Source organism: Aphanothece hegewaldii CCALA 016, assembly GCF_003007785.1.
Taxonomy (GTDB): Bacteria; Cyanobacteriota; Cyanobacteriia; order Cyanobacteriales; family Microcystaceae; genus Chroococcus; species Chroococcus hegewaldii.
This window is the reverse complement of record NZ_PXOH01000030.1, coordinates 1-53,904: the sequence shown is the minus strand read 5'-3', so window position 1 is coordinate 53,904 and position 53,904 is coordinate 1. Positions and strand designations below refer to the sequence as shown.

45 protein-coding genes and 1 pseudogene are annotated in these 53,904 nt (G+C 39.2%); 23 read left to right on the top strand and 23 right to left on the bottom strand.

Annotated features, from left to right (window positions below; translation table 11 throughout):
- The coding region (locus C7H19_RS20130; protein ID WP_281261733.1) for a Calx-beta domain-containing protein at positions 1–1,260 on the top strand (1,260 nt) is incomplete at its 5' end.
- 2 nt (positions 1,261–1,262) lie between these two features.
- On the opposite strand, the gene C7H19_RS20125 is transcribed toward C7H19_RS20130, so the two are convergent.
- The gene (locus C7H19_RS20125) at positions 1,263–2,039 is read right to left on the bottom strand and encodes a glycosyltransferase (protein ID WP_106458712.1); all 777 of its coding nucleotides are present in this window, start codon (positions 2,037–2,039) and stop codon (positions 1,263–1,265) included.
- Between the two features lie 373 nt (positions 2,040–2,412).
- Positions 2,413–3,639 (bottom strand): annotated as a pseudogene (locus C7H19_RS27060) (ISL3 family transposase).
- Positions 3,640–3,889: 250 nt separating this feature from the next.
- Between C7H19_RS27060 and C7H19_RS20115 the strand changes: the two are divergent.
- From C7H19_RS20115 to C7H19_RS20060, 12 genes are all read left to right on the top strand, one after another.
- Positions 3,890–4,216: a hypothetical protein gene (locus C7H19_RS20115; RefSeq protein ID WP_106458711.1), complete on the top strand. Its 327-nt coding sequence runs from the start codon at positions 3,890–3,892 to the stop codon at positions 4,214–4,216.
- A gap of 369 nt (positions 4,217–4,585) precedes the next feature.
- Positions 4,586–5,134, top strand: a complete 549-nt coding sequence (locus C7H19_RS20110) for a siphovirus Gp157 family protein (protein WP_106458710.1) — start codon at positions 4,586–4,588, stop codon at positions 5,132–5,134.
- A gap of 387 nt (positions 5,135–5,521) precedes the next feature.
- Positions 5,522–5,683 carry a hypothetical protein gene (locus tag C7H19_RS25910; protein WP_181280685.1) on the top strand — a complete coding sequence of 54 codons (162 nt, stop codon included), beginning with the start codon at positions 5,522–5,524 and terminating at the stop codon, positions 5,681–5,683.
- Between the two features lie 101 nt (positions 5,684–5,784).
- Positions 5,785–6,675: a DUF5895 domain-containing protein gene (locus C7H19_RS20100; protein ID WP_219907696.1), complete on the top strand. Its 891-nt coding sequence runs from the start codon at positions 5,785–5,787 to the stop codon at positions 6,673–6,675.
- A gap of 70 nt (positions 6,676–6,745) precedes the next feature.
- Positions 6,746–8,035, top strand: a complete 1,290-nt coding sequence (gene dnaN, locus C7H19_RS20095; RefSeq protein WP_106458708.1) for a DNA polymerase III subunit beta — start codon at positions 6,746–6,748, stop codon at positions 8,033–8,035.
- Between the two features lie 46 nt (positions 8,036–8,081).
- Positions 8,082–9,416 (top strand): DNA polymerase III subunit gamma/tau, encoded by a 1,335-nt coding sequence (dnaX, locus tag C7H19_RS20090; RefSeq protein ID WP_106458715.1) that lies wholly within the window; start codon positions 8,082–8,084, stop codon positions 9,414–9,416.
- 275 nt (positions 9,417–9,691) lie between these two features.
- Positions 9,692–11,728, top strand: coding sequence for a DNA polymerase (locus C7H19_RS20085; RefSeq protein WP_106458707.1), 2,037 nt, complete (start codon positions 9,692–9,694; stop codon positions 11,726–11,728).
- The gene (locus C7H19_RS20080; protein ID WP_106458706.1) at positions 11,718–12,242 is read left to right on the top strand and encodes a class I SAM-dependent methyltransferase; all 525 of its coding nucleotides are present in this window, start codon (positions 11,718–11,720) and stop codon (positions 12,240–12,242) included. Before C7H19_RS20085 ends, C7H19_RS20080 begins: the two co-directional genes overlap by 11 nt.
- A 3-nt stretch (positions 12,243–12,245) precedes the next feature.
- The gene (locus tag C7H19_RS20075; RefSeq protein WP_106458705.1) at positions 12,246–12,539 is read left to right on the top strand and encodes a hypothetical protein; all 294 of its coding nucleotides are present in this window, start codon (positions 12,246–12,248) and stop codon (positions 12,537–12,539) included.
- 3 nt (positions 12,540–12,542) lie between these two features.
- A complete protein-coding gene (holA, locus tag C7H19_RS20070) occupies positions 12,543–13,484 on the top strand; it encodes a DNA polymerase III subunit delta (protein ID WP_106458704.1) in 942 nt (313 codons plus the stop codon).
- 81 nt (positions 13,485–13,565) lie between these two features.
- A complete protein-coding gene (locus C7H19_RS20065; RefSeq protein WP_181280684.1) occupies positions 13,566–14,462 on the top strand; it encodes a DNA polymerase III subunit delta' in 897 nt (298 codons plus the stop codon).
- Positions 14,463–14,477: 15 nt separating this feature from the next.
- On the top strand, positions 14,478–14,786 hold the full coding sequence (locus tag C7H19_RS20060; RefSeq protein ID WP_106458702.1) for a hypothetical protein: 309 nt from the start codon (positions 14,478–14,480) through the stop codon (positions 14,784–14,786).
- A gap of 35 nt (positions 14,787–14,821) precedes the next feature.
- Here the strand turns inward: C7H19_RS20060 and C7H19_RS20055 are convergent, their stop codons facing one another.
- Complete coding sequence (locus C7H19_RS20055; protein WP_146136560.1) at positions 14,822–15,115, bottom strand: hypothetical protein; 294 nt, start codon at positions 15,113–15,115, stop codon at positions 14,822–14,824.
- 78 nt (positions 15,116–15,193) lie between these two features.
- Between C7H19_RS20055 and C7H19_RS20050 the strand changes: the two genes are divergently transcribed.
- The 3 genes from C7H19_RS20050 (at position 15,194) to C7H19_RS20040 (ending at position 17,171) form a co-directional block, all read left to right on the top strand.
- A complete protein-coding gene (locus C7H19_RS20050) occupies positions 15,194–16,219 on the top strand; it encodes a ParB N-terminal domain-containing protein (RefSeq protein WP_106458700.1) in 1,026 nt (341 codons plus the stop codon).
- Between the two features lie 176 nt (positions 16,220–16,395).
- Positions 16,396–16,722 carry a single-stranded DNA-binding protein gene (ssb, locus tag C7H19_RS20045; RefSeq protein ID WP_245927667.1) on the top strand — a complete coding sequence of 109 codons (327 nt, stop codon included), beginning with the start codon at positions 16,396–16,398 and terminating at the stop codon, positions 16,720–16,722.
- 89 nt (positions 16,723–16,811) lie between these two features.
- On the top strand, positions 16,812–17,171 hold the full coding sequence (locus C7H19_RS20040) for a hypothetical protein (protein ID WP_106458698.1): 360 nt from the start codon (positions 16,812–16,814) through the stop codon (positions 17,169–17,171).
- Positions 17,172–17,374: 203 nt separating this feature from the next.
- On the opposite strand, the gene C7H19_RS20035 is transcribed toward C7H19_RS20040, so the two are convergent.
- Positions 17,375–18,391: a DUF559 domain-containing protein gene (locus tag C7H19_RS20035; protein ID WP_106458697.1), complete on the bottom strand. Its 1,017-nt coding sequence runs from the start codon at positions 18,389–18,391 to the stop codon at positions 17,375–17,377.
- 698 nt (positions 18,392–19,089) lie between these two features.
- Positions 19,090–19,422, bottom strand: a complete 333-nt coding sequence (locus C7H19_RS20030) for a hypothetical protein (RefSeq protein WP_106458696.1) — start codon at positions 19,420–19,422, stop codon at positions 19,090–19,092.
- Between the two features lie 32 nt (positions 19,423–19,454).
- Between C7H19_RS20030 and C7H19_RS20025 the strand changes: the two genes are divergently transcribed.
- Positions 19,455–25,790, top strand: coding sequence for a hypothetical protein (locus C7H19_RS20025; protein ID WP_106458695.1), 6,336 nt, complete (start codon positions 19,455–19,457; stop codon positions 25,788–25,790).
- Positions 25,791–25,795: 5 nt separating this feature from the next.
- Here C7H19_RS20025 and C7H19_RS26905 read toward each other — a convergent pair whose 3' ends face one another.
- The gene (locus C7H19_RS26905) at positions 25,796–26,764 is read right to left on the bottom strand and encodes a hypothetical protein (RefSeq protein ID WP_245927665.1); all 969 of its coding nucleotides are present in this window, start codon (positions 26,762–26,764) and stop codon (positions 25,796–25,798) included.
- 91 nt (positions 26,765–26,855) lie between these two features.
- Here C7H19_RS26905 and C7H19_RS20015 point away from each other — a divergent pair, with 91 nt between their 5' ends.
- On the top strand, positions 26,856–27,356 hold the full coding sequence (locus C7H19_RS20015) for a hypothetical protein (RefSeq protein ID WP_106458694.1): 501 nt from the start codon (positions 26,856–26,858) through the stop codon (positions 27,354–27,356).
- Between the two features lie 41 nt (positions 27,357–27,397).
- On the opposite strand, the gene C7H19_RS20010 is transcribed toward C7H19_RS20015, so the two are convergent.
- From C7H19_RS20010 to C7H19_RS19990, 5 genes are read right to left on the bottom strand one after another with little or no spacing between them, the layout of a single operon-like run.
- The gene (locus tag C7H19_RS20010) at positions 27,398–28,039 is read right to left on the bottom strand and encodes a TraX family protein (protein WP_106458693.1); all 642 of its coding nucleotides are present in this window, start codon (positions 28,037–28,039) and stop codon (positions 27,398–27,400) included.
- A gap of 3 nt (positions 28,040–28,042) precedes the next feature.
- On the bottom strand, positions 28,043–28,732 hold the full coding sequence (locus tag C7H19_RS20005) for a DUF6753 family protein (protein WP_106458692.1): 690 nt from the start codon (positions 28,730–28,732) through the stop codon (positions 28,043–28,045).
- A 10-nt stretch (positions 28,733–28,742) separates the two neighbouring features.
- On the bottom strand, positions 28,743–29,687 hold the full coding sequence (locus C7H19_RS20000) for a hypothetical protein (RefSeq protein ID WP_106458691.1): 945 nt from the start codon (positions 29,685–29,687) through the stop codon (positions 28,743–28,745).
- 20 nt (positions 29,688–29,707) lie between these two features.
- A complete protein-coding gene (locus tag C7H19_RS19995; RefSeq protein WP_106458690.1) occupies positions 29,708–30,094 on the bottom strand; it encodes a hypothetical protein in 387 nt (128 codons plus the stop codon).
- 9 nt (positions 30,095–30,103) lie between these two features.
- A complete protein-coding gene (locus C7H19_RS19990; RefSeq protein WP_219907695.1) occupies positions 30,104–31,177 on the bottom strand; it encodes a ParM/StbA family protein in 1,074 nt (357 codons plus the stop codon).
- 666 nt (positions 31,178–31,843) lie between these two features.
- Between C7H19_RS19990 and C7H19_RS19985 the strand changes: the two genes are divergently transcribed.
- Genes C7H19_RS19985 through C7H19_RS19970 form a run of 4 tightly spaced genes read left to right on the top strand, consistent with a single transcriptional unit; the run spans position 31,844 to position 34,301 of the window.
- The gene (locus C7H19_RS19985; protein ID WP_106458688.1) at positions 31,844–32,482 is read left to right on the top strand and encodes a BRO family protein; all 639 of its coding nucleotides are present in this window, start codon (positions 31,844–31,846) and stop codon (positions 32,480–32,482) included.
- A 25-nt stretch (positions 32,483–32,507) separates the two neighbouring features.
- Complete coding sequence (locus tag C7H19_RS19980; protein WP_106458687.1) at positions 32,508–32,861, top strand: plasmid mobilization protein; 354 nt, start codon at positions 32,508–32,510, stop codon at positions 32,859–32,861.
- The gene (locus C7H19_RS19975) at positions 32,858–33,988 is read left to right on the top strand and encodes a relaxase/mobilization nuclease domain-containing protein (protein WP_106458686.1); all 1,131 of its coding nucleotides are present in this window, start codon (positions 32,858–32,860) and stop codon (positions 33,986–33,988) included. The genes C7H19_RS19980 and C7H19_RS19975 overlap by 4 nt, the downstream gene beginning before the upstream one ends.
- Complete coding sequence (locus tag C7H19_RS19970; protein ID WP_106458685.1) at positions 33,951–34,301, top strand: hypothetical protein; 351 nt, start codon at positions 33,951–33,953, stop codon at positions 34,299–34,301. Before C7H19_RS19975 ends, C7H19_RS19970 begins: the two co-directional genes overlap by 38 nt.
- A gap of 310 nt (positions 34,302–34,611) precedes the next feature.
- Here C7H19_RS19970 and C7H19_RS25905 read toward each other — a convergent pair whose 3' ends face one another.
- Positions 34,612–34,767 (bottom strand): hypothetical protein, encoded by a 156-nt coding sequence (locus tag C7H19_RS25905; RefSeq protein ID WP_181280683.1) that lies wholly within the window; start codon positions 34,765–34,767, stop codon positions 34,612–34,614.
- A 262-nt stretch (positions 34,768–35,029) separates the two neighbouring features.
- On the opposite strand from C7H19_RS25905, the gene C7H19_RS19965 reads away from it, so the two are divergent.
- Positions 35,030–39,691 (top strand): NACHT domain-containing protein, encoded by a 4,662-nt coding sequence (locus tag C7H19_RS19965; RefSeq protein ID WP_106458684.1) that lies wholly within the window; start codon positions 35,030–35,032, stop codon positions 39,689–39,691.
- A 647-nt stretch (positions 39,692–40,338) separates the two neighbouring features.
- Here C7H19_RS19965 and C7H19_RS19960 read toward each other — a convergent pair.
- From C7H19_RS19960 to C7H19_RS25900, 11 genes are all read right to left on the bottom strand, one after another.
- Positions 40,339–41,799 (bottom strand): ATP-binding protein, encoded by a 1,461-nt coding sequence (locus tag C7H19_RS19960; RefSeq protein ID WP_106458683.1) that lies wholly within the window; start codon positions 41,797–41,799, stop codon positions 40,339–40,341.
- Positions 41,796–43,211 carry a hypothetical protein gene (locus C7H19_RS19955; protein WP_106458682.1) on the bottom strand — a complete coding sequence of 472 codons (1,416 nt, stop codon included), beginning with the start codon at positions 43,209–43,211 and terminating at the stop codon, positions 41,796–41,798. Before C7H19_RS19955 ends, C7H19_RS19960 begins: the two co-directional genes overlap by 4 nt.
- A gap of 2 nt (positions 43,212–43,213) precedes the next feature.
- Positions 43,214–43,495 (bottom strand): hypothetical protein, encoded by a 282-nt coding sequence (locus tag C7H19_RS19950; protein ID WP_106458681.1) that lies wholly within the window; start codon positions 43,493–43,495, stop codon positions 43,214–43,216.
- Positions 43,496–43,505: 10 nt separating this feature from the next.
- Positions 43,506–45,326 (bottom strand): type IV secretory system conjugative DNA transfer family protein, encoded by a 1,821-nt coding sequence (locus tag C7H19_RS19945; RefSeq protein WP_219907694.1) that lies wholly within the window; start codon positions 45,324–45,326, stop codon positions 43,506–43,508.
- Between the two features lie 5 nt (positions 45,327–45,331).
- Positions 45,332–46,534 (bottom strand): hypothetical protein, encoded by a 1,203-nt coding sequence (locus C7H19_RS19940; protein WP_106458680.1) that lies wholly within the window; start codon positions 46,532–46,534, stop codon positions 45,332–45,334.
- Positions 46,518–47,237: a hypothetical protein gene (locus C7H19_RS19935; protein WP_106458679.1), complete on the bottom strand. Its 720-nt coding sequence runs from the start codon at positions 47,235–47,237 to the stop codon at positions 46,518–46,520. Before C7H19_RS19935 ends, C7H19_RS19940 begins: the two co-directional genes overlap by 17 nt.
- Positions 47,218–48,708 carry a TrbI/VirB10 family protein gene (locus C7H19_RS19930; RefSeq protein ID WP_106458678.1) on the bottom strand — a complete coding sequence of 497 codons (1,491 nt, stop codon included), beginning with the start codon at positions 48,706–48,708 and terminating at the stop codon, positions 47,218–47,220. The genes C7H19_RS19935 and C7H19_RS19930 overlap by 20 nt, the downstream gene beginning before the upstream one ends.
- On the bottom strand, positions 48,708–49,493 hold the full coding sequence (locus tag C7H19_RS19925; RefSeq protein ID WP_106458677.1) for a hypothetical protein: 786 nt from the start codon (positions 49,491–49,493) through the stop codon (positions 48,708–48,710). The genes C7H19_RS19930 and C7H19_RS19925 overlap by 1 nt, the downstream gene beginning before the upstream one ends.
- Positions 49,494–49,495: 2 nt before the next feature.
- Complete coding sequence (locus tag C7H19_RS19920) at positions 49,496–50,641, bottom strand: NAD/NADP transhydrogenase subunit beta (RefSeq protein WP_106458676.1); 1,146 nt, start codon at positions 50,639–50,641, stop codon at positions 49,496–49,498.
- 2 nt (positions 50,642–50,643) lie between these two features.
- Positions 50,644–51,357, bottom strand: a complete 714-nt coding sequence (locus tag C7H19_RS19915; protein WP_106458675.1) for a hypothetical protein — start codon at positions 51,355–51,357, stop codon at positions 50,644–50,646.
- A gap of 12 nt (positions 51,358–51,369) precedes the next feature.
- The coding region (locus C7H19_RS25900; protein ID WP_106458674.1) for a P-loop NTPase family protein at positions 51,370–53,904 on the bottom strand (2,535 nt) is incomplete at its 5' end.

Here is a 53,904-nt window from a genome sequence, read left to right as displayed (position 1 = left end):
TTAACCGAGGGAAATAGCGGCATGACAACCGCCACCTTTACCGTCAGTCTTTCTGCGGCTAGTGGTCAGACCGTAACTGTTAATTATAGTACAGCAAATGGGACGGCGCTTGCACCTAATGACTACACTGCTACTAACGGCATTCTAACTTTTAACCCCGGTCAAACATCCCAAACCATTTCCGTACTTATTATCTCCGATCTAAGCCATGAAGCAAGCGAAACCTTCTCCATCAATCTGACTAATGCTACTAATGCAACGATCGCTGATACAATAGGAGTGGCAACCATCATCGATAATGATCCAGCAAGCTTGCCGTTTGCCATTAAAGCTGAAGGCACAGTAACCATTAGCGGTAGTAGCGACTTTGACGGCGACCCATTGAATCTTAATGATGATGCTCGCATCTATGCTGGTCGTGGTTTTACCATCAATGGTAATCCTACCTTGCCCGTGCGTCGTGATGCACAGGGTAATCCGATTCGTGATGCTAATGGTAAGCTAGTCTTGATTGACCGTGCTGTAACTGTCGCACCTGGCTACAATGTCATTAATGCTAACACCAACCTTTACTCTAATCTTATACCACCCCAAGTAATTGAACCACAAACAGTAGTTGTTCCCAGTTACACCAGCATCATTAATCAAGAAACCGCCCGTCGTGTCCCCACTGGTACTCCTACCGTCACCTTTAATGTTCAAAATAACCCACTTAGCTCGGCATCTGATTGGACAAATCGATTTCCAGGGGGTGGCACGGCGACTCAACCCACTGTTGTACGGGTCATTAATGGGGGATTAATTGTTCCCGCCAATGTGACTTTGAGTAATCTAGTAATTATTATAGAGCAGGGCGATTTGAACTTCAACAGCAATGGACACACCCTTAATAATGTCATGTTTGTGACCAATAATGGTAATATTAATCTGTCTGGGGTGCAAGCGAACAATGTTTCCCTGTTTGCTTCGGGTTCAATACAAATGAACTCCAATGCCCGTTTTAGTGGGTCTTCTTTACTCGCTAATGCCAATAGCAACGGCAGTATTATTTTTAATGGCTCGACCACTACTGATACGTCTAGCAACTTGCGAGTAGTGGCACAAGGTGAAATTAACTTTAATGGTTCTTCTCAATGTCGAGGCTCTTTTGTAACCGCACGAAACTTCAGTTATAATGGCAACTCAACCTTGCTCGGTTCGATTGAGGCTAAAGGCAACATTAACTTTAACGGTAAGGCAACCGTAATCGCCACAAGTTAACTTTAAGTGTTCCTAGCGGCACTTGTTAGAGGGCGTAATCGATATTGTGCTTGGACTTCAACTTCTAAAACCAACTTTTCAGACAGTCCGCGCCTTTGCAAAGCCTGAGCGATCGCCATTTGGGTAAATTGAATTTGTTCGAGTTGGAGGAGATGAGAAATATTGTCTTGATGAGTACGATAATAATAAAGCGGTTTTTTGAAATGTGCGATTTTAGTAACTTCATCGAGACGCAGGCATAAATCATAATCCTGCGCGGCTTTAAATTCTGGATTGACTCCGCCCACCTGTTTATAAGCCGAACGTCGAATTAAACGGAAATGGAACGTCATAAAATCAACTAATAGCCGCATTGAAGAATAGGGAATCTGACAGCGTTTGCCTAATCCTAATACTGTCCCTTTTTCGTCGATGACTAAATAATCGGTGTAAACCATTCCCACGTCTGGCTGCTGATTTAATAAGTAAGCAGTTTCTGCTAAAGCGGTGGGAGCCAGTAAGTCATCGCTATCGACAATTCCTAAATATTGGCCCGTCGTCTGAGCGATCGCATTACAGAGAGCCTGTCCTCGTCCTGTATGGGGTGCTACGATGACTTTTATGCGATTGTCTTGTTTTGCATAATGACGAGCGATTTCGACACTGCGATCGCTTGACCCATCATCTAGGATCAGCAACTCAAAATCGGTCAGGGTTTGAGCTAAAACACTTTCAATGGCTTTGGCCAGATAACGTTCTCGGTTATAAACCGTAATAATTAGGGAAATTGGAACATTCAAAGTAACACTCCTTAGTTCTTCGTTAATGATGAGCCAACATGGATTTCCTCAAGCACTCTGAACGCAAGAGTTGAGCGCGGTAATCTGTAGAAAAACAATCGTCTCAATCTATTTTTAACACTTCTTAAGAAGTTAAGGCTCTCTTTAATGGATTCATTAAATCTTGACTCTCACGCGAGAGAGCCTTGCCCTTGAATTCAACACTTATAGGCGTTTGAGTAGCAAGTGATACTGTTGGTTAACTTAACAAAGTCAAGAAAAACAAAGCTACCAAGAGAACGGCAAGAGATATGCTGGAAATTATTCCAGTAACCGAGTCTGCTCATGTCCCTAGCTCTAAAAATTATGGTTCTACGAGCAAAGCTATGCTAAATTAATAATTAAAATGCCAATTTAATAAGCTTCTTATTTTAAAATTTTCAAAATTTTTAAATTTATATCCAGAACTTTTTATTAATTTTAGTTTGTTATTAATTCCTTCTACAGTACCTTGTGTAATGCGAGTTGTCTTCGTAACCCATGATTTCCGCAAACCATCTTCGGATTGTCTGGCAACTGCGCGGAAATAAAGACGAAGCTGTTAATAACCAATCGCTCAATTCATTTAATCCCGTTGTCCAATCGCGGCTTTCTTATAAAATTTTTTGAAAATCTTCTTTGAGACTGTGCATTTTTCCTAAAATAGGAATTTTATTCTTTACTTGTTTTAGTTTGTCTTGTTGAGCTTCAGTTAAATTATTTTGATTTTTTAAGAGAGCATATTTACTATTATTGAGAATTTTTAAAAGTTTTACTGACTGATTTTTCTTAATATTAGCTTTCCTTTTTAGCTCCTTTCTTTTTGAGTACAATTTAGTATTAATACTTTTCTGTACATGAAAGCGGTCAGCAATAATTTCCGCCTGTGGCATTAACTTTTCAATCAGAATTTTATATGATTTCCATAGATAGATCAATACTAACTGCTTCGATTTTTTTAATAATTTCTTCTCCCCAAGATTTAAAAAGAACTTCTAAATCTTCTTGTTTCCTTGAAGGTAGCATTCCTATTAATTTGTGCTTCTCATTCATCAACCAAAACTGCACAGTAATTTCCATGACCTTTTACTAAGGCTATCTCATCTAATCCAAGTTTTTTTAGTTCTTTTGGCTTTTCTTCTAACTTTTTTTCTGCTACATCTTTTAGCATCCTTGCGACAACATCTTCAGTTAGATTATTTTGTAATGCTACCGTTCTAATATTACTTTTCAAAACTTGCTCTACTATTTTAAGAGCCAAACGTTTAGTGTAGCCGCGTCGGGTTTTTATAAAACTTAAGTTTTCACTCTTTGGTTTTTTACATTTTTGACATTTAAACTGTCTTCGATTAATTTTTAAATAAACTTCTTGGCTCCCCCAAGGTAGATCTTTAACCAAAAATGAATGATTTTAATGTAGTTTTTCACTTTTAGTTCCACAGCGAGGGCAAGTAGCTTTTTTATTTTGCTCTGAAACTTGAACAATCATTCCCAAGTTTTCTTGATTTATATAATCTGTAACTTTTAGATTGGGAAGATTAAGTAAATTTTCGATGAGTTTTAACTGGGCTGTGGACGGCATTAAAGGTTATGATCGTTAATTTTCAAAAGTTTTTATTAATTTTAGCATATTTGAGCTTGGAGAGCCAAAATTATTAAGACTCAGCCCATTTTTAAATCAAACTTATTTTTTTCCTTTCTTGGCTAGCCTGTCAAGATAACATTAAATCCTTTTAGATGAACTCAGGCTGGTTTTCAAGAATTTGTAGAATAACTTCTCTTTTTTCCTGCTTTGCAGGAAATGAATACCTTTTGAATTGCTTAAATTCTCTATGTCTTATTACGAAGCTCAAACCGTTGAATCAAATGGTATTCCTTACATCGAATATCGCACCGAGCCAGATGATGAAGAACACTTTATTACTATTGAATTTAAACCTTTATCACCTTTAACAATTCAGCCTCAGTTTACTTTTGGAGAACAAGTCTTCCTAAAAGGGACAACTGACTCTTTTCTGATTTGTGCGTTAGAACTTGTAGAAACTCATAATCAATCACAATGGCTCTACGGAATTCGACTTCAACAAGGAACTAGAGAACTTATATGGTTCCAAGAAACAGAACTGACTAGAAGTCTTGAGTCCACAGAAGAATTTTGATAAAAAACGCTCAACTCAAAAAATTATTCATTTTTTAATAGAGAGAGATACATTAAACATTGAAAGAAGGGGGACAACCTTCTAAAAACAGATTAATTATGATACCCATGAACTAACTAAACAAGGTTGTCCCCCTTCTTTCCAGTTTTTTTCTAGGAGTTGATAAAGACGAAGTAATTATCATTAATTTCTTGACTAATCGTTTGTTAAACATTTAGACAGAAACTAAACTCTCTCTATTTATTAACACAAGACACAAAAAATTTGACTCAGTGAAGTGCAAAAATTTGCTGTAACTAGAAAACTTTTACAACGGCTCTATCTAGGAAAAATTAGCCAAAAATCCTTTGAAAAATTGCAAGGTTATTTATGCTAGAATCCCTCTACCAACTTGATGTAGAACTAGAACTCATTTTAGATCATTTAGAATCTGATGATGAGCAATCTCGCACTTTTGCCGAATCTCATTTAGAAGAACATCTTTTTCCGCAAATAGAGGAAAAGATAGATTCCTATACAACAGCTATCCGAAAATATGAAACTAAAGTTAAATATCAAAAAGAAGAAGCGCAAAGAATTCAATCACTGGCAAACACCAATGAAACAACCGTCAAATGGCTTAAATCAAAGCTTCAGGAATTCATGGAACGTCGATTTGAAAAGCTTGGCGAGCGAGGAAAAAAATTAGAAGGTAAGCTCTCTAAAGTTAGTTTATGCACGAATGGAGGGCATCCGCCTATTTGGATTAATCCTAACTTAAAAGAGCAAGATTTTCCTCAAGAATATCTAGAATATATTCCTCGCCTAAAGCGAGCAGAATTAATTGATGCTACTATTAATTTAGGCGAAATTAGAGATTTACAGGGACGATTAATTGCTAAAGTTATGCCTAGAACTTATCATATTCGGATTAAATGACCAAACAAATTAGTAAATGCTCAATACGCTTTTCAGGGTTTTTCCTAGTTTGTTATATCTAGTTAAATTATCAAGCTATAATTTTAGGTTCTTTAAGCTTATAAAACATTTGTTTTAAAGAACCTTTTTTCTTTTCATGAAAATTTTTATTTTAGTAAGTTTAAAAATTAAACAACAATTTTTTATTGTAATATTATTATCAAATTATGCTTTAATGGCATGACAAACACTCAAATTTACTCAAAAGATAAAAGATTATTTTAGTTCCTAATAAAAATAGCTATTTTGGTAATTTAGATTAATCCAAAAAATAAGAGCAGTGCTTTGCACTGATTAAATGATCTGTGAAAAAGAGGAACTTTGTATGAAAAAACATTTAAAAAAAATGTGTCTCATTTAACAATAGCTTATCTCAATGCTTGGTTGTCTTGTTTGCTCATCTCAAACGACGGAGAAGAAAGCATTAATCTAACCTCTGATGAACAACTTTGGTATGAACTTCATGAAAGTCAATATTTAGCCTATTCAGACTTAGATTTACATTTCTAAATACTAATCTTAGTTAATGAATTGACTTAAAAAAAGATGTTTTAGTTTAAGCATCTTTTCATTACTTATTCGTTTAAAAAAAACTTTTACCTTTTTAACCTATGCCTAAAACAAAAGCTGCTACTGCCGAAGTGATTTCCTCAGAAATTATCGAAGATACTGTTATGTCTGCACCTATTGAAGATCTACCAACTCAAGAACTAATTAAGGATGAATTCACCGATGCTAGTTATCTTGACCCTAATGCTCGACTTCCTCGTCTTCAAGCATTGCGCGGTCTAACACCAGATTTGTGCGGTTATTTTATCTCTACTGATGAAATGGCTAAAGCGGGGTGGTTAGACTTCGACAGTATTGTTGAACAACTAATTACTTACACTTATGAAAGTACGGGAAATGAGGCTCTGGGGCTATTATTGAAAAATCCTCGGATGCTGGTTTGTCCACGCAGTACTCTTCTAGCATACGATCGCTCCGCCTCAACTGAATCAGAACAATTAGTCATTCTCGGTCATTGGAAACGAGAGTACAAAGATGATGATAATGTTGGAAACGTACAAATGTACGAAGTAATTTTACTTGGTACAGATAATCGACCTTTACACAGCGTTCCTTTATCCTATGTAGCTAAAGGTGCTAATCAAGCTACTTTTAGTCAACAATGGAATCAATTATGTCAGGAAATTACGACCTGTCATGCTGTAACGAACGGTATTGCTGCTCGCCCAAAAAATGCCAAATTTAAGTCATTGTGCGTCTTTAGCTTTCAAACTGCAAGAGAATTAGTCGGTAAAAAACAAAAATCCCCGACTTGTCGAGTCGTTTCTCATGATGTTCCTACCCTCAATAACTGGCGCAATTATTTTCTCGGTTATGACGATCCCCTCAAACATCAAATTTGGAATGGCTTACAACCCGATCTATCTGTGATTATCCATAGTAACGATACAGCCGTTCCCGTGTTACCTGCTTCTGCTGAAGACGAAGAGTAATCTTTGCTCAACCCTCTATGGATTTGAAGTAGAGGGTTTTCTTTCATTCTCCAAATATTAGAATTAACCTATGAAAATTACTTGTTCTCAAGAAACTCTAGCGGCAGCTTTAGTCGATGTTGTCGAAGCACTACCCTCTAAACCACCGCATCCTATCCTCAGTCATGTTTTACTCGAAACGGCACAAGAGCGAATTAAACTCACAGCTTTTGATCTTAGTATTGGCATTGAAAGTTATTGCCATGCGCTCATTCATAAGGCTGGCCAGATCACTTTTGAAGGCAAACTCTTTCACGATCTAGTCACCGCTTTGCCAAATGTAGAATTAACCCTTGAATTAAAAGAACATCAAGTCATCGAACTCTCTTGTAGTCATGGAAAATATCAGTTACAGGGCATGGAGAGTGCCGAATATCCCAAACTTCCTGCCTTTGAAAATCAACGCTCCGTCGTCCTGCCAACTAAAAATCTTCTCGAAGCTCTTAAACCTTGCCTCAAATCTTGTGCTAAAGAGGAACACAAACAAGTCCTCACAGGGGTTCATTTTAAATTTAATTCTGACGCAGAAGAAAGTAATAGTCTTGAGTTAGCCTCAACCGATGGTCATCGCTTAACCGTTACTCAACTGACTGGACGGTTTCTTTTGACAACGGAACCGCCTGCTATGACCATTCCAGCGACTCCCTTAGAATATCTCATCAAACTCATTAAAAACAAAGAGGTAAACGAGGTTACTCTTTATTATTGCGATCATCAACTTCAGTTTCAAGTTGCTGAAACGATCCTAACTGCTCGACTTTTAGAAGGTTTGTATCCTGATTATGAAACCATTGTGCCAAGATATTTTGTTCACCACATTACCTTTTTAGGCGATGAACTTTTAGCGGCTGTCAATCGGTTGTTGTTGATTAATCCCAAAGGTGAAAAATACGGGCCAGCAATTGTTCTTAGAACTAATCAAACCGAGCAGACTGTTGAACTTTTCACCGAAGCCAACGCTAAAACAGGAACTGAGAGGATTAAGGCAGATGTTGATAGTAACTTAATTTTTGGTTTAAATGCCCTTTACTTAAGAAATGCTTTAAAAAGTCTCTCAGGTAAACAATTTCAACTATGCCTCAATGAACCTTCCTGTATTACTAAGCTGGTTGCTTTAGAAACCGAGCTTTCTAGTATGTTTCAATGTCTGATGCCAATGCTCATTCCAGGTATCACTGATGATACAGCCACTTCATCTTCTGAAGACGAATCAACTAAAAAAACCATTGATTCTGCAACGATTGATGTGAAAGAACCTACGCCTTCAAAAATCACTCCTAAGAAAAATCGTCGTAAGAAAACAGCGATTGCGGTTTCTTAAATCATTTCCTCATTTGTGGTCTATTGTCATCATTTCATCTCATTCTATGAATTATATTCCACTGCATCTTAAATATCGACCCAAAACCCTCGCTGACTTGGTTGGACAAACGGCGATCGCCACTACGATGACTCATGCGTTAATTCAACGACGTATTGCTCCAGCTTATCTGTTAAGTGGACAGCGAGGAACGGGTAAAACTTCAACCGCAAGGATTTTAGCGAAATCCTTGAACTGTCTATCCAGCGAGCATCCTACGCCAACACCCTGTGGTCAATGTGCGATGTGTCAGGCGATTTCTTCAGGAACGGCTTTAGACGTTATTGAACTGGATGCTGCATCCAATAACGGCGTTGAGGAAGTTAGAGAATTAATCAATCATTCCCAATTTCGTCCAGTTCAAGGACGCTATAAAGTTTGGATTATTGATGAATGCCATGCGCTCAGTCATAGTGCGACCCAGGCTCTTCTCAAAACCCTTGAAGAACCACCACCTAATGTAGTGTTTATTCTCTGTACTACCGAAGCGCAGAAATTAGGGGAAACTATTATCTCTCGTTGTCAACGCTATCCTTTTTCTCCTCTATCTGCTGAACATCTCGTTAATCATCTCCAACAAGTTGCTCAACAAGAAAAAATGTCGATTACCGATGATGCTTTAAGATTGATTGCCTCTTATGCACAAGGGGGTGTACGAGATGCTCTAACGCTTTTAGATCAAGCTCGTCTTCTCGCAGACTCGATCACAGCTAAACACATTTATGACTTAGCGGGTCAGGTTGATGAAGATGATCTCTATCAAATTGTAGAGAGTATTATCGAGCAAAATCCTGAAAAACTGCTGAAAACACTAAGAAATCTTCACCATAAAGAACCGTTGAGCCTCATCAATAACTTACTTGGATTCTACACCAATTTAATCTTGGCTCAGAGCCAAGCACAGGAAAAATTAGGAACCGTTTCTTCGACTATGTGGCAATCTTTAAAAGCGTTTTCCCTCTCGCCTCAAAAAGCCCTAGAACAACAACAATACCTTCGCTCTTGTGAAACTCAAATTAAATTTAGTCGAATGCCTCAACTAATGCTTGAAACGGTTCTCTTAGGATTACTAAAAACGCCTGAAAATACCCATTCAACTGTTTCTACCCCTCAACCGATTAACTCCGAGCAGATCTGGCAAGAGGTCATTCAACAATCTCAACCAACAATTAAAGCTATTTTGACTCAACACTCACAGTTAATTGGAATTAAGGATGATATTGTCACGATTTCTGTTAAAAGCAATCCTTTAAAACTTCTGCTGACCCATTCTATTTCACAATTAACTAAAACTTTTGAATCAATTCTTCATTCTGCTGTAGTGATTAAATTAATTCCTTAAATTGCGTCAGTAGCTGATATTTTTTGCTTCCTTCAGCTACTGTTACGCCTTTTTCTTTCGCTCATCGCTGTTTATGCTAGAAACAAAAACTTTAGAAGAACTGCAATTTCATTATGACCATTACTTAAAAGTATTACCAAAAGTGTATATCAAAGCTCAACGAATGGTCAGATGCCATCTGAATAAACTTAGACAACAAATTTTACAAAAAAAACTAGAAAATTTCTAAACTTTGCCTGTTTATTCTTTTAATCCGATCATGCACAAAGTAATCTATGCAATTATCCATACTTTTATTTAATGATGCTCCGCCTCTTAATCAAAATATAGTTCTTCTTGAACATCCTCAATTTACTGATTATTTATCCCAATGGCAACAAGCTTCTCAATTCGGATTAGATATTGAAACATATTCCACTAAATCTAATGATGCTTCAGACCCGACGAAAGGAGAAATCAGAACGCTACAAATCGGTTTAACAAATGATGTGTTACTTGTAGATTTGGGCTATACACAGACTGAACGGAGCCAACGTCATCAGCAGTTAGCTAAAATTGGATTTTGGGACATTCTTAAAGAACGATTAGCCAATCCTTGTGTCGAAGTCATTGGGCAAGCCTTATCTTTTGAACAAAAATGGCTTTTGGCCAAATATCAATTTTGCGTTCGCTGCATCCGAGATATTAAGCTGGCTTCTCAAGTTTACTGGGCAGGACTCGATCCCTGGTTACCTCAACTCAAAAATCAACCCCATTCTTTGGCTAGTATCGGACTTCGTATGGGAATTGACATCGACAAAACCCAACAAACCTCTGATTGGGGATGGGGAGAACTCGGCAATGGCCAACTTTCAAATCGTCAACTCAATTATGCGGCTCAGGATGCTCAGGTGGTTCTCGAATTATATACTCGATTTCAAACCGTTCTTAAAGCGGTCGATCTCTGGGACTCGTTTATAGCAGAATGTTTGGCTTCGCCTGCCTTTGCTGAAATGGAATATTACGGGATGCCAGTGAATTATTCACACCTCGTACAGGTCAAGCAATGTTACCAAAATGCCTATGATGATCTATTAGCTCAGTTACAGAAAAAATTACCTCAAGCGATCGCTTACTTATATTCTCCTCACAAACTCACAGCCTTACTTAATGCCACCTTTGCCCTTAAACTGACCTCGGCTTCTTCAGAAACGCTTTCACCCCACTGGAATATTGCGGAATTACGGCTGATCTCGGTGATCAAAACAACGAAAACCTATCTTGACTATCTTGAAAATCTGCAAATCAATCATCAACATGGTGTGGTTTGTCCTCGGTTTAAACAGATTAATCGTAAAGGTTTTGGGCGTAGCTCGGCCTCAGAGCCGAATACTCAGAATCCACCTAATCCTACTGCACTCCCAGTTGAACTTCAGTCTTATAATTTACCGACCCTCCGTTCAGTCTTTCAAGCCCCCCAAGGATTTTCCTTAATTGTGGCGGATTTATCGAAAGCCCATAGTCGAATTGCGGCTCAAGTGTCTCGTGATCCTGAACTGCTGCGGCGATTTAACAGTGAACAACAGGATATTTTCCTTTCCATCGTTGTTCGGATTGCTCAAATTCAACGTTTTGGTAAAGAATGGACAGAAGAAAATATCGCAACCTGGCTCAAAAATAAGTCTCGTCCTAACTTTGCTGTTGCTAAACGTCTACGAGCCGTCGCTAAAGCGGTTCATTACGGAAGTTTAAACCTCCAAGGCTGGCGAACCTTACAACAGACCATTTTATCTCAGGGCAATATTCACTTAAGCGATGAGGAAGCAAAATCTGCCCTCAATAGCTGGCAGAAAACCTATCGTGTTTTGGCTAAATACCAACGTTCCCTCATTCAAAAAGCAAGTAAAGCAGTAATTCCTGTTTTAGGAATTGATGAAATTTATGCTAAAACTCGTTTTGGTTTAGGATATGTGCGATCTCTCACGGGTAGAGGTGTTTTCCTCGCCAAATATCCCAAACAGCATCAAGGTGTTTTAGTTCAAGGCACAGAAGCGACGGCCGCCGCTTGGTCGATGGCGGAAGCCGATATGGTCAAACGAGCAATGGGGGAACTTCTTTTAATCTTTGACATGAATTCCCAATGGCAAGCTCAGATCGTCAATTGTTGTCATGACGAAATTATCGTTCAGTGTTTGACTGAATCGGCCCTAGCTGTCGCCAAAACAGTACAGTCAACCATTCATCGATGTCTATCTGAATTTATTGTCGATCTTCCTGTTGATGAACCAGTCAATCCTCAGTCGTTAATTTGTCAAAGTTGGGATGAAAAATAACATAGAAATTTCTTACTTGGACTATTTCCCTTCACCATCTTGGGTTTGTGATTACCTAACTGCAAAGACAGATATTCAATCCCCCTCGTTGGTTCTTGAAACCAGTGCGGGAACTGGAGAACTGGCTAAAAATCTATCTCAGACTTCAGCCAAAATTCACTGTATTGAATTAGTTCCTGAATTTCGCTTAAAACTGACTCAACAGGGATTTATCGTTGTTGGCTCTAATTTTCTAACAACTCCTTTATCTTCCTATCCTTATATTGTTCAAAATCCCCCTTTTTCTGTTCAATTGAGCTTTATCTATAAGGCTTATTCTTTACTAACTTCTGAAGGTAAATTAGTTTCACTGCTCAGTGATGCTCCCCTGAAATATCATCGCTCAGTTTATGCTCAATTCCGTAATTGGTGCTATGCCGTTAATGCTGTTCTTCAAGAACTGCCTTATGGCTTATTTCTTAATAGCTCTCGCTCTACATCAGTGCAATGTTATTCTTTAATTATTAATAAATAATTCATGATTCAACCTCATTCATTTCAACTTGGTGATGTGGTGAACTATCATTATACCCAAGGAATTATTATCTATCTTGAATCCCCTTCAAACATTGTAATTCGTACTTTTTCCTTGACACCAGGTGGACAAGTGCGACAAAGGATAGACTGTTTTTGTCATCCGATGAATTTAACTTTAGCAAATGAGCAAGAACATTGCAGTTTCTATCAAAAAGTACTGATGATTCATCGGCGGACTCGGCGTAGTGTTCCCAAAAATATCTACGACCTCATTGTTAATAAACTCACCAACTAAATTATGTCTATTTATTTACTGTATGGAGAAGATGACTATCTTCTTCACCGTTATGTTTTGTCGCTCAAATCGCAATATCAGGTAAATAACAATCCCTTTGGGTTTTTTACCTACTCTGCGGGCGTTGATTCTATAAATGCGGCGACCCAGGAATTAATGACACCACCGATGAGTAATCATGACAAAGTGATCTTACTGCCTAATACTTCTTGGGTAGGAGCAATGGATGAGCAACTTCTGAGTCTCATTCAAAAAGCGATCGCCTCAATGCACGCTAGATGTGTTTTGATTTCAACGACTCCAAAGCTTGATAATCGCTTAAAGTCAGTTAAATATCTAAAATCGGTTGCGACGGAGATCAAAGAATTTCCTCTCATCTCTCCCTGGAATACAAAAGCCTTATCTCAATCCGTTAGAACAGCAGCGACTGATTTACAACTGTCTCTTACTTCAACGGCGGTGACGGCTCTCGTTGAAGCGATTGGTAACAACACTCGTCTTATTTACAGTGACCTTGAAAAGTTGAGACTTTTTACCGATGGTCAAGTGATTGAAGCCTCTCATGTTCAATCTTTAGTCTCTGGCTCAACTTTAACTCCAATCGATTTAGCCAAAGCCATATTAGTCAAAGATCTTAACCAAACTTTTACGATTGCTCAGAAACTATCGGATTATTCGTTAAAAACTCTATCAACATTAATAACGGTCTATCGTCAATGGTTCTGGGTCAAAATGTTGCTCAATGAGGGTTTTAATCATCAAACGATTGCCCAATATCTTAATCTAAATAACCCTGGACGGGTTTACTATCTCTCTCAAGAAGTCAAAACGATTTCTTTAGCTCGATTAAAAGGAATTCTTTCCATTCTTTTAGAAACTGAACTCAGTCTTAAACAAGGCACAAATTGTTTACAAGAACAATTACTAAAATTAATATTACTTTAGAAAATGCGATGCTAATAGAAACAAATTGAGTCTAGCTCGATACTGTAATTAATTGATTAAAAATCAGGATTAACGATGACAATGGTAACGGATTTACTTCATCAAATTATCGGTCAACCTATTGCAATTCAACTTTTAACTGCTGCTATTAACAGTCAGGCGATTGCACCTGCCTATCTTTTTACAGGCATCGCAGGAATTGGCAAGCTGACAACGGCAAAACTTTATGCTCAAATGATTCTCTCTCAAAACATCAGCAATCATCCTGACGTTTTAATGATTGAACCAACTTGTCAGGTCAAAGACGAGTTGATTCCACTATCAATGATTCATCAACAGCAACTTATTTTATCTAATCTTCCACAAATTCGGGTCGAGCAAATTCGTCAAATTAATCAATTTCTCGTTCAGTCTCCTTTGAAAGCCAATCGAAAAATTGTTATTATCGAAAGTGCTGAATATCTTAATCCCGCCGCCGCTAATGCTTTCCTAAAATCTCTAGAAGAACCCTATACAGCAACTATTATTTTGACTTGTGCTGTACCTGATAAACTTCTATCGACACTGATTAGTCGGTGTCACGTTATTCCCTTTTATCCTCTCGGTGAACATCATATTAATCAGCTTCTCACTCAACTAAATAATTTCAATATTCCTGCTCATATTCGTCACTTAGGTCAAGGAAGTATCGGAAAAACAATTAACATTTGGAATCTTCTTAAACAATTTCCATCTGAATTACTGAACTTTCAAAAAAAAGATCGCGTAACTAAAATTTATGAAACGATTCAAACTCTAATTAGCTTCTCCTTAGAACAACAATTAATCCTAGCCGATTATTGGCAATATCAAGCGATTCTAGCTCAGGATGTCCATCAAATAGAAAAACTTGAAAAAGTTAAAAGTTTCCTCTCAAAAAGAGGAAATCCTTCTCTAATCTGGGAATCTTTCTTTTTCTGCTTTGCAGGGAGTCTCTAAAAAAAGGAGATCAGCATGAATACTTTAACCTTAACTTTTAATGAAGATTTTGCTAAAATTGCTAATTCATTGCGAGAAGCGGGTGCTAAATTTTATACTAATTCTCAAGGTGAAAATCGCATTCTCCAATTTTCATTGATTTCCCCAAAAGCTGAAGCAATTCTTAATTCATTAGCCCATTTAAAAATAGATAGAGAACGTTTAGAATCAATGACGGTCAAAGAAATCTGTCATTTAGCAGGGACTCAGGGGATCGATCTGTCTTCTCTCAAAAAGAAACGTAAAGACAAACTTATCGATTTCATCCTTGCTCATCTTTGTTAGATGTAATAGCCTCTATTCTAAAACTCCAATAGAGGCTATCTCGTTTTTTCATGACTGTTCTCTTGTTTACCGAATAACTGTTCTGATAACTGGGGATCTGAAAGAACAAGCCGATAAAGCATGATCGCACGGCGAACATGATAACTCATCCCTTCTTTTTGTTGTTTTAACCAAGCTTTATCGTCTGGCGTAACTTTCGCTCCGAGCATCACGCCTGGGATTTCTAAATCGCTTGTGGTATATGGAACTAAATTCGACACTAAGGGTTGTTGATTGGCCATTGCTTCTTTCACCGATTTTCTTCTTTTAGCATATCGAGTTCTTTTCATCGAGCCAAGCATTCTCGATTTTATTCACGGTTAAATCGTGAAAATAATTAGAATTAAAAAAAAGCGGAACGCCTTTGTATGGTTGATAAGACGGATAACATTAAAATTGACCTTGAGTTTAAATCATTGATTCCACCTCTCGGAACAGAAGAACGTCAACAATTGAAGGAAAATTTATTAACCTATGGTTGTCGAGATGCTTTGGTTCTTTGGAAAAAACAGAGGATTTTAATTGACGGACATAATCGGTTTGAAATTTGTACGCAACATGGGATTCCCTTCAACGTCGTTGAATTAGAATTCGAGGATCGAGATACAGTCATCGCCTGGATTATCGATAATCAACTGGGCCGTCGAAACTTAACGCCAGAAGCACTTAGTTATCTACGAGGAAAACGTTACAGCATTCAAAAACGACAAGGGCAAAGATCCGATCTCAATCAAAGTGACGAGAAGTTGACTTCTCGTCAAAGTGGCGAGAAGTTATCCGACATGATGGGGAAAGATTACAAAGTTGGTTCACGAACGATCGAAAGAGATGCTAAATACGCTCATGCCATCGATCATCTAGCGCAAACTTTGGGCAACGACGTGAGAAAGGAGTTATTAGGCAGAGATACACGAATTAGTAAAAAAGCCACAATAGAACTCGCACAACTTGCTGAAAATGACCCTAATCAAGCTTACATGGCACTTGATTCGCTCAAAGAAGGGTTAAAACCATTATCGGTTGCTCCCCATCTTAAATTTCATCCAGGCGCACTGGTTGAAATCAATACTCCTAATAACAAAAAAATACATGAACGCTTTGGCCGTATTGCATCCGTTCATGAACAGCGAGTTGATGTTTGGGTCAGAAATACGCAAACCATGACAATGCACAAATATCAACTCAAATTTCATCAAATTCAAATAGTCTCGTTTAACAAACAGCCAGTTCTAAAAGATGTTTGTGAGCGTATCGCTAAACTTCGAGGCAGAAATATAGACCCATTTGAACATTGTCTTCTCGACTTGCTTGAACAAACCGTCGTGCTAACTCCTATTGAATCTGAATACTTAGAACAACTCGAAGCAAAATATAGAGTTATGCTTTATCCTTAAAGGATTAAAAATACTCTTAAAGTTTAAAGTCAATTTACTATCAATTAATTTTAAATAAATATCTCTAAATTAATAATGTATTAGCTTTTGCTAATGCTTAAATATAAAGCTTAATCACTGAGCCAAATGTTTCTTGATTCCTTCGGAATGAACTAGCGAAAAATTAGGAGATTTCTATGAACTCTATCGTTTTAGCAGGAAGACTTGGACAAAATCCTCAAACCCAGTATTTTTCATCGGGAGCTTGCCTAACCAAATGCTCTCTTGCTGTTCAAAAAAGCAAAGATGAAGTTTCTTGGTTTGATTTAGAAGTTTGGGGTAAACCTGCTGAAATTCTAGCTAACTATACTTCTAAAGGATCTGTCATTGGAGTTGAAGGAACGCTCAAAATCGATATTTGGAAAGATAAAGAAAACAATTATCGAGAAAAACCTGTCATTAAAGTTTCTAAAGTTCAACTCCTTAGTTCTAATAAGAAAGACGCTGAAACTGAAGAAGAATAACCTTTTATCTCTAGGAGTAGACTGCTATTTCTAGAGATATTTCTTCCCTTCGGGATGAGGCTTAATAAACGATTCAATTAAATAAAACTATGAATCAACTAACTCTTCAACTAGCCATCGTAGCCCTAACAACAGAACATACTGCCAAAGGTAACTTAATCGTTCACGGAGTCGGACAGTTTGTGTTCACAGATAAAAATGAACAAAAAACTGCTGCAATCTCTTTCACGGCTTATGGTGCTGCCGCACTTACCATGATGGAATCTGGAGAAAATGCAAATATCCTCGCAATTGGCAGATTTGATATTACACCACCTTCAGATGAGTGCATTAACCATCAGTGTTTATTCAATATCACCCAAGCCATTTTCTTAAACGTTGCTTCTATGACTGACTCTACTGAAACTCCTCAAACCGACAAGGTTGATTTAGCTTTAGTAGAGTTTTAGATTTCTCGCCATCAGCCATTGCTGGTGGCAATTTTTTGAACCTGTTTATAAGTTTTCAGTCGCTTCTATTATTAACTGGTAGTCTATGAAACCTTAATTATTCTCGCAAATTCAAGACGAGCAGCATAACGGCAAAATGCAGCGGCGGCAGTTAACCTCGGCAACTCTACAAGCTGCTTTTGTCCGTCCTCTGGTATGAAGTGTTAGGTTGCGTTTGCTATCAGATCATGACGTTTGAATAAGTTGACAAGAAAATGCTCTACTATTTCCTCTGCATTTTTGTTATTCAGTTCATAACCACCAAATCGATATACTTCATAACCAGATAGCTTTAGCCGTCTATCCTCAGAAACCATTTCGGAATATAGCTTAGGACTGGCTTGATCTTCTTCAGCATAATGCTGCTTACCGTCAATTTCTATTACTACCCTTATTCGATCTGATAGCAGAAACAGAAAATCCATTCTTTGGCGCACCAATCGGCGCTGCTCTTGCAACTGCTTAAGTGTATAAGGGTCATAGTGCAAATAAACTTGTGGCACTAGAGCAGGCAGTTTATCTTTGAATGACGCATAAAACTTCTTAAAATAAATTTTCCAAAAAAACTTTTCAGGCTCAGATGTCAATGATTGCTTCAAACGATCGTATAGTTTTCTGCCGACTTCTATATCTGATTCTTCATTTAGTTGTTCTCTCTCCCTCCACCAATCAACAAGCTCTTTCCAAAGAAGACCATGTGACATGAGAGGACGGTCATATATTAGACAATAATCAGCATTTTTTACGATCTCAATATCATTGCTAACTGAATCAGAAAAGATAATTTCTGGTTTTGGCCCATTTGCCGCAAAAATCAAATTCTTAACGTTGTTACCTACCCCTAGAGTGGTGAGGTAAACTCTGTAACCGTCTTTGTCTACTGCGAAACCATGTTTTTCACAAAGAGAGCGTAATTCTTGTTTCCCTTCGTCCCCGAGCAAACTTATAAGTAATGTATTTTCTAAAACTTTGACGAACTTTCGGAGCGACTCCATACTATTCCAATTTAGGGATGCGTAATAATCTTCAACAAGTGATCTACGCTCACCGCTTAAGTTCTTTTCTGATTTTCCCTGCACAATTCCAGCAGAGGTGAAAATATCATGGATGTTGCGTATCATCAAATGAATTACACAGAATTCACGGAAATCCGTTTTCAAAATCTCAACATTTGGTGTCACAAGACTATAACTCCTTTAAAAAAATCTCAATTCTTCCTCTAAATTTTAACAATTAGATGAGAAGTGTTATTCTGTACATTTAAAGAAAAATCTAGCGAAACAATTTAACACTGAATACCTACTGAGTGATTTTCGGCTGCGTCCTCACCAATATTTTCAGCAACCTAACGGACTAGCTCATCCGCAGTCGCTACGCACCTCGGTTAGCTTTTTTTACTACCTTCGGCTGGGGGTTGCTGCTTTCGTCTTGCTGTGGCTGGCTCTCTGCCGATGGCTTTCAGGAAATATATTTTGGTGAAGAATGATGTTAATAATTCGGTTGAATAATTATTATTGAGATTAGACAGTTTTCTCTTTCATTTTATGAGCAAGCACTTATAATGACTGAAATTGTTGAACCGTTTTGTAGAAAATTTAATTTTAATATTTCAAAAATTGTTACATTTTTCTATGACAGTTTTTGAAATTGTTCAACCGTCTTGTTTGGTAACACTTACACGAATTTAAGATTCATAGGTTTCATCATCTCTTCTGCAAATTTATTCTTGTTGTAGCAGTGTTGCTGAACTGCCTTTGATTTCCTTTTACTACTTAATTTTGAAAGCTTTCAAAATATTAACCTGAACAAAAGGGGACTTTTTTTTCCTTAACGTCTGTGCTAACGTTGGAAATAATCCCCTAAAACAGTTTAAAGATTACTAATCCAGATGACTCATCGCCTCCTCGTAGTCATCAAACTCTAAGCCGATTGGTAATTCCGATATGTCTTCGCCGCACCACAGCGCACTTCTTTGTCGTGCTTGCAATTTACGATCATCCGATGGGTCTTCAAAAATTGATGTTGGTTTGCGCGTTGGAAACGAAGTATCCTGCCAAAGATGGTCAATGTATTCATCAAATTGACGCTCTTGTTCGTTTGTCCAACGATGACCCCCGCATGAAGATGCCGATAAAGCATCGACTAAGCTTTGAATTTCAGGAGTAATCTCCATGTTGTCAAACTCTGAAGTGCCATCCATTGATTGAGTCATAAATAATAATTTTTTAGGACTACTCTTCTATTATGTTAATCCTAAAACACTTCGATACAACCACAGGAAACTGGATAGAAATCCCTAATCCTGAGCATCGTAAGCCAAGACAGCCAAAAACGCTGATCCTCACAGAAAGCATCAAGCCTTCTATCCTCGAAGTTCTAGCACGACAGGCTTTTCCCAACGAAGATCCCACCGATTGGTTTAGTGTTGGTAAAGTAGATGAACTTTCAACCCCTGATGAATTACGCAGTCATCCAAATGGTGATATTCCTTTAGTTTCAAGCAAAGGACGGGCTATCTTCGGCCCTGCCAAAATGCTACCACTCATTCAACAAGCTAACGGAAATGTCCTCAACCGTTCAGCCTATGGCAGCGTTCAGATTGGTGGCTGTGAGAAAAACATTACTGCACTAATCAACTATCTGGTTGTAGATCGACACACGGGTGAAAACGGCGGCTATCTTCCCAATGAGTGCGCCCGTGAATGGGTTAGCGACGGCGGAGGTGCGATCGCTTCTCAGGTTGCTCAAGAACAATTCAACACGCAAGAATATCTGATCCAATTTCGTCTGTTGGTGATCGATGATTGTCATTATGCCAAAGGGACTGTCGCGGCTGAAAAAATTGCCGATTATCTGATCCGACAACCCGAAAACAACCAACCGATTACGCTCGTTTTACCCATCGACGCATTTAAAGGGGCAGCTAAGGGCAAGATCGAACCTGGACTTTATACTCGCTCCGTTTGGTTCGGTGAAAAAGAGCGTTCTCGAAAAGGAGAAATGGCTCTTTCTCAGCCTCTTGCGGATAACGTTGAAGGACTTAGAGATCGATTACCGCAAGTCGAACAAACACTTCTAGAACTCAAAGATATTGTTCAAGACCCACGACAGTTAATGCAGGTCTTTGTTGAGCAGTATGAAAAACGAGCTAAAAAACAAAATGAAAAATGGATAGCTCCCAATGTGGGTTCAGAAGAAATCATTGACCGCTATCGCTTTTTCTTAGAGCAAAGTAATAGCCCCCTAGAAATTGATGAGGAAGAGTCAAAATCTCAATACGAAGATTTTATCTATCTGGCGATCAAAGCTCATCCTAATTTAGAATCTCATCCTTTTATCGGGATTCCTAAGTTTAAAACGACTTTGACTGATTTTGTTAAAGACCGCTTTCTTGAAACCGCTATTGGTAAAATTCACAAAGGCGATCGAGGAATGGCCAGAGCGTCTCAACAACTTCAATATGGCGAAATTTGTGTTCCCTGGATGCCCGATGGAGAAACCGTATTAGCTCTTCGCTCACCTTACCTCAATCATAATGGGTTGCGAATGATGGTCAACCGCCATATTGATGCGATGATTGCTCCTAATGGCAATCCCCGACAGGGCGTGATCTTAATCAATGATGATTCTTGGGGAGAAATTGTCACTCGCCTTCATGCTCAAGCACAACAAGCCAGCGCAACGCTACAAAATCAAGATCTAACACTTCCTCCATTAGCCGATCCTCCTTCGGCACTCGATAACCTCGATATTTCACAGCGCATTGCATTTACCGAGCAATTCAATCAAATCCTACAACAACTCAATGCCTCTGGAGCCAATCTTTCTTTATTGCCATATGAATCTGATATTGAAGCGATGGCTTTAGATTTTGATGGAGATTGTCTGGCGGTGATTGAAGCCCATCAATTGCCAAACTATGCGGCTGAACAATCTCGAAAACTACAATCTGAGATTTATCTACCTACCCCGAAACGAGAAAAAGTTTCCGTTCCCGAAGGAACTTATTACGAAGAAGTGATCATCCATACCAGCGATGGGATCAGTGTTGGAGTTATCAACAACGCCGTTCAAACCTTCACCTCCCTACAGGCGGAATTGGATTTATTCGAGCGATACGGGGGTGAATTAAAACTTCAATATGCTGTTGTTCTTCAAGAAATGGCGCGAAACCTGATCACCCAGACTACTAATCCTAAAAGTCGCCTCAATGTTTCAGAGGCACTGCTTCCTGATTATCAGGCGATCGCTACTAGCCCTCTTTCATCAGGCGATGCGTTAACGACCCTTTTTGACCGACAACGCCAGATTTACCGTTGGATGGTGCAACAAGGCTGTATTCATAACCAAGATGCCGTTGATTTATTTAAATCTTGGTACAAACCCAATCTACAAGCCGTTAATTCTCTAACGCCTCTGCTCTTTCGCAACATCGAAATCATTCGAGATAAAAAAGCGCATGATGTCTATACTCAACGAGCGCTTAACGTTAATGGTTATGCTCCGCATGAAATTACCAGTCGCCTCGTCAATGATACCTTTCAAGCTTATCCGTTAGATCTCAACCCCTTTCATGGCTTTAAGCAATTTTGCCCTGATGACTATACACCACGCCAACTTTTGGCTATTAAAGAGATTAAAGAACAGTACGATACGCTATTTAACTATGCTACTCAACAATCTCAAAAGAGCAAAATTGAAGACGGTCATTTATTCAAATTAGCAACTACGGATGAAAAAACCTTAGAAATCACCAACTATAAATATTTCCTCAACCATAACGAAGCTCGTCAAATCGCTAATACCTCTATCGATCATCAAGTTTCGATCACTTTAGTCGAGAATGATCACTACCGCACTCGTAAAACTCATCACCTTAAGGCAATGGCGGCATTACCCAATGGAGAAGTTAAAGCAATCGGTACTGTCTGTGAACTGTCGCGCCAAGCTTTGAACCTAGAAGCGGGACAAAAACTGTTTGTCCAGACAATTACACTCGCTCGTCCTTTGTCGGAAAAAGAACAGCAGTTGCTTTTTTTCCAGGCTCGTCAACTTACACGTCAATGGCGACAGTCCCTTGATACCCAAACACCGCCACACATCGTTCAGCAATACTTTAATGCGGCTTGGCATCTTTCAACTAAAGAAGACAAAAACAATCTTTATAAGGTTAATAATTTTGTTTTTGATGCTTTTGGCGATTATATTTTAAATAGTCTTCGTAATTCTCAGTTTCCTTACATCAGTTACAACGCTACAGGGTTAGATAAAGGTGCAAATCTTACTCCCGAACCGTTTTGGCAAACCGATCAGCCCGTTCAATTTAAAATCAAGTTTGATTTAGAAGATGAAAAAAAATACTGGTACATTCAAAATCCAGAAACTGGAGACGAATATCGCTTTGCTACCGTTAGCGATCGGACGTATCAACTTCCCATTGGCACTACAGTTCAAGGTGTGATCAAAGGAGATCTTTCCACAACTGCCTATCTGACGATTGATCACCCCAATGCGCCTCAAGACAGAGAAATTATTTTTGGAAATCTTGATAAATTCTCTATGGCGCAACATCACTTTAATAATGAACGCCATACTGTTGTCTTAAAAACAGGGCTTACTCCTCCTCAACCTTACTTTTATTTAAATGACACGAAAATTGGCAAACTTAGCAATGAATCCGTTGAACTGTTCCAACAAACTGGGCAATATCGAGAGCAAACATTGACTGTTCATCTCAGTCTATCGGAAAAAGGTAACTATAAAAAATTACTGGCAACAACCGCCGCTCAGGAGCTACCCCCTTTTGAGATTTTACCCCTCTATCCCGATCAGCCTCTTGAAGATTATGCCGAACAAACTGTATCCCTGCGCTTGGCCATAGAACAACCGAAAAAAGCGTTAATGGGTGTTCATTTACAACAAAGTGATGGAACCTTACGTCCGATTGGGCAATTTACCAATAACTGGAAAGTTTCCAGAGATGCTCTAACCCAAGCGGGTTTATTTAGAGAAGAAACCACTTTTAACGCAACAATTAATTCTCGACTCAGTGCTGTAACGATTAAAATTGACCCCGATACTTTAAAGTTTCCGCCGATGGGTCAATGGCAGCGTCCTCATGTGATAACCCAGCCACTCAGCCAATCCGTTGATCCTATTACTCAACATTTCCTTAATGCTCTGACTCACCAACCGACTATTCAGTATCACTTTCATCAACAATGGCATCTTGCTAATGGGGATCAGATCACCTTACCAACTCTTGGAATTGCCATTGATGCTCGATTAGCCGAAACTTTTGACCAAACTCTAGAACAGTTGAATGTCCCTCACTCTATTCGTAATCCTGGGGAACTAACTGCTTATTATGAAAGCCAAAAAGGACTGATTAGTTTTTGGCTTGTTCCTTGTGATCTATCCCCCAAAGCTCGAAATTTTCTTAAAAATCTATCACATTATCATTATGAAGCTGATCTAACAAACTTAAGCGAGTCGCCTTATCATCAATTTCTACAACAACTTGTCCCACCATCTGAAAAGGCTCATGAAGCGATTAAATCTTGTTACCGTGAACTAAAACCACTATACGATTCCATCAATAAAGTTCCAGTTCGTAAACTTCCAACGTTACTATCCGTTGAAGATTACGCAAAGCAGCAAGCCGATGGTCGTTCGCAAACTCAACCTACTTGGAAATTAACTTTCGATCAAACTAAACTCAAATCCGTTATTGAAAAACTTGAAGAACGAAAAATTCCCTATGAAGTTGCTACCGCTCAAGATCTCGCTGATGAAGAAACACGATTGGGTTATCTAGCGATTCGTATCCCATTAAATGTATTAAACTATCCTGAACACCGTCCCTTTACACAAGCTCTCATTTACAAATTTGGCGAGCCGCTTGATGCTAACAACAACGGTAATTATTGGACAAGGCTCAGAGAAATTGAGGCTGGGGCTGATTCTCAAATATCGATATCACCCAAATCAGATCTACCATCGCTCAAATTACCATTCATTGTTAAAAATACAATAAACTCACCCCTTGCTAAAGAGCCAGCATTCAATACAGAGATTACCATTAAAGCAAAAATACAGATGACTTTTTCTCTAGAATGGGAAAAATTCGGACAATTATCGCCTTATACAAACGTAACTTCTACCCTAGAGGCAATGCGTCAACTCGGACGTGACCATACAACGCGTAATTTTGAACCTTACCGTCATTGGAACGTGCAGAACGGGGATTTAGCGATCGCTTATAACAATCAAGGTCAGCAAGTTCTTTTCCAGGTCGGAAAACAATATCGCATTACCCCTGAACAAGTTAACAACCCAGAATACCGACAAAACTGGGAAAACCGAGAAAAACATAGTGTTAATTATCTCGACCAACTGGCCAAGCAAAATCCAAATAATCTTTGGGGACTAGAAACTATTCCTCTTGGGGATTATCGCAACGGTCGAGTTTATGAATTTAAAACTCAAACCGACATTACTCACCAAATTAAATCGATTCAACGTGGTCAGAAACCTGATGATCTTTACCAACTGATTCCTAAAGCACCTGCCAATAAGCCTGAACTTGAAAAAAATCGGAGCAAAGATAGGGCAATGGCAGCAATCGCTACTCAATTTATTGGAATTTCGACACAACCTAATACTTTAGTTCTATCTAGTACAAAAGATTATCAAGAAGCTTGGGGACGCTATGGATTAGCCAATACGGGTCAATATACTTCTAACGATATCATTATGGTCAGTGCAAATCTGCCGACTCGAGGCGTAACTGAGCAAATGATTCAAAATACCTTTGAAACTGCCTATCGTCCGTTACTGGATCGAGCAGTAGCAGCCAATGCTCAATTTTTAGTTGGCAATGCCAAAGGAGGCGATCAATTGGTGCAAGCCTATCTTCAAACGAAAGGTTATTCTCTTACTCAAAATGCTCAAGGATTTTTAATCGCTCAACTTTCTAAACAAACTCAAACTTTTTCTAATTTAGATTCCTTTAATGGTCAATCGGAACTCAATAAAAAAGAAACTTTGGTACCTAATCGTATCACCAAAGATCAGACTTTACAAAAAAACTCTCCCCCACATGAGCAAAAACTAAGTTTGCTTGAGCTTGAAAACTGTTTACCTTTATCTAAAGAATATATGCCAGAAAATATCGAACTTCAACAATTACGAACTCAACAAATTGCTCCCGTTATCGCTGGATTTCTTAAAGCAAAATTACTGACTCAACGTGAGAAGATCCAACATGAGCCGAAAACAGGAACCATGAGTTATGAAGGACAAGAGAATATTATTTCCTTTGATGGGACTTACCTTAAACTTTTTGACAAAATTACTCAGACTCTTAAAATGATTGCTCAAGCTCATAAAAATCAACTTAATCATGATATTCAATGGCAATCTATTAACCTTCCTGATGGCAGTCTAGGTTTGACAGATGCTGATGTCAAAAAATTCACAGAACCTAATCTACAACACATGATTAAGCAAACGATCCTTCAATATAGCCAGCAACAGCAAGCAGAAACTAACGGTGCTGTAAAATCACTGACGAAATAAATCGTTTATTTTGGTTTTCTCTTTTTAGTTTGCCTAAAGATTCCAGTTTGTTCTAAATATTGCTCTCTGTGCGACCAAGCGGCCATTCTTCGAGCGTCATTTCTCGTCCAACATTTTACCAATGGAAGGTTTTGTTTTTTAAGCTTTTTGTGATGGTAATTAATACCTGTTAACGTAGCAATTACATCGGTGAGATACCCACAACAGGCATGAGGATATTTAACGACTTGTTCTTCTGCAAACCGTACAATAATCCAATTTCCTGCTAAAAAAAACTGATTTCGTTGTCGGTCTTGAGCCTCATCAATACAGTGATGGGGCTGCTTACTTTTCCCCTCGTATGGTTCATCGATTTCAATATCAAAATGAAGACCAGAGGCTGGATCAATCAGTATAATATCCTGACTATATCTATACTTACTGCCAGGAATAGGAAATTCACCGCCAAATTGAGTTATTTCCCCGAAATACATCTGGAGAATCGTTAAAAAATACGGCTCACTTACACCTTTTTGAGCGTAACTTTGACCCGTTGGCTGTAGTATCTTCCCTTCTAATCGTTGCTTTAACTGTAAGGGACGCAGCGTTAACTGCGATCGCTGTTTCCGTTTTTGGTATCGTTGGAGCAAAGATTGTGACTTCTGCCATTGTCTTAGCTGTTTGGTGTAATCTTGCCATTGACGCTGCTCCTCTTGCTTATAATATCGCCACAAGCCCCATAAACCCATCCCTAAGCCTATTAATGCTAAAAGAGCCAAACCGAAGGCTATGCCATGCCAATGACTGGACAAGACAATAATGGCTAAACATCCTATCAATCCGCACCCAATCCATTTAATCCATAGCGATTGTTTTAATCTTTCTTGAATTGATATCGGAAGAATTGGTGGTTCGTAATTGGGAAGTTTAACTGTTTGAGATTTTAGATAGTCCGTAATTATTTGAGGAAGTAATAAAACAGGATATGTTTTCATTCGTGTTGCTGCTTTTCAATAGAGCCATTCAGATTGATTAAAATTTTATTCCTTCGGAATCAGCCTTTAAAAATTAATTTAGAGGCTTGTTATGAATGGATTTGCAGCAGAATCTTTATTTCTCGAAATCATCAAAGCTATTCCTAAAATTAAAACCTTTGCTATTCCCGATAGTCAAACATTAATCAACATTGCTAACACACATAAAATAGGTCGAAAACGTTTAGAACTAGCTTATCCCTATCTTCTTCAAGAATGGGGCGAAGAAATCCGTCATCCTAAGACAGGCCAATTAACTCTAAAGTTGATTTGGGCTAACATTCCTGCTTCAGTGATTCTTGACTATATCTTCGGTATCGATTGTTGTATCACCTTTCTTGGTTATGCTGTAGCAATTGATATTTCTTGTAATCAAAAAGCCATTGAGGAAAAAGTTATTAAACTTTGTCAACTTCGTCCTTTATGGCAGGCAATCGGTATGGATAATGCTTGTGTTTGCCACATTACCAATAAAAATCTCAACAAAGATTCTGTTTGGAGTGCCTTAAAAACTGTCTCCAAACAGAACCAGGTTATTCCAGTTACTTTATAATAATATTTTACGCCTTTAGAGCTTTTCTAAAGGCTAATTTTTTAATGAATGGTTTTAAGTAGTGATAGAGGTAAAAAATGTAACGGGTAAAACCAATAAAACCATCTTGCTTTGATTCCCTGCTGTTTGACCGGCTCTAAAATGGGTAACAATATACAGAATAAGAAAGCAAAACCTTGAATAAAACCATAGCGGTACATTCCATAAAAGCTAAGACTAACCCACAATAAATACCATAGCTGAAAGTGCTTTTCTTTAAACTCGCAATAACAAGCCAATAAACCAATAAGTCCTACTCCATAAGCACCATAACTGATCTGGGAAAATTCAGCAATAATCGCGATCAGTGACCAAAAAATAACTCCTTGTTCTGAGGTTAATTGATTTTTGAATTTAATTAAGGGTAAGGCCAAGAAAAAAAGACAAAGAATATTCAGTTCAAATACCAACGATGGCAACAACATAAAACACGGTTGAGCAATGACCGCAAATACGCAAAGTCGCTTAAAATATCGCCACCAGTCTCGGCTATAAGTAATCCCTCGTATCAATAACCAGGCAAACAGTGGAAAAGCGAACCGTCCAATTATTCTTAAAATGGATAGTTCATAGATTACTCCGAGATGATCGATCACCATCAAGATCGCGGCTAAAAGTTTAATTTGAAAGGAAGTTATGAACATCTATTACTGATAAGAACGTTGATCTGGCGGAACGACGAATAAGGCACAAACTCCGCTATTGGCTACACTTCGACCTGTGGTTAATTTAACTCCCAAATTCGCCATATCCTGCATACATCGACCACTTTGCAAATAGGGCTCATTCCACTCATAGAGCTTTTTGGCATACTGCCCTTCTTCACTTTTAGCCCAGTTGAGGGTAGCGGCATCTTCTAAATTCAAAAGACGTTGTCCACTACTAGCCAGTTGTCGCAGGCTGACAGTTCCTGCTATCCCACCGATCGCCCCTAGACAAAAAACTACTGTAAATAAAGCTAGTCCTGGCATCAAGACTTTCGATGGGCGACGAAGTTGTAAGGCTTCTGTTTTACCAATTAATTCTCGAACCGATTGTGCAATCAAAGACTGAACTGAAGTGATCGCCTCTCTGGTCATTTTTTCCTGTTTTTGGCGTGTTTGCTCAACTGATAAAGAAATCGCAGCAGGAGCTTCTTCTAACATCACTTGCAAAGCATCAACTTCAATGAGAATAGTAAATAACGGATCATTTGGACTCAAGCCATGTTTGACAACGAGATTTAAGACTTTAGCTCGGAAAACCTCATCTTTGTCTGCTAATAATTCTGCTAGTAACGATTGAGTTGCTTGATCAACACTTATAGAAAGGTCTGCTGTTTCTTCTGTAACTTCCACTGGGTGCCTCCTAGATCGTTATAGCATCAAAGGTTTGAGGTTGAATCATCTCTTTGTTGTCATTAGACTGATTGTTTGATAATTCATGAGCATCTGAAAAAACACCACTACTTTCGATTTCTTGAATAGCTTGTCGAATAAAACGAAAAATTTGTGATTTGACGACAAATGTAAAGTCATTTGAGCTTTTCCTATCAGCCGCTTCTCCTAATCGCTTTCTTTGAGTCTTTAATTTCACCTTTTCTTCATTGGATAGCCATAATTCTGGTAGTGTCACGATGGGAATTGACTGTTGTTCGATCATCTTACAAACTCGATGAGCTTGAAAATTTTCTTTGGCTCGTTTACTTAACCCTTCGTTGATGACCACAACATGATTTACACCCTGACCATAAATCGTTAGAGAGTTAAACAGTAAATCTAAAGATTCGGGAGAGCCATCAGTGACAAACCAAAATGTAATGGGCAATTCATCTAATTGTGCGACTTCTAAGATCCCTCGACCGATAAGCCATTGATGGATAATCATCTCAACTTGAGCCGGTAAGTTAACAATAACTAAATGCTCTGCAGCTTCAGCAATAAGGTGATTGGCTAAGAATCCATCTTCTTCATCTTCGCTGAAGAAAATATGAAGATTATTTGGCTCAACCAATTGCTCTACTGATTTGTTTTGCGGTTGATAGGTTTCATCTTTGACTGTCGCTTTACTACCTTTTTTGGCGATCGCTTTACCTTGGTCTGTTTTGCCGTTGAGCATCGCACTGTATTTGTTAGGCTCATAAATGAGTCCTACATCTGGAGAAGATCGGTCTGCGTCATAAAAGCGATAGGGCAATTTTTTTTCAAGACAATATTCGAGTAGACACATCGTAAATAAAGATTTACCCACTCCTCCTTTTTCTCCCGTGACTAATTGTAAACCTCTGAGCTTTTCTGGTTTGATTTGAGACATTTTTGTTTCTCCTTTAACTCTTACATAAATACAGAGTCGCTATATTTTAATTCTTGATTGTCTTCTTCCTTCTTAAACTCATTTTTACCTGATTCTAGAAAACTGCACAATAATAGATAAAGTTTTTGATTGATTTTATATTGCTCATCTTCTAGACCTAAAACCGTCTCTAGATAATCAGCTTGATTTTTAAGAATAGATAAAGAATTTTTGCCTATTTTTTCTAACTCTGCTGGTGTAAACTCTCCACTTTCAAGACAAGCAATCGGTAACCAAAAAGCTTTAACTGATTCTAAAATAACTTTTTTCGGTGTTTCGGGTAATCTCTTAAGATATCTAACTAATTCATATTCTAAAGTGCCTGAAGATGGCTGAAGCCGAAAGCTCAAATCTTCTGATACTCCCATTTTTTACTCCTAAGCAATCGGTAAAGCTAATTTGTTTTTCATTAATTTATCGATGAAGTAATCCCACATGATCCAAATATCAGCGAAGCGATAACCCATCTTTAACGCTTTGATATCTTCGGGTAATTCAACCCCTCCATGTAAATATATTTCTTGAGAATTCCACAACTTAAAAAGATAGTTTTGTAGAGTATCTGCTGTTCCACCACATAAGACAATTTCTTCACTCAAACGAGGAATGATTTCATTGAGCCAGCCACAAAGTTCAATTTGATGTTTTTCTTGTGCTATTGCGATCGCATTTTTGAGTTGGGCTAGTTCTTCTATTGGCTCATCGGAAAGAAGAATCGACAACAAACCACTATCGTCTTTTCCCTCTAAATACTGCACAACTGATGGGGCTAAACGTTCTAGTGTTTGTCCACTGGTTTGGGCGATTACGTTTTTGAGGAGTCTGGCAAAACCTAATGGACTCGTTGCTTTATCCACTAAATTCCCCTGACGGAATACTAAAACACTGGTATTTCGATAGCCCAACATCACGACGGCTAAAATTTTCTGTTGGGCTTCCACTCCCCGTTTGCGAGTGTGCATCATGTATACTCCCGCACCTTCGGGTTTACAATTAAATTCCGATAGTTCGACTTTTAGTTGCCCACTGGGGGTTTCAAACTCGTGAAAGGCCTTTTCCAGTTGTCTTTTTAATTTGTCTTTATCTTGATACTCCCCGATTGGCAGGACACAGCATAAATCTAAGCGAATGGTGTTACTAAGTCGTAATTGCTCTTTTAACACCCAGATAGCAGCTAGAGTTTTAGATAATGCTGTTGCTATTTTCGGTTGAGTTAATCTTGGGTTTTCGATGGCTAGTGTTCGAGCATACATCCCGACAGCGTAACTTTTGCCATTTACCGCTATCCAAACTTTATTTTCTGGCGATGCTGTTCCGATTTCCCCTTGATGCAACTCTAGGAATGTTTTAGGTAATTCGATAACATCAGGTGGCATCGCTAGTATCCGTCGTTCTCGATTTGATACTCCGCCGATTACCTTAGTTATGGAACCCCCATAATCAATGGCCATGATGAGTCGATTTCTCTGTTTTTTCATGGATTATCTTTTTTAGTATTTTTGTACTTTCTGCTTTTGCCCTGCTTTTTCCTACGCTAGATCAGGATTTGAACGTTGTTCATCAGCTTGGAGCGAGGACGCTTTAAGCTTTGTTTTTCACTATTTCAATCCTTTAAAATCACTTTATCATGTCATTTTTTGTCATAAAACCTGCTTTTAGCGACAGGATTTTCATTTAATTTTCGTATTACTGCAATAACACAGATATGCTTAATTAAGCCTCGGTTTCTAATGGAGCAAGCCATGTTTTTGTACGGACAAAATGGCTATTTTGCTTTTCTTCATTTGACACGGCTTGTCAGGGGGTATTCCCCTGAACCCCCTCAATTTTTATCAAAATTGTCTTTATAATTTCTTAAGATTTGTCGGAATTACTTATTAACTTCTGTAACCTCTCGATCCGAAACCAAAGGTCAAATAGTATGATTGGTAATCATCCCCAAAATTAACTCAATACAACCAAGAACAATTTCTGTGCTGCCTCCTCCGATCGCATTGATATTGTTGTTCAAGTTTTAATTTTTGCTAATCCGTCGTTTTCCCCGCAACTCAGACGACTGGTGAGCTAGTTCATTGATTCTGTTAATCATTTAAAAATTTCAAAGGAGACAATAAATCATGTTGCAGCTATCGCAACTTAAACCGCGTACGTTTATTTTTCGCAAGGTGGGGGAAAATATACAATTGAGTGCTTTTGCTCACGATAATGATTGGTGGTGGTATTTATCTGAAATCTGTCGAGTTCTTGGAGTTCAACGAGAATCAATTACTCAACGCATCAAAAGCGAAGACCTCATCAACGCACAACTCGGCAGCGAAATTCGTTGGATGATTAACTTCAGAGCTTTAGTCGTCGCTGTCTATGGCTCTAATACAAGAAATGCTTCATCGTTTCAAAGATTTGTCACTGGAGAAGTGTTTCCAGCTATCTATCCTCCTCAGTTAAGACAAAACGTCGAGCTTCTTAACCAATTTGACCGACAACACACTCTAATAGAAGCGATTGATGAAAAATTAATAACGGTTATCGAGCAGATCAAGTCCCCCACTACCTCGAAAGAAGCCGAACAAATCGCCTGGACAACCCAACGTCATAATCAAGAAATCGATTTCTTAAAAGCTCAACTCAATCATGCTAATTATATTAATTCTTTATTACTGTCGATTCTTGCGACTCCTCTGCCAGATGTACCAACGCCATCTTTGACTAAGCCCCAACATCAAGGCAATGGTCACTCGCATTCTTTGTTTCTATAAAAATTAGATCAGATGAGCTATTGGCATGAAGCGAGAAAAACGAACATCCCGCATTGAATTTCGCGTCTCAGCATCTGAAAAACGAGTCCTTGAAAGCATTGCTGACCAGTTTGGGCTGAGTGTTTCTGACACGCTCCGTAAACTCATGCGTCAACTGCCTTTTCATCAGCAACAGACCTTTGCTAATCGTCTTCTCACTCGTCAAATACACTATGACTTAGGCTGCATTGGCAATAACTTAAATCAGATTGCTAAGGTTCTGAATACCCATCATCTACTTCATCAAACGCTCGATCTTAATACCTTGCTCGATCTTAAAAGCGAATTAGCCTCTCTCAAAACAATGATCACTCGAATTCAAGAAGATATAGCAGCATGATCGGTAAACAAATCAAAGGACGTGGTTTTTACGGTTGTCTCAAATATGTTCTCAGTAAACCCGACGCTGAGGTACTCGGTGGAACCGTTAGTGGAACGACGATTCGTTCTTTAGCTCGTCAATTTCGATTCTATGCTAATGGCAATCCCCAAGTTCAACGCGTGGTTTACCATGCCATTCTGTCAACGGCTGTAACTGAACCGCTAGACAATGATACATGGACTGCGATCGCTCAAGATTATCTAGAGCAAATGGGTTATACGCAAGTTCCCTACTTAATTGTTCGTCATCGGGATACCGAACATCATCATGTTCATATCGTTGCCAGTCGAGTCAAAGTAGATGGCAGTTGCGTTTCTGATAGCTGGGACTATCTGCGTTCAACAAAAGTCATCCGTCAATTAGAGGAAAAATATGGATTATCTACCCCTCGTCTTAGACGCATGAGCCATCAGGAGCAATGGAAATTTTTACCCTATCAACCCCTTGAAGAAGAACGAAATGCGTTTACTTTTCTTCAAAACACTATAGAGAGATGCTGTCAAACGAATTCATCTCTTGTTGAACTTGTTCGCTCTTTATCTCAATATCACATCAATGTCATCTTACATAAAACTCAACAAACAAACAAAATTAGAGGATTAGCCTATGAGTATAAAGGACAGTTATTTACAGGAACTCAATTAGGTGTTCTATACACTTGGAACGGTTTGATCCAAAAACGAGGTTTATCTTTTGCCAAAACAGATGAAACTCTACTTCATCAGTTGACTCAACAAAAAACCAATGCTTTACCTAAAATCATTCCTCAAGAACAAAACGCACTTAATGTAATTGCTCCGATTGCGAAAAAGCTTCTTGATTGTTTTGGTGATGGACAACATTTAGATGGAAAACTTTATAGTATTCAATGCAGGAAAAATCAATATTGCTTGATTCGCAAGGAGGATCGCTCAATAGTTTATCAAGCTATAAGCCAAAAAGGACAAAACTGGAAACCACTAATTCAGTCTAATATTACAGAAAAAGACTTAAAAAACTTTGAATTAATTCGACAACAATTAGAAACAATCGAGATTAGAAAAAACCATGACTCATCTAGAAATTTCAAAACTATCCGTTTATAAAAAAGCATCTGCCTACTTTATCAATCTAGAGGATGGATTACGTTTACTTGGTAAAAACAAGGAATGGTTAAAGACATTAGAACATTGTCCTAGTCGATTTAAACGACTTCAACAGAAAGGCTTTACTGGCGAAACTACAATAATGATTATTGATTCTCAACAAAAAATGATAGAAATGATTTCTTACACAGATTGGCTGGCTCTGAATGCCTTTTTAGCAACCAATAATAATCATAAATCTATTCAAATTTTACAATATTATGCTCAGTACGGCTTTAGATATTTTTGTCAAAAATCTCTTGGCAAAATATGATAAAAATCATTTTCTAGAGTTTTTAAATACTCTGAATTGAATAATTATCCTTTCTAGAAAAGATTGTGTTTATTGTACTATCGGGCAGATGCTCTCTTTCATGAGTAAAACTACAAAAGGTAATAGGAAAAGAAGAATTAGATGTTTGCTTTTATGAAACACGGCAAACTACACATATATAGCATAAAGCTCAAGCATTAGAGTTTAAGTTTTGTAGTGTAACTTTTTACCTCATTGCTCCAAAAATGTCTAATTCTAAACTTTAAAATTCTCAACTATAATACTATGACTAATCATTACATGATGATTGTTACAGTGCCTCTTTAACTAAACGATTTGCTTTAACAACTCCATAAATGATGACATAACCTCGTTGAGAGCGTAGGTATAAAACTTCGTAATAGTTAGTGCAATAGTGCCGTGCTTCAGCGAGCGTCATCCAAGGCTGGGGAGTAGCTATTAACATCACTTGATCTGCCCATTATTACTGATAGCCAAAGATCAAGGGGAAATTCCTCGTCGGTCAGAATCTTTAACTAATCGTCCACAATAGTTGTTTCTCGTGCAGGTAGTTCAAATAAACTATAATAGTTTTTCATGATCTTCAATACTTTGTAGAGATTGGTCAATCGCCTGGGTATATTAGAAATATCAGTCAATCATCTTTATAATGATGGCTTGAACATATTCAATATAATCGCTACGTCACTCATCGATTTGGTTCATCAATGAATGGTCAATTGTTTAATATTCTTAACCAATTAGATTCATCAGGTCTTGAAGGCTTTGAAGGATTAATTGCTCAATTATTAGAAGCCTTAACTGGAAGGCATTTCCATATAGCTGATTCAGGCTATCAAGCTGGACGGGATATGAGTTCGCGTCATATTCAAGCAAACGTTATAGCTGTTGAATGCAAACGTTATCGTAAAACAACTCCCTTAAATCAGCGAGAACTATTGGGTGAGATAGACATAGTAAAAAGAGATATACCAGATTTAGATTTATGGGTACTTGTTACCAGTCGTGATGTTAGCGATCAATTGTCAGAAGCCTTAAATTATCAAGCTGTTCAAAATGGTATTGATTTTTTAGCTATTGCAGAAGGCGATGGGGAGCCAAGTTCTTTAGAGTGCTTGTGTGCTAACTCTCCGAATCTCATAATTAGTTCCTGTCAGAGTTTTTTATCTGATGATGATAAATTAAAATTAGAGAATGAACTAAAGGAGATTAGACAAAATAGTAACTTTACCAAAAAATTAGATGGTTTAAAAACTAAATTACTATCTCCGTTCATCGGATATGATAATTGGCGATTTGAGCAAAATCAGAAACTCTTGAAAATTTTAAGCTCAGAAACTAAATCTCGTGCTTCTTTTAATCAAATTCTTAATGTTCAAGATAATCAGATTAATTTTATTAAGCGTAGAACCTTAACTGACGCAGCAGAAACTTGGTATAGGGATTGGAAAAATTATAAACAACCATTCATTATTTTAGGTGAAGAAGGAGATGGTAAAACATGGGGAGTAGCTCATTGGCTAGGGCAAAAAATTATTCAAGATAATAATTTTCCACCAGTAATTTTTCTATCATCTACTCAGGTAACTAACTCTGAGCCGCTCACTCTTATTACAAATAAGATCAAAGATAGCTTTAATTTAGACGAAACTCCTTGTAAAAAACGAGTACAGCGTTGGATGGAGAAACCTACGGAAGATTTACCTTTATTAATATTAGTATTGGATGGAATAAATGAACGCTCTGATTCTAGTTTTTGGCGAATACTGCTAGACAAGCTCTCCGATAATCCCTGGTTTAATAACATAGCTATAATTATTACTTGTCGTACTCAATACTGGCGACAATATTTTGCCAATCTTCGCCATTTAAAAGTTTTCACTTATCAACTGCCTCGTTACACTGAAGATGAATTAAAAGAAGCACTGCGGTATCATGGCTTAAGCCGCTCTGAGTTTTCTAATGAGCTACTGCCACTTATTTGTAAGCCTCGCTACTTTGACCTAGTAGTTAGATACCGCGAACGCATGACTGAAAGCGGTGATATAACTATTGCACGTCTTATTTACGAAGATTGGAAAGATAGACTTGAAAGAAAGACATCTATCCCCTTAGATGATGACCGCTTTCAAGGAATAATTAAAAACTTAGCTACTAAAAAGCTAGAAAACTCCAAAAAACAATTTAATGAAGATGAAATCTCTAGTAAACTTGAAATTTTTGAAGAGCTAAAAAATAGTGGAATTATCAAAGGTAAAAGTAATTTTTTCCAAATCGATGAAAAGTTTTTAATTTACGGCTTTAGTTTGTTACTAGTAGAGCGGCTCGAACAAGAAATAGAACAAAATGATAAAAGTCTAGAACAAATCATTGCTGAATGGCTAGAACCTCATGCAGGAATGGATATCAAAGCAAAAATCTGTCATTTCGCTAGTTCAATCGCATTTGAAGACCTGGATCTTCCAGAGACAATAAAAGTTCATTTACTGCTGACTTGGATTAGTCATCAAAATCCAGAGCCAGATATCGAAAATGATTTTATAAAATATTTACCTTGTTCTCCTCAGTCTTATATTGAATTAGCTGAGATTGTTTGGTCTGCTGCGACTGAAAATCTTTGGGCGCAAGAATTAATCATGCGGTCATTCATGAAATGGAAAGATAACAAAAATGTTTTAGCCGTATTATATCCAGCTTTAGAGCGTTGGTTGGGATTCCTACATATTTATGGGTTTCCAAATCAGCGTCATCCGTCAAATCAGGTAATTCGTGAAGAAATCAATAATCGAATTGGATATGAGTTACAACTGGGAGAATTAATCTTTTTAGGTTATTCTTTCCAAGTAATTGAAGATGATGGACTGCTTCAACTTGGAAGACTAGCTCTTGGACTAATATCTTACTTAAATAGAAAAGATTGTGTTCGATCTATCGTTACAGGTTGTCTAGCAGAAGCAATTATGAATTATCCCATCAAATATGACTTGTTTAATTGGATATTACAGACTTCTCCTCATTCAATATGGTGTGAAATTGAATCAGAAGTTAAAAAACTCATAGCATCTCAAAATACTATTGCTTTACAGGCTGCTCATCGACTGTTATCTTTTGAAGGAAGCTTGAAGGCTCATAATCTTCAAGAAACTTTACCTGCTAGTTTATTTCCTCCTCATCAATGGGCGATAGAGCATGAAAATGATCCTTGCTCTTCACCAGTTGTGTGGAATCGTGAGACGTGCGAAATTTGTGTGAGACGAGAAGATCTAACACCTCATTGGATTGCTTCTCGCTTGCAAGAACATTGTCTGAATCCAGAGTTAGACGTTCCTGAAAAGTTAGGTGAGTTTCTTAGCCCTTTGTTAGATAAAATTTCCATTCAATCAATTTGGTCTAGTTTTTATAGCGACTCGGCCGATCATTGGTTCACGGAATATGAGCCATCTTTGTGTGCCTATGCACCATTGGCCATCGCTAATTTAGTTAAGCAAATTATGCAAGGAATATTAGAGCGAGAAGAGATAAGCTTGAGACAACTTAGTTTTCAAGTATTAGATCATACTCTTATTTTTGATTCAAAAGAAAAAGATTGTATTTTTCAAGCGTGGCAAAAGTTTAGCCAAAATAGTAAATTAGAGAATTCTTTAGATAAGCTAGCTGAAGCTCAACTATTTAAAGTTGTTCTGAAATTACTTAATTCAGAAGAACAATTAGCTCATCTTTTAAAACGTCCAAAAACCGCCTCAGATTTACTATCTTTTCAGCAAGATTTTCAGCCTATTCTCACTAATAATATATTATACATCATTAGTGAGAATAATGATGAGTTATATATTCAGCGTATACTTTGGTTTGTTTCTATTTATCTGAAAAATTTAAATTCTGAAGAAATCGAAAAATGTATTTATCCTTTACTTGAAACAGATAATAGTTTAACTCGTGCCATTATTTTAAGAATTTTATACGATTTACAAGATCATGCTCTTACTCAACGTTTCATAAATAGTTCTTGGCAATGGAGTTTTAAACATCATGACCAAGAAAATCACTGGGGAAGTATACTTTTAGGTAAGTACGGTCAGAGTCTATCTTTTGAAGATCTAGAAAAGCGCATTCATCCTGCTTATTTGACCTATGCGGTTTACCGTCGTGGAAATCAAGCTTTAGAAATCCAACAATGTAAAAAGCATATTGACGAAATGTGGGATACTCTAAAAAATAATAGTGTTGAATTATCTGATGATTTTCCAGTTGTAGAAATATTCATCACTAATCCTACTAACTTTGAACAGCTTCCCACTATTTATTTATCAAATCGGTATTTCAACCGCTCTTTAAATTATATTAATCAAGAATATACTTGGGGAGGATGGAATCAAGAAAACGTTGAAGCGATTGAAAAATCTTTAGATAGTGATAAACACGATGCTTATTTAAAAGATTTAGATAATATTGTTGAAGAGACTTTACAACAACAATTTAGATCGGGAAATTATTATTTTTGTCGGCTAATTTCTAGCGATGTATTAAAACAGGTCATTCAACAGTATCCTGATGTAGTTGATAATTGGCTAGAACCTATCCAACCTGAACAAGATGAAACTAAGCAAAAGATAATTCATCTAAGTAGTACTTTTTATGAAATTCTCTGTTCCGTTTTGTTAGAGATTAGTCATCAAAGAGCATTTGAATTATATCAATATCTTGATCAGCTTGACCGAAGAACTATTCTTAAAATTTCTAAATTTCGTATAGATTTTTTAGATTATGCTCTTTTTCAAGTTTCACCTACTCAAACACTTCAGCAGCTATGGCAGGATAGACTTGAAAGGTGTTACTCAGATATAGAACTACTAGAGGTTACTTTGGCAGCACAACAAGGTTATGGTTTACAATGGTTACAAATTTATATAAGTGAAAAACTTCTTTCAGCTAGCCCTCTTGATTTTTCTTTTGCAGTAACTGTGCTAGGATTTTTAGAAGTGGATACCGCTATTCAAGAGCTTCAGCAAATTTTCAATAATCAACCACCAGATACATGGAGAAAACGATTAGCTAATCTCGCTATAAAGCGTTGGCAGAAAAATAACTGGGGCAAGCACTGGTTTAACTGTTTTCTCCATGAAACTGATTCTGTAATGGCTTGGCGGAGTTTCAGGATATTTCTACGATGTATTGATAGACGATTTTGGTTTTGGCAAGAGCAATTAATTAATGATTCCTCGTCTAATAATTTTCTACAATATAAGCTGGTCTTCTTGAAAGATAATAGCGACACTATTAAGAATGCTATTAAAAAAAATGAAAAAGATTTACAGCAGCATTTTCTCGGCTACAAAATAGCAGCACGTCAATCTTGGCCTTGGCTGTAGACTTATTTCATCGATCAAATAATTATTTCGATAGTTCACTTGCCTCAGTAGTTATAGTTAAATTTGACATTTCATCCAACCGCCTCTTACTTCCACTCACTGCCAGCTTATGCCTTGTTTTTCGACTTTACGACATTTTGTCCTAGTCAACATACAAAGCCAGCATGATTCGCTCTACGGTAGATTAGGGTTTATACGATTGATCAACGTCAACTTATGATGGTCACTTTTGCCAAATTATGATTGTTGTAGCACGCTCACCGATCCCTAAAGCTTTTGAGCCAGAGAGTCCAAAATTTAGGATTTTTGTCACACTTGCTACTCAAACGTCTAAACTGTCTTAATCAGCTTCATTACCCATCTACGCTAGAAGAATATCAAAATTTACAATTACTAATGACAGTTCTTCAACAGAAGTCAGTTCATCTAACCAAAGTGTTTTTATAAATTAAATCTTCCTTAAAATCTCTTGGTTAACAAATTTCTAATGATTTAGAAATGATTGGCTTGGAAAGAGTTTTTTACAAATTATACTTTTACTCTCGTTAGTTGATGTTTTTTATCAGCGTTTTTTCAGACAAATTTTTCTTGTTTGCTTGCTAATTATGCTCATTAATCTATTCAGGGCAGATTATTCCATTAACTTTTCAATCGCCCCACAAAGATTGTTCTAGCGGTGCAAAAATAGAACAATCCGAAGCAGACGCATTCTCGCAAACGCCTTTAGCTCGATTAGCCATCGCTAACACTCGTTCGGTATCTCTTACATATAATGGCGTTATTTTTGATCGAGCTTTTAAGAAGTCATCTAGCTTTAAATGAATCTGTACGTTTCCTTGATAAAACTGTTCTTTTGCGGCTAACTCAGCGATCGCTCTCAATTCGGCTCCTGTGCAGTTTTGAGTTCGATTGAGCAGCACTCGCCAATCTCGTTCAGTCATAGCGGTTTCTCCTCTAAAACGGGGATCAAAACGAGACGCATGAAGCTCGATAATTTCTTTACGCTCTACAGCTTGAGGAAACCCAACATAGAACAATCGATCAAAGCGTCCCGCACGGGTTAATTCAGGTGGCAGTGCATCGAGTCTATTTAGAGTCGCAATGACAAAAGTTTTTGTGGTTTTTTCCTGAAACCAAGTCAACAGGACACCTAATGTTTCTTTAGTTGTTCCTCCCCCCGTAATAGCAGCATCGGGATCGAAAAACTTATCAAATTCATCGAAGTAACAGACAGACGGAGACGCAGCCTCAATGACCTTCAACAACCGCTTGAGATAACCCGATCCTTTTGATTTGACGATATCGACTCCAACACTAATTAGAGGAAATCCTAGTTTTGCCGCACAAACTTTAGCCGCGAACGTCTTTCCTGTTCCTGGTGGGCCAGCCATGAGCCATCCCTTCGGGATAGGGAGATTTAATCCTCTTGCTTGTTCTGAATAATCGAGTGCCACCTGTTCAATAGCTTCTTTTAGACGGTCTAATCCCCCAAATGTGGGAACATCCAGTGAAGGTAAAAATTCTAATCCCAGTCCTTTTAATGTCTGTTGCTTTTGGGCAATTAATCCTTGTACCAAATCGCCGCAAGAAGCGATCGCTTTTTGAACGGCTAGTTTGACTTCCTCGCTGGATAGACCCGATACCGATAAAGCCATCTGTTCTGTCACATCAGATGTTATTCCACTGGCTTCTAATTCCTGCTCGATCGAAGATTGAATTTCAGCAACAGTCGGCAGATTGCGAATTTCGGTTGGGATAATATTGCTCAAGTATCTGGCTAATTCCGTTTCTCGATTATCGAGTAGAATCAAATATCGATCCTGAATTAGTCTACATTGATGGATCGAGTCAATTAACCAGGATTCGAGTCGTGTTTTCTGCCATCCTTGTAATTCCCCAAGCAATGAGGGCAAATGCTCCACAACATACAGTCCATCATTGGCTAACGATTCAGATAAGTCCTCCGACAGTTGAAGCTCGATCAACGGGACTTTGAGGTGACAGGCGATCGCTTGTAGTTCTTTCTTGACTGAAGCTTGTTCAATTAATGGATAACTGTAGCAAACAGCCCCATACAATTTTAATTGTGCTAAAAGCTGAGTATTCATCGACTACGTGAACGTCCTCCTGTAGGAACAACGGCTTGTTGGCTTTCTTGAGGCTGCATCGCTGTCGCCTGTTTTAATTGCTCTTCAAAAAAGCTTAAGTCACTAGAAGTCATACGGTTAACGATTAAAACATCCTCTTGCTGTTTAGAGCGAGCATAAATTAATCCTCGTCCATCTTTTGCGGTTATTTGCGTCTCGCCACGAGAATTGATGTTGAGCGTATAATGTTCTCCTTCTTTTTCAACGGTTCGTCCCTGGGTTGCCGTGACTAATCGCTGGATCAATTGTTCAGTTCGAGCGTGTTTATTTAACGTTTGAGTTTGAAGTGAAGCAAAAGCCCCACCGATGGGCTGATTTTGCCGTATCGATTGACGAGCTTGGTTGAGATCTTTTAGGATTTCTGTATTTAAACGACTCGCCTGTATTTGTACTGTCCCAGAGGGACTCATCTCGAAATTAAGAACTTCTTGACCCTGTTTATCTCGAACAGAGAAATGTTCTTTTTCTTCTAATGGTTGATCAACTCGCACGATCGTATAAGATTTCCCTTCGTACTTTTGACCTCCTTCATAAACTTCTCGTCGGAAAATATCTCGTACTGTCGAAACGGCCTGTTGTTCTTCTCTCAATTGCTGCCACTGCTGAAAAGATGCTTTGAAGCTTCGTAAAAGTCGTTGCCACGCATTAGGATTATTCGGTTCCTGTTTACGTTGTTCAATTAATGCGATCGTCTGTTCCTGTTGTTGAATCCTCTCGTTCATCTGCTCAAGACGATTCCGCAAAAAGGCGACTTCTGCTACTAACTGCTGATTATTTTCGACTGAGGATAACTGTTGGCGAACGACTTCTAGCCCTGAAATGGATTGACGACGATTAGCTACATTGGTTGTAATCTTACCTCGATCATCGGTTTGAAAAACAATATCCCGTTTAAGAGTCTGTTCAGCTTGTTGAGTTTCAATTTCAACTCGCATATTGGCCGCCATCGGAACCACCGTACCTTCACTTAAAGATTGCAGGATTTCTAATTGAGCAGCAAGTCTTTGCTCATCTTTTTCAGATTCTAAACCTTTTCCATTTTTAATCTGTCCTTCGTAGATGATTTTGCTATTTTGATGAATGCGAACTAAAGTTGTTATTTCAGGGTTTCCATCTTGTTTTTGAGCTTCTTTTTTGGCTGGTGTTGTTGAAGTTTCTAAATTATCTAATACTGTAGTTTCATTAATAATTTTAGACTCAGTTTCAATTTTTTCTGCTTGAGAATTAGGTTCATCAGTAGAGTTTTTCGTTTCCGTAACTGGTTCTTCTTTCCTCCAATTCATCTCCCAAGATTGTTTCATTTCTTGAGTTAAGTTCTCATAAAATCGAAGGATAACGTTTTCCATTCCTGATGCTTGTTCTTTAACGATCATGATTAAGCTCCTCTGGTTATCGTGAATTGATTAAAAACAGCCATGTGTTTAATCCGATTGAGCAAAACATTTCCGTTTTCTAAAAAAAAGCCAAGTTCACCATCGATATAGACCGCAATATATTCAGCTTGATAACCGTGAGGTCTAGACTGCTCATAATCTCCTAGCGGTGTTTGTCCACCCAATAACCCTTTCTGGTCGAAAAATTCAATCATTTGTGGCTCATAATAGGCTGGAAAATCTGGTAATTTTTTGGCGTGAATCAATTGATGTTTAAAATTCATAGTCTCTCCTCTAGAAATTAATTTCATTTAAAGAAACGGGGGATTTTGAATAATTCTGAATTAAATCTGGCGGCAGTGGGAATAAAGATTCAACTAATTGATAACGTTCTTCAAATTGTTGTCTTCTTTGCTCGTTACTCACAGTTTTATGATTTTGTTCGATTTCTTTTCTTAAAATCTTTTTCCATTGCGCTTTTGACCACTTCACTTCTGCTAAATCATGTCGAGAAATTTTATTGCGGATTAACAGAGGGATGTAAGCTTCATCTCCCCGTTGGTAGCCAGGATTGAGAACGATCGTTTTTCCTACACCCATTTTCAAAATTTGACTTGCTTCATAAAGCGATCGCTTCTGACGGTTTTCTGAGCGAGATGAGGAACTACCGCCATGCTTACCTGTATTACGCGAACGACTTTTGGTTGAGTAAGTGATATCGAACTCTCCAATTGTTTTGGCGATCATTTCGGCGGTTTCTATATCCTGCGGGTTCATAAACAGCTTAGTAGCGCAGTTAGATAGAATAATTTTGGTTAATTCTTTGCCATAGGCTTTTTCTAACTGGGCGATATTTTGGAGGCCAATCACCCCGCAAAATCCATCAGAACGGTTAAGAGAAAACCATGTTTCCAATTCTGGGAGGTAGAGTCTTGCTAACTCATCTAAAGACACCCACAAGGGCTGTTCTCTGGGTTCTAAACGGTTGACATTGTGATTGATCATCATGTGGAGGACGGCTGCAATCAAGGGGCCGACAATATCTCGATTGCGACGATCCATGCCGAAAATGACTAAAGTCTTACCGTCGAGAGCTAGGGGTAACTCTGATTCTCCACAAAAAGAACCGACAAAATCCTTCTTCAATAATTTTTGGAAGATACGCTCAGTTGTTCCGATGATGCTGCTTTCCGTTTCAGGAGAACCACTCACCGAGATAATTTGAGCGGCTGGACGCATTGTCCAAACGGGAAATTTATTTAATGAACGAGCGTATTCTAACCGTTTACCCAAGTTGGGTAAGGATAAAATAGCAGCCGCAGTCATTAAATCGGCAAATTGTTTTCCTTTAAGTTCCCCGACGGCTTTGGCTAGTAAAAAGACCGCTTCTAATAAAGTTGCTCCAGCATCTTCAAAGAACTTATCACTACTGGCATTGGCATTGAGATCAATATTTTTAGCGATGACCTGTGCCAGTTGTCCCGCCGCAACCGAATCTTCTGCATCTTTAAGAAATCCGAGAAGATCAACCGTCTGACATGGCTCCAATCCTGGACAAAAATAATAAACACGGTAGCCTCGTTTCATTGCATAAGCGACGACCTCACTGGTTTGTGAGGGAAACTTACAATCAAATAAAATCCCTGGTAAGCCCTCGTCAATAAACGAGCGAGCGATACTACTGATCCAGGTAAACGTTTTCCCCGCACCAGCCGAACCGATGACCGCCGTTCCTCGTTGCATATCAGGCAGGTAAACGGTTTTTTCTGCTGCTTTGCGTCCCTCTACGATTTCTGGGCGATACCCCTTGAGTAGCCATTCTTCTTTTAGCTTGATTAATACTTCTTCGGGTGTTCCCACATAGGCAGCCACACTATCTCGTTGAGGTTGGTTAATTTGCGTATTGGCGATCGCTTTGGCTCTAGCCTTCTCTTGTTCTCCAGCCCAGTAACTGGTACTCAGTTTTCCTTTTTGAGCCTGACCTTCAAGTAATGATAATAACCCCACTGCTCCAAATGCGCTTAAAAGACCCAACCCCGTTGGAGATAGCAAGGGTTGAATGAGCGGGTTAGTGTTAACTGCCTGATTTTGAGCAATTAGAGGTATTCCTTTCATCTTACTTATGCTCCTAAGAAAATCCAATCGCCTTCTTGATAGACAAAACCAGGAACAGGGCCAATCCCATAGGGCGAACAGCCTAAATTTTTGATACAGATGCGGAAAAACCAGGCAGTTTTGACGGTTCCTGTAGATTCATCGATTTTCCAAACCACCACTTTAAACCCTTTGCCGAAAGGATGTCGTCCCGTGGGTTCTTTGCCACCAAACATTGCTTTTAAAACTCCTTCTCCACCAGGAACTTTCTGATATTGCCCTGATATCCACTGTTTTCCAGCAGCTAAGGGATTGGTGCCGAGTTCAATATGAGCGCAGTTATTAGTACAAGGAACTGAAAAGCCCGACTGATAACTACCAGAAATAGAATTAAGTGCTGGCTTTTCCACCTCTGATAAAACCCAATGAATCTGTCCAATGATGCCCCCTGTGTTTTTTCCCAATTGATTGATGGGAACAGAGACTAGACCTGGAACCGAGGCAATCGATGCGTTTTGCCATCCCGCAAATTTTCCTAAAGGAACTTGTTCGATCCCTGGAATAGCTGATAGAGAATATTGGTCTAAATTCATCTGATTCAAGCCAATTTTTCCCAATTGGGGATAGGCTTGCAAGACCTCTCCAATCGGTAAATTAGAAATTTTGGATGGATTATAGCCCCCTGATTGGATGGCATCTTGCACAAAAGGGACAGAAGACACGGATTGATCTTTTAATCCTGGGACGATTTTGATTAATTGTCCTAATTTCTGGTTGCCCAAAAGACTAAATTGAGACAGGGGAACATCTGATAAGGATTGTCCTGATAAACCTTCAATGGAGCCTAACGATAACTGTTGCAAGGCTAGGGAATCTTGAAAATCACCTAATCTTAAAAAAGAAGCAGGATCTCCGCCAGGTTGCCACTGTTGAGTTAATCGGCTGATGGCTTGATTAATTTGTCCGATGTAATTTTTGGCGGTTTTTTCGGGAAACATCTGATATAACTGTTGGGTAACTTCTGGAGATGTTTCCATTTGGGCCAAGCCTTCAAAGGGGGGTAAACTCTTAAAAGTTAATGCCTTTTCGGATGGTTGAGGAACACCCCAGGCTTTATGGTGTCCCGTCATCATCAAGATAAACGTCAAAACCCAGAACAATCCCCACCCCGTTAAAAACCAGTAGGGATATTTCAGTTTTTGCCAGACTTGTTTAGTGTTTACTTCCATTACTTTGTTCCTTCCCCAATTGAATCAGTAGTGTGAGGGTATCGATATCTAACTGAGCTTGATCAAGGGCAACTAGAATATCAGAACCTTTTTTCAAAGAATCTCTAAATTGAAGTAGTTTTGGCCTTAAATCTGTTTGAATTTGTCCTCTTTTGGCTAGATCATTGGAGGATAAAGCTTGCTCAAGACCTCGCAATAAGAGTTCTCGCATTTGATCGTTCTGCATGAATTCTGCTGTTACAGGTGGTGATGATGGCATGATTTCGTAGACCAATGCTCCAGGCGTATTAGCTTTGATAATGCGAAAAACATAAACCCCATTGCCTTTTGTCCCATGAGTAACCAGCGTTAATAGACTAAAGTTGGTTTTTGGTAGACCGTTAATTGGTAAATCCTGAATCCGTTTTAGATGCAGTACTGACGCGCCAGAAGTTTGACAATTTTTTGCTGATAACCCGACCAGACAACCATCGGCATCAAGAACAACAAAAGCGGGATTATTCAGCCATGCCTTGATGATCTTCTGTCCTGACTGAAAAAAGGTAATGGTAACACCATAGCCATTGGCCAACTTGACCTCTATTGGTTGCATTTGATTGATTCCGCCTCCTTCTGATACCTTAACGACACGCACGAGGTCGGAAGCAGTTGCGGGGAGAGCGATTAGTCCGATACTGAATAAACTACTGAAAAGTCCCTTCATCTGATTCCCCTAGCGAAAATGAACGCTCAATCTGGATTTCTAATTCGGCTCCTGAGCCAACCCACCACAAAGCGGGTTGATTTTGTAACGCTTGAATAGCCGCTTGATTGCGCTGTTGAATTTGCTGCACTAACGGCGAAAAGCCCCCTTCTAAAACGGCTCCTAAATAATTAGGACTGCCATAATTAACCGATGTCGATGAGCCTGCAAAACTGGAATAAGATGAACTTGAGGTTGGGCGGTTACTGATTTCTCCGACTTTGCCTAATGCTCCAAAGAAAAAAGACATAGCGTCGCGTCCTGCGATTTGTCCCTGGTTGTTTTTCGCTAACTGAGCCAGCAACGGTTTTCCCTTTTTTCGTCTCAGTTTAAGTCCATCCGACGGGACTGGATACTCTTGTCCTTCGACAATAACGGACACAGATTGAGCAATCACCATGCCACTGCTATGAACTTGTTGTACGGAGAAAATCACTTCAGTTCCTTCTGGCAGAATTTTTTCACCACCTCTATCATTTAAAGGTTCAGTCAGTTGAACCACAAAGCGATCGCTCGGTAAGCCATCCGCCCAAATAATCGGAGTCAGCAAGCGAGCCGATACAGTTTGTCCCGCCTGTAATTGAGGTTGCATTGCTGTTGAATAATCAGCAACTTTTGGACTTTTTGCCACTTTTGGAGGATCTAGTGGAATTAGTTCTGACACTGGGACTGAGCTATTTTCTGTTTTACCGACTCCATTTCCATAGCTTCCTAATGTCGCTAAGGTTTGCCATTGGGCGATTGGATCGCTTTTTTGAGTTGAAGAAATTGATGAAACGAAGGGCAGCCGTTGACTTGGCACTCGTGGCTGAGATCTAGGTTGAGGAATAGTTACAGGAGGGGGTAGAGCAACGGGTTTAGCCGAATAAACGACTGAACGACTGACGGGTTCAGATGAAACAACCTTTGGTGGAGATGGGCTAGGGGCAACAATTACTGGAGTCGGAACGGTCACTGGTTGCTCGACCTTCACTTGCGGCACTTTTTCGATTTGTTGTTGATCGACTTTGGCTTTAATCGCTTTTAATTGCTCTTTTTGTTGAGCAATGGCGACTTCTCCTGTGAGTTTAGCGTTACGCTGTTGTAAAGTGTCTTCTTTTGAAGCAGCAGGATTACCAGAGCTTGAATTTGGATCGGCTCCAGTTGTCGCTGTTGGTTGGAGTTTTAGAGTGGTTCCTTTGAGTAAAACTAGCCCGACAAATAAGGCTCCCGTTCCAGTGATCAGGCTAATTAAGCCCAACTTTAGCCAGGGATTTTTAGCAAACCCTTTGCGCTTTGGATTTTCGGGCTTGGTTTCCTCGCCCAAAACTTCTGTTTCTACTTCTCTTTCTTCTTCCTCAAACGTTTCAGAAGGAACGGTTAATCCTAACAATTCGTGAATTTCTTGAGGCGACCATTCTTTGGTTTGTGTCGGTTCTACGGTTTGGGTCATTACTTGAGATCCTCTTGTTTTATCGGAACAATGGCTTCAATTTCCATCGCGGCTTGGCGCACCTTTCCGACAATGGCCGCGATCGGTTTGGAACGAATATCGATCACTTGTGAGGTTAAGGCTAGATTTGAAGGAGGAACCGCATGCACATAAACATCAACGTTATATGGCACTATCTCAGCCGTCTGATTGTCAGCCGTCACAAATAAGAGATTGCTGTAAATCCGAACTTTCCATTTGCCTAGTGATATGGGTTCTGGGGATAAAATTTTTAATGGCACAAAAGCAACATTGGTTTTGCGAACAAAAACCGTTTCAGGCACTAGATCGGCTAACTGTCTTAAGAATTCTTGTCTAAATTGCAGTTCTAGAGCATAGGTCGCTTCCCAGGCGGCTGTTGTCACTCGTCCCTTGCGTTGACCCTTTTCATCTAAAATCACGACTCCTTGATCGGCTGTATATTGTCCTGCTGCATCGCCTGGAACAACGCCCGACCAAGTGAACATCAAAGCGAGGGTATCGTTAACAAACGATTGAATCGACTGATCGGTTCTTGAAAGGGAGTCAATGGCTTCTACTTTAATTGAGGAGCCATCTTTTAGCTGAACCAAGACGGGTGGCGGCTGATTGGCAACTCGGTTTAATCCGATGAATAACAACAATTGCAGCAATAATCCACCAACTACCCCACCTAAACAAATCAAGATTAGCTTGCTATAAGCATCCTTTAAAGCTAATGATTCGGATGCTCCTCGTTCTTTAAATTTCCCCAGTAATAAAGACATTTTTACCTCCTTGTGTTAGCGAAAACTGGGGTCGTTGCATCTTCAACTCTGGCTCGAATACGTTTACGCCAGGCTGGAGAAACTCGATTTTGATAAGCCTGACCCGCTCGTCGCATCGCAGGATGAGCCGCCATCCGAAAGCCCATTCGTCCTCCTGCGGCGGCAATCCCGATCGCTTTCCCCCCAACGCCTCCCGCTACGGCACCTGCGATCGTACCGAGACTGGTGAGCGTTGCCCAGCCTCCACCCGCCGCCAGTGTTAAGGCTAAAATCGGAGACAACAGGCCTGTCGCGATCGCAAAAATGAGGCTATTCGGCGTTTGTGCGCCAATCTGAACGATCGCCACCATTCCTACCAAAATGTTGAAAAATAATTTGTACAAACCCACCGCATAAAACCCGATTAACCAGGCAAATAACGACTTTTGTGAAACAGGGAGTAGTGTTCCACCAACGGATAAGGGGGCGGCCATTCCCATTAACACCCAGGTGACTTCGACTAGCCACTGTACAGCAACCCCAAAGCCCAACAGAAATCCGATCATCACGGTTTCGATATTGGAGGTCAAGGCCATTCCGACCCCGCTACCGAGTTTTTGCCACCAATTGGGAGACTGATTTGGTGCGCCAAGACTAGCCAAGTGGTTAGCCGTTTTGAGCGCATCATCACTACATTGTTGTTTTTGTTGGGGATCAGCAATGCTTTGACATTTTAATAATTCCTGTTCATACCAGCCCTGAACCCCTGTTTGCGTTACTGCCATGTTGTAAGCATCAATTAAGGCGTTACTTTGATTGAGGGTGGCTTGGAGGACGGAAGCATTAACGGTGTTGATCAAATTTCGCAAGGCTAAGGTACAGTCTTTACATAACGCGGCTTGATTGGTCAGGAGCGAAATCACCACGATCACCCAAAGCCATCGCTCCCAATGAACTGGACTGGTTTCATCTTCTAAAAGGGCTTTTGTCCACAATACGATAAATAGACCCATCGTCCCCACGGCAAACCAAACGCCAAGGTCAGCAATGGTATCGTACAAGGGTGATTGCAGCATTTGAGTCCACAATGAATCCATTGCCGTCGTCACCGCTTGCTGAGAGAGTAAGCCATTTTGTAAAATTGTCTGGGCTTGATTCGCTGTACTCATTTTTATCTCAAGGTCAACATGGACGATAAATGCAGTAAACTGGCGGCGGCCGATGTTTGATCAGCTTGTTGAGCCAGATTTTGAGAGTCGATGGCTTCAGAAATATTGGTTAAGTTCTGGTTGGCTAAATCCTGCTTAACGCTTAAATCTGTGATCTCAGAATTGAGCGATCCCAACAAAACACCCGTTTGAGCATTTTGCAAAGCAATTTTTTTCAAGACATTCTGTGTTACTGTCTCGTTTTGAGCTTCTTGAGCTTGAGTATCGATTTGGTCGGTTGTCTTCTGGGTATTTTCAAGACGTTCTTTGACGGCTTCTTGCCCATCTTCTGACAATGTACCTTCTGCTTTAGTACGGGTAACTTCACGTACTGAGTTATTGATCGCCTCATCGACTTGTGCTTGTTCGCCGTTCTCTTGGGTAAAAACTTTTTTAATTTCTTCTTCTAATGATTGGAGATCGGGCATTCCCATCTCACCCATTGTCATGTTTAAGCCGATTTGAGCATACTGGCTACCCGTATTCCCCAACCACTGCGTCATCTGATTAGAGAGTTGATTCTTGAGTTCTCCAAATTGAGTCTGCAACAAAGACAAGAAAGGACTGATCAAGGAATTTGATGAACCTCCTGTCGTTGAGATCAAAGCCCAACTCGGTAAGGCGACCAGCGTAACTAAAACGGTTGTACTTCCTACAATTAACAGTCTTCGTTTCATAAAACCTCCTATTTATGCTGTTTTTCGCTGCGTAAACTGATTAGTCAATTGATAAAGTCCCTGTACCCGATCGCCTTTGTAGCTTTGCCAGAAATTTCGTCGAAGGCTGGCTTCTTCCATGCCATTAGCTACCAAAGAAAAGATCTCGGCTGAGGGGTAATGGCGAACAGGAACCAGGCTACCGTTGTCGTAAAGCCAACGGGAATAGCGATCGTTGTGATTGATACCGTATTTTTCTGAGGCATTTTCAGCAATCAGACCGTAAGGATATTTAAAATGAGTCACATAGTGATCGACCGATTGTGAGTGAACCCGTCCAGTAATTTTGACCTCCATGTTGTCGAAGATTTTATCGGCTGCTGCACATTTGAGGATCGAGCCAATTCCTTGCGCCACCAAAATCAAACGAATCCCAGATTTACGCCCATTGGCACTCACTCGCCCCACAGAAATCGCCAGAGGGTCAAAATCTAGCAAAATCGGAGCTTCATCAATCGCAAAGACCGAACGAGGAGCCGTTAGAGAGCGGCGAAATGCTCCTAAATAAGATAGAGAGCCAATAATCGACGCATCTGTATCGTTGTTGAGTCCTCGCAAGGCAACCACCATCATCCGCGCATCGGTACGGAAGGTCGTTGTGCGAGACAGTAGTTTACCCAGCCGACTTTCTAGCCAGGAACGCAGACGGAGTTTGATGTACTCTAATGTTTTAAGAATTTCTCCAGTCGCGGCACTCAGTTGAAGTCGCTCTAGGGAAACAAATGCTAAAACTTCAACTAGAGTCGGCATCTGTCGCCATTCCGTTGAGCCAAAACCATGTCGAAAAGCGGTTCCAAAGCGTTCTCGAATTTCTACGTCCTCATAAAACGTTTCTATGACGAGCAGTAGGATCGAGCGAACGGTATCTTCATTAATTTCTAGTGAAGCTCCTCGCTTAAATCCCATGACCAAAGCAACAAGAATATCCAGCAATTCTTCTTTAAAATCGGCGAATCGTTCCTGCTGCTCTTTGCGAGAAAATCCTCTTAAGTTTGGCGGTTCTACAACATTCCAACCGACATCACCATCCCCCATATCCACGTAGGTGCAATATTCAGGGAGATACTGGCACAGTCCATCGAAGCTTCCTGACCCATCTTTGCGCGGAAATTCCAAAACGGTTGATGCCATGTCCCTATAAGGCAACAGTTGACACAAAATATCCGACATCAAGACGGATTTACCAGACCCCGACGCGGCAAAAATGCCCGTATTAAAATGCCGTTGATAAAGAGGCAGATAAATCGGACACTGACCTTCTTCGGCTAAAAATTCAAATCCATCTGTATCTTGAGAATTGTTGCAGACCAACGGTAGAATTCTGGGTAACTCTGAAGTTACATAGGTTCGCTGTCGGTTAAAAGGTTTTCCCAGTAAGCGATCCCAACACAATTGCGGAAAGGTTTGTAACCAGACTCGCCAGGCATATTCTTCCTCGCGCACGACCCATCCATCCCGTCTAAAGTAGGATTGAAGATCCGCACAAGCTCGATTCACCAAACGCACTGAGGGACGATGGACTAGAATAACCGTAGCTGTATGAAAGGGTTCTTCATCTTGATATAAGGCGGTTTGGGCATCAATTGCTCTCTCGACCGATAAAGATGCGCCAACATCGATTTCCCCTTTTTCTGAGGCATAACGAGCCGCATTTTGCGCTTGTTTGGTCAAAGAGGACATTTTATCTTTTAAAACACTGCTATTGCCTCGTCTGATTTGTGTAATCAGTTCGGTGTCATATAATGTCTCCTTAGAAAAAATTTCATGCAAGAAAAAGAGTTCATCGATTTCATCGCCTTCAACATCGGGTTTATCTCCAAAGAGCAACACTCCCGTGTAACGTCCTTTTGCTTTGACCCATTTCCGATGGGCGACTGGCACCTCTGATTCTAATAAGTAAGACTTAGGATGAACCTCTGATATCTGTTGTTCTTTAAACGAGCCTCCATGAACATCGATAATGACTCGATTAAGTGGTCGAAGTGGAGAGCGATTAAACCGCCTCCAGGTTTCATAACGCATCTCCGCTTCGCTCATCGGCTGAATCGACAACCCGATTTGATTGGTCAATAGCCGTTGCCACTTGCCAAATCCCCGTTGATAAGCTTCTAGCAGAATTTCTTGAATTGCAACTCGTTTCACCTCCCCATAAGAACCTGTTAGCTGATACCATGTTTTTTCCCCGCCCGCTAGAATGCGGTCAAAAAAGTCGCCCTTGTCGGGTTCAACACCTTCATCGACGGTATAGGTAACGAACAAATTTAAAAAATTGACTTTCCGAATCCCCGTTTCGGTCAATTCTCTTGTTCGTTTAGCCGCGCCTCCAAGCAGCAACCGTAATTCTGGCGTTGCCTCGCTCATTAATTCAGTCAGTTGAGCCTGTCGAGTTGAGTCATCAATAAATTGTCCGAAATGAACGGTTAGCGATTCACCTAAAGGAAGATCATTCAATGACTTGATCCCCGCGAAGACATTAAATACTTCTTCTTCAGAGAGAATCGGTGCAAT

Bases quoted from the DNA above. Each gene is read 5' to 3' on its own strand.
- C7H19_RS20115 (WP_106458711.1), top strand. From the start codon at position 3,890: ATGTCTTATTACGAAGCTCAAACCGTTGAATCAAATGGTATTCCTTAC.
- C7H19_RS20110 (WP_106458710.1), top strand. From the start codon at position 4,586: ATGCTAGAATCCCTCTACCAACTTGATGTAGAACTAGAACTCATTTTA.
- C7H19_RS20100 (WP_219907696.1), top strand. From the start codon at position 5,785: ATGCCTAAAACAAAAGCTGCTACTGCCGAAGTGATTTCCTCAGAAATT.
- dnaN (WP_106458708.1), top strand. From the start codon at position 6,746: ATGAAAATTACTTGTTCTCAAGAAACTCTAGCGGCAGCTTTAGTCGAT.
- dnaX (WP_106458715.1), top strand. From the start codon at position 8,082: ATGAATTATATTCCACTGCATCTTAAATATCGACCCAAAACCCTCGCT.
- C7H19_RS20085 (WP_106458707.1), top strand. From the start codon at position 9,692: ATGCAATTATCCATACTTTTATTTAATGATGCTCCGCCTCTTAATCAA.
- C7H19_RS20080 (WP_106458706.1), top strand. From the start codon at position 11,718: ATGAAAAATAACATAGAAATTTCTTACTTGGACTATTTCCCTTCACCA.
- C7H19_RS20075 (WP_106458705.1), top strand. From the start codon at position 12,246: ATGATTCAACCTCATTCATTTCAACTTGGTGATGTGGTGAACTATCAT.
- holA (WP_106458704.1), top strand. From the start codon at position 12,543: ATGTCTATTTATTTACTGTATGGAGAAGATGACTATCTTCTTCACCGT.
- C7H19_RS20065 (WP_181280684.1), top strand. From the start codon at position 13,566: ATGGTAACGGATTTACTTCATCAAATTATCGGTCAACCTATTGCAATT.
- C7H19_RS20060 (WP_106458702.1), top strand. From the start codon at position 14,478: ATGAATACTTTAACCTTAACTTTTAATGAAGATTTTGCTAAAATTGCT.
- C7H19_RS20055 (WP_146136560.1), bottom strand. From the start codon at position 15,115: ATGAAAAGAACTCGATATGCTAAAAGAAGAAAATCGGTGAAAGAAGCA.
- C7H19_RS20050 (WP_106458700.1), top strand. From the start codon at position 15,194: ATGGTTGATAAGACGGATAACATTAAAATTGACCTTGAGTTTAAATCA.
- ssb (WP_245927667.1), top strand. From the start codon at position 16,396: ATGAACTCTATCGTTTTAGCAGGAAGACTTGGACAAAATCCTCAAACC.
- C7H19_RS20040 (WP_106458698.1), top strand. From the start codon at position 16,812: ATGAATCAACTAACTCTTCAACTAGCCATCGTAGCCCTAACAACAGAA.
- C7H19_RS20030 (WP_106458696.1), bottom strand. From the start codon at position 19,422: ATGACTCAATCAATGGATGGCACTTCAGAGTTTGACAACATGGAGATT.
- C7H19_RS20025 (WP_106458695.1), top strand. From the start codon at position 19,455: ATGTTAATCCTAAAACACTTCGATACAACCACAGGAAACTGGATAGAA.
- C7H19_RS26905 (WP_245927665.1), bottom strand. From the start codon at position 26,764: ATGAAAACATATCCTGTTTTATTACTTCCTCAAATAATTACGGACTAT.
- C7H19_RS20015 (WP_106458694.1), top strand. From the start codon at position 26,856: ATGAATGGATTTGCAGCAGAATCTTTATTTCTCGAAATCATCAAAGCT.
- C7H19_RS20010 (WP_106458693.1), bottom strand. From the start codon at position 28,039: ATGTTCATAACTTCCTTTCAAATTAAACTTTTAGCCGCGATCTTGATG.
- C7H19_RS20000 (WP_106458691.1), bottom strand. From the start codon at position 29,687: ATGTCTCAAATCAAACCAGAAAAGCTCAGAGGTTTACAATTAGTCACG.
- C7H19_RS19995 (WP_106458690.1), bottom strand. From the start codon at position 30,094: ATGGGAGTATCAGAAGATTTGAGCTTTCGGCTTCAGCCATCTTCAGGC.
- C7H19_RS19990 (WP_219907695.1), bottom strand. From the start codon at position 31,177: ATGGCCATTGATTATGGGGGTTCCATAACTAAGGTAATCGGCGGAGTA.
- C7H19_RS19985 (WP_106458688.1), top strand. From the start codon at position 31,844: ATGTTGCAGCTATCGCAACTTAAACCGCGTACGTTTATTTTTCGCAAG.
- C7H19_RS19980 (WP_106458687.1), top strand. From the start codon at position 32,508: ATGAAGCGAGAAAAACGAACATCCCGCATTGAATTTCGCGTCTCAGCA.
- C7H19_RS19975 (WP_106458686.1), top strand. From the start codon at position 32,858: ATGATCGGTAAACAAATCAAAGGACGTGGTTTTTACGGTTGTCTCAAA.
- C7H19_RS19970 (WP_106458685.1), top strand. From the start codon at position 33,951: ATGACTCATCTAGAAATTTCAAAACTATCCGTTTATAAAAAAGCATCT.
- C7H19_RS25905 (WP_181280683.1), bottom strand. From the start codon at position 34,767: ATGTTAATAGCTACTCCCCAGCCTTGGATGACGCTCGCTGAAGCACGG.
- C7H19_RS19965 (WP_106458684.1), top strand. From the start codon at position 35,030: ATGAATGGTCAATTGTTTAATATTCTTAACCAATTAGATTCATCAGGT.
- C7H19_RS19960 (WP_106458683.1), bottom strand. From the start codon at position 41,799: ATGAATACTCAGCTTTTAGCACAATTAAAATTGTATGGGGCTGTTTGC.
- C7H19_RS19955 (WP_106458682.1), bottom strand. From the start codon at position 43,211: ATGATCGTTAAAGAACAAGCATCAGGAATGGAAAACGTTATCCTTCGA.
- C7H19_RS19950 (WP_106458681.1), bottom strand. From the start codon at position 43,495: ATGAATTTTAAACATCAATTGATTCACGCCAAAAAATTACCAGATTTT.
- C7H19_RS19945 (WP_219907694.1), bottom strand. From the start codon at position 45,326: ATGAAAGGAATACCTCTAATTGCTCAAAATCAGGCAGTTAACACTAAC.
- C7H19_RS19940 (WP_106458680.1), bottom strand. From the start codon at position 46,534: ATGGAAGTAAACACTAAACAAGTCTGGCAAAAACTGAAATATCCCTAC.
- C7H19_RS19935 (WP_106458679.1), bottom strand. From the start codon at position 47,237: ATGAAGGGACTTTTCAGTAGTTTATTCAGTATCGGACTAATCGCTCTC.
- C7H19_RS19930 (WP_106458678.1), bottom strand. From the start codon at position 48,708: ATGACCCAAACCGTAGAACCGACACAAACCAAAGAATGGTCGCCTCAA.
- C7H19_RS19925 (WP_106458677.1), bottom strand. From the start codon at position 49,493: ATGTCTTTATTACTGGGGAAATTTAAAGAACGAGGAGCATCCGAATCA.
- C7H19_RS19920 (WP_106458676.1), bottom strand. From the start codon at position 50,641: ATGAGTACAGCGAATCAAGCCCAGACAATTTTACAAAATGGCTTACTC.
- C7H19_RS19915 (WP_106458675.1), bottom strand. From the start codon at position 51,357: ATGAAACGAAGACTGTTAATTGTAGGAAGTACAACCGTTTTAGTTACG.